This window comes from Anaerophilus nitritigenes, from assembly GCF_004138215.1.
GTDB lineage: Bacteria > Bacillota > Clostridia > Peptostreptococcales > Thermotaleaceae > Anaerophilus > Anaerophilus nitritogenes.
Window position 1 is genome coordinate 1 of the sequence record NZ_RYYS01000073.1, and the last position, 47,163, is coordinate 47,163.

A 47,163-nucleotide genomic window follows, 5' to 3' on the forward strand; every position below is an offset into this window, starting at 1 on the left:
GCTTTATTTTTTTGCAAAAAATTAAATGTTGGAGTTATTCACCCCAACATTTATTATAGAACCCTTTTTGTCTAAAGATGGAAATACATTATACTTTCCCTAGTAATGTCAGTATTCCTATAACTATAAACCCAATTCCTGCAGCAAATTGAAGATAATGTGGAGGAATGAATCTAGTAATATAAGATCCTGCTAATACACCTAAAAAAGCACTAAGCACCAATGCACAAGAAGCACCAATAAATACACCTAGGATAGATTTTGATTGAGTAGCCAAAAGCATTGTTTGAAGCTGTGTCTTATCTCCTAATTCTGCAATAAATACAATCCAAAATGAAGTTATAATAACACGAAGCATATAAAAGTCCCCCTAAAGATAGGAATGCAACATGATATATTATACGAAAAAAAATATTATTTAGAACGAATTTTCTGAGTCTTTATAGAGGAATAACAAAAGACATAACGAAGTCTATATTAATATGAAAATAGATGAGGTGATTAGGGTGGGAAAAGTCATTGCAGTTTTTAATCAAAAAGGTGGTGTAGGCAAAACCACAACAAATGTAAATTTAAGTGCATGTTTGGCTAGTAAAGGAAAGAAAATACTAGTTGTAGATATAGATCCTCAAGGAAATACAACAAGCGGTTTAGGAATAGATAAAGAACAAGTAGATGTAACTATATATGATTTATTAATTTATAATATAGATATAAACAATTGTATTATAAAAGATATAAAGGAGAATTTATCTATTATTCCTTCAAGTGTGCAATTAGCAGGAGCAGAAATTGAAATGACTTATCTAGAAGATAGAGAAAATAAATTAAAAAATGCCATAAGCCAAGTCAAGGATGATTATGATTATATTTTTATAGATTGTCCACCTTCATTAGGATTACTAACGATTAATTCATTAACAGCAGTAGATAGTGTGATGATTCCTATTCAATGTGAATACTATGCTTTAGAAGGAGTAAGTCAACTTATGAATACTATTGAGTTAGTACGAAATAATTTAAACCCAAACCTTCAAATTCAAGGGGTTGTTTTAAGTATGTTTGATGGAAGGACCAATCTTTCTATACAAGTAGTAGATGAAGTAAAAAAATATTTTAAAGGAAAAGTATATACAACACTAATCCCTAGAAATGTAAGACTTGCAGAAGCCCCAAGCTATGGTCTTTCTATTATTGAGTATGATCCTAAATCTAAAGGAGCACAAGCCTATTCGGAATTTGCAGAAGAGTTTTTATATTTAGAAGAAGATATAGAAGGAGATGTGATCTAGATGGTCAAAAGAAGAAATGTTTTAGGAAAAGGACTTAGTGCTTTAATTCCAGAAAAAAAAGATGATGATCTTCAAAACGAGAATAAAGGAATCATAGAAACAGTTTCTATTCATAAAATTAAACCTAATAAAAATCAACCTCGTAAACATTTTAATGAAGAAAAATTAGAAGCTTTATCAGAATCTATTAAAAATCATGGAGTCATTCAACCAATTGTTATTAGACCTATTGGAGACGGTTATGAAATCATAGCAGGAGAAAGAAGATGGAAAGCTTGTAAACAAGCAGAATTAAATGAAATTCCATGTATCATAAAAGATATAGATGAAAAGGGACGCATGGAAATCGCTTTAATAGAAAATCTTCAAAGGGAGGATCTAAATCCGATAGAAGAGGCTTTTGCATATAAGAATTTAATGGAAAAATATAGAATTACTCAAGAAGAAATATCATGTAGTATTGGAAAAAGTAGGCCTTATATTGCCAATACCATAAGATTATTAAATCTTACAGAAGAAGTACAAAATATGTTGATTAATGAATTGATTTCTAGTGGACATGCAAGGGCTTTACTACGTATAGGAGACGATGAGTTACAAAAACAATTAGCTGAAGAAATTATTAAAAATAGTTTATCTGTACGAGAAACAGAAAATATTATTGCAAAGATGATAGAAAATAAAAAAGAACCATCTAAACAGAAAATACGAAAAGATGATCATATATCTTATATAGAGGATGTGTTAAAAGAAAGGTTAGGAACAAAAGTAAATATCATCAATGGTAAGAAGAAAGGAAAAATAGAAATTGAGTATTATAACGAAGAAGAGTTAGAAAGATTAATAGAGGTATTAGGGGGAAGCATAAGTTAATGTTTCATGTGAAACTTTTGTAGATCGATTTGAGTTTGTAGACAAAGTCATAAAACTCGTCACTAACTTTCAAATTTGGAAAATATATAGAAACGGTCAAAAATAGCATTACAAACTCGCTTTTGCTCAAATAGTGTAATGCTAATGATTTTCTCACTTATTCTATATTTTCACAAATTCTTAGTAATTGATTCTCATTTTATACTTTGGTAAAATATAGTTTGGAAGTAGTAAGGAACCGCTATATAGCGGTTTATTTTTTGTATGATGTAGGGAACGACCCCTGTGTCGTTCTATTATGTTGTATAATATCATTGATAACGATAAAAAAGGGGGTAGTATATGCCATTTACTTTTTCACATCCAGCTATTATTTTGCCTATTAAAGAAAAATATACAAAGTATTTTAATTTAACAGCTTTAGTTCTAGGGAGTATGGCTCCTGATTTTGAATATTTTCTAAAATTCAAACCTATAAGAACAATTGGTCATTCCATAATAGGCTTTTTTTCTTTGAATTTACCCCTATGTTTTGTTTTTGCTTATTTATTTCATATATTTATCAAAAAGCCTTTTATAATGAGTTTACCTACTCCTTTAGATCGATGGTATAGTTATATTGCTTATGAAAAATGGAAGCTAAGTTCTATAAAGGAATGGATTATTTTTATCTATTCATGTTTATTAGGAATGATCTCTCATGTATTTTGGGATGGATTTACTCATAGTAAAGGATTTTTTGTAAGAAGAATCTCAATTTTAACAAAGGAGTTATGGATACTAGATCATAAGATTCCAATTTATAAATTAATGCAGCATGGAAGTACTTTTTTAGGGTTTTTGATTATTCTTGTTTATATTTATCAAAAAAGAAGATTAAACAGTTATCAGTTTTTTTATTGGAGTATAAAGAAAAAAATATTTTATTATGGTTTTATTTTACTGTCAGCTTTAGCTTTTTTATCAGGAAGAATGTTTTTAATGGATCATATAAATATTTCTTATATAGGAACTTATATAGTGACATTCATTGATGGACTTATAATAGGAATGATTATATTTTCTATTTTAAGTACAAAAAATAGGTATATAGTATAATGATGATAAAATCAATCATATTTTATAAACATAAAGATTTATAGTTATAGAAGGAGAAAATATTATGATGACAAATACGAAATTAACAGAGGGAAGTATTTCAAAGGCTTTAGTAAAATTAGCCATTCCTATTACAGGTACTTCTTTTGTCCAGATGGCTTACAATATGACTGATATGATCTGGATTGGAAGGGTAGGAAGTAAATCTGTAGCAGCTGTAGGAACAGCAGGATTTTTTACTTGGCTTGCTATGGCATTTATATTAATACCAAAGACAGCTGCGGAAATAGGAGTCGCTCAATCTATAGGAAAAGAAGATATAAAGACTGCAAAAGGATATGTACAAAATACAGTCCAGTTGATTATTTTTTTAGCTATATTATATGGATCTATTATTTTGTTATTTAGGAATCAATTTATTGATTTTTTTAAATTAGGAGACCAAGAAGTTATTCAAAAAGCCATTGATTATTTAGTGATTGTAACATTGGGTTTTGTTTTTTATTTTTTAAATCCTGTTTTAACAGGGATATTAAATGGTTATGGAAATAGTAAAACTCCTTTTATTATGAATTGTATTGGACTTATTGCCAATATGATATTAGACCCTTTATTAATATTTGGATTAGGACCTATTCCTGCTTTAGGAGTAAAGGGAGCTGCTATTGCAACAATTAGTGCTCAATTGATTGTAACAATTAGCTTTATAATAAGTATTAGAGGAAAATTTATATTATTTGACAAATTTTCTTTATTTAAAAAACCTCAAATGGATTATATGAAAAAAATTATGGAATTGGGATTTCCAGTAGGATTTCAAAGTGGATTATTTACTATATTTTCTATGTTTCTTGCAAGAATCATTGCTCATTGGGGAGCTGTACCTATTGCAGTTCAAAAGGTAGGAGCTCAGATAGAAGCAATTTCTTGGATGACAGCAGGAGGATTTTCAACAGCTCTTGGAACTTTTGTAGGTCAAAATTATGGAGCAAGAAAAGGAGAGAGGATCTATAAAGGGTATTTTATTGCATTGGGACTAGTAGGATGTATAGGAGTTTTTGCAACTCTTTTATTAATATTAGGAGCAAGACCTGTATTTTCAGTTTTTATACCAGAAAAAGAGGCTATTGCTTATGGAATTGAATATTTAAGAATCTTAGGGTTATCTCAACTATTTATTTGTATAGAGATTACTACAGCTGGAGCTTTTAATGGGATTGGACGTACTATTCCACCTTCTGTTATAGGAATTGTTTTTACGGGACTTAGAGTTCCAGCAGCAAAGATTTTATCTTCTGAAAAATTACTTGGATTAAATGGAGTATGGTGGAGTATTAGTATTAGTAGTATTCTAAAAGGAATCATCTTAAGCGTATGGTTTATGATGCTTCTTTATAAAAGTCCTCAAATCAGAATGAAAAAAAGTACAAATACATAAAAAATAAGAATGAAATATTTATATACTTGATATAATGTATAAAAACCATATGGGTATATCACAATGATTAAAGGGATGCATAATATATGTACTATAGGTTGATTTGATAAAGTGAGGTGTGAAGGATGATTTATTTAGATAATGCAGCAACAACTTATCCTAAACCAGAAAATGTATATTTAAAAATGGATGAATGTATGAGAAAATATGGAGCTAATCCAGGTAGATCTGGCCATACATTAGCACTACAGGCTGGAAGGATCATCTATAGAACAAGAGAACTTTTATGTGAGTTGTTTCATATAGACAATCCTATGCAAATTATTTTTACATGTAATGCTACCGATTCTTTAAACTTAGCTTTAAAGGGAATATTAAAAAGTGGAGATCATGTGATCACAACGAGTATGGAGCATAATTCTATGATTCGTCCCATTATGACTCTTAAAAAGTTTGGTGTTGATCATACTATTGTACAATGTGATCAAGATGGAAAGATACATCCAAAAGATATAAAAAAAGCTATTCAAAAAAATACAAAGCTCATTGCAATGACTCATGGATCGAATGTAACAGGAACTATTATGCCTATTTATGAAGTAGGAGAAATAGCGAAAGAAGCTAATATTTTATTTTTAGTAGATGCTGCTCAAACAGCAGGAGTATATCCTATAGATGTACAAAAAATGAACATAGATCTTTTAGCAGCTCCAGGACATAAAGGATTGTTAGGGCCACAGGGAACTGGTATTTTATATATAAAAGAAGATATAGAACTTATGCAGATGAAAGAAGGTGGAACAGGAAGTAAGTCAGAATTATTAACTCAACCAGACATACTTCCAGATCGATATGAAAGTGGAACTCCAAATACAAGTGGTATTGCTGGATTAGGAGCAGGAATAGAGTTTATATTAAAAGAGGGAATAGATAAGATTAGAGAGCATGAAGAATATTTGACACGGTATATGTTAATGGGATTAAAACAAATTGAGAAAGTAAAAATATATGGACCCAAAAACGAAAAAAAACAAGCAGCAGTAGTTTCTATCAATATAGGGCAGGAAGACTCTTCAGAAGTTAGTTATTTATTAGATAAAGTTTTTTCTATAGGTGTACGATCTGGTCTTCACTGTGCACCACTTGCTCACAAAACTATAGGAACCTTTGAACAGGGAACAGTTCGTTTTAGTATAGGATATTTTAATACAGAGGAAGACATAAAAAAGGCGATTGGTGCTATTAAAAGAATTTGTGAGGAAATGGAAGAGTAGTTATTCTCTATTCATGATAAAAAATAGTATGTGTTAAAATTATACATACTATTTATTTTTTTGAGTTTCCATGAGATAATATATTTTACAGGAAACTTTAAAGGAGTGAAAGAAATGGCGCAAATGTTTCAGTTTATAAGCAACAATATGGAAATTATTATTTTTTATAGTGCTTTAACGAGTATATTATTATTAATTCTTGTATTTATACAAGGAAGAAAGTTCTCCAGACTTAAGAAAAAATATGAAAGATTATCTAATAATATGGAAGGAAAAAATATAGAAGAAATTATTGATCAATATTATTCTAAAATTGATCAATTAGATATTCGTATGAATAATATGGATCTTTCTATAGAACAAATCCAACATAAAATTCTTTATAGTATTCAAAAAGTAGGAATCATTCAATATAATGCATTTGATGATATAGGAGGAACTTTGAGTTTTTCTATGGCACTACTAGATGAGCAAGACAATGGAATTCTCATTACTAGTATTTATAGTAGAAGTAACAATGTGGTTTATGGAAAGCCTATAAAAAAAGGAAAATCATCCCATTCTCTTTCTGTTGAAGAACTTCAAGCACTAGATCGAGCAAAAAGACAATCTTTAAATGAATATGTGAAGAAAGTTTTATAAGAATTTAATAAAATAAAGTATAAATAAAAAACCTTCTAGTAATAATACAGCTAGGAGGTGTTTTTATGCCAAAGATTATTGCTATACAAGATGATTTAAAGCCTCTTGGAAAAGAATTAGAAGCAAGGGGTTATGAGGTAGTAGATGAAAATTATGCTAAAGAAGTAGATGCTATTTTGTATGATAGCAATCATAGTAGCTTAAGTTATCTTGAAAATTTTGATAATGTAATAGATATGGATAGAGGAGCTTTAATTATTAATGTAGCGAATAAAAATATACAAGATATTATTTATGCTATTGAAAAAAGAGCTTATGAATCTTTATTTTAAATAAGAAGGAGCAAATCAATTGGTAACAAAAGATTGCTCCTTCTTTACTTTTCTTAATTGATGCCAAAGGCTATACAAAATTCCATCTGAAATCATATCAGCCATGTTCATGACAAGACTAAGCCTTGTATTTTGAAGAACCATATATTCCATAAAGCCACCCAGATTAACTACTCCTGTAATGTGAATATTTCCAATATAAGTTAAATCTTTATTAACCCCTGCTCCTGGCTTGATAGGACCATATCCTATAGTTACTTTACCTATGCTTTCATTTCTTCCCAAACAAGCATCTATAGCGATGATAAAAGGGGTATCATAGGTAGTATATATGAACTGTATAGAGGTATCTAAATTTTTTGCATGTACAGGATTATCTAATGTACCATGAACAAAAATATTATCTTTGTTTTTTAAATGTTTTTCAAGTTTATATCCAATTAAAGGACCTAATGCATCTCCAGTAGACCGATCTGTTCCTATGCATAAAATAACCAAATCACCATATTCATTTGTATAATATTCATCTAGATACTTAGTAAGCACTTTTTGAAAATGATGGGATGCCATAGGAGTATCAACATGAATAGATTTAGGAGGTAAAGATATTGCAGTATCCATAAAAAATTCCACTCTCCTCTACTTTAATATAATAAAAGTTTGTCCTAAAGGTGAGTGGAAAATTCATGATTTTGATAAAAGTTTTATAAAATTTATTTTTTATAATTTTTCAGTTTATTTTTTAGATATTGAAGATCTTCTTTTATACGCTGATCATGAGGAAGAAGTTTGTGTAATTTCTCTGTATAAATAATAGCATGTTGAATATCTTCAATTTTAGATTTTTCTCTGCCTTCAAATGAATATAGAGTGGATAATATGCTTAGAGCATGAATATCACTAGGGTCTTTTTCTAAAATTTTTTTATATCCCTCTATAGCCTTTTCGTAAGATCGATCTAATAATAATTGATCTTCTTTAGTAAATTGTGCTCCAGGAATCCATATGGTAGGATATTTTTCATTAGACCACATACCAAAGCTATCTCCAATGATACCATATTCATCATGGGCAGTAATTTTATAGGTATATTCTCCTTCATGATAAAATCCCCCCCATATATAACGAGGAATAATTCCTTTATCATCCCAAGAAAGTCCACCACCTCTACTTTCTCTATGTTTTTCTACATCTATAGAGATATGATTTGTTGTAAAATGATTTGAATGAAAGGTATAAGTGGCATCTTTTTTATTATTTTCTTTGTAGACTTCTCCCATATCCAAAGTATAAAAGGATGCACCATCTACTGGATCAAAATCAAATGAAATTTTGGTATGATCTGAAGATACATCTACATTTTTTATATTTAATTTTTTTGTAAAAGATATATATGTCTCATATTTTGTATTTTGTTCAAGTTTAATAGAGCCTCCCTTTGGAGTATAAAAATTTTTTTCTTTAATTAAAGGCCAAGGAACATAAGCTGCTATTTTATATTCTCCTTTAGGAATATTCGTAAAAGAAAAATTCCCATTTTGATCTGTTATGGCTATTGAATAAAATTCTTCTCCTATAAAAGATGTAGACATGGTAGTGTCGTCTTTTTCTTTAAGGAGCAAAATTTTATAAGGAAGAGTTTTTTTTTCTAGTGTTAATGTTCCATGGACTTGGTTATCTCCAGATGAAGGATCTTTTTTAAGTTCATATGAAATATTTTGTAGGGCATCTTCTATATTCAGAATTCTAGCATAAAGTTCATATTCATTAGATAAAGAATGATAATTACTCATTTCATATGGAGGTACAGAATAATCTTCTCCCCTTAATAAATGATAATAAGAAAGAATAAAAGAAGCTTTATCTTTTAGAGGATTATAAAGATTTAAATTATTTTTATCTATTATGGTTGGAATTTTTTCAATATCTCCTGTTAAAAGATGAATAGAAGATAAAAATAATTTGTGAAAATTTAAAAGGGTAAGATCTCCCACTTTGTTTTTTTCTTCAAGAATTTCAATAGATCTATGATAATCTCCTCCAAACCAATTTAAAAGGGCTGTATCTAATTGTAGTTTTAATTTTAGATTGGGATTGATTGAGTTTTTTATGACTTTTTCATATTGTTCATTAATCTTTTGCAAATCCTCTTTTGAAATATTAAAATCGTTTTTACCAGACATATCAGGATCTATATATACCAAATCTGTCATAATATAGAGATTTTTAGCAGACAATATATTTAAAAACTTTCTATGGGTAGTAAAGCTAGCCATAGGACTAGAAGGATCTGTTTTTAATATTTTGTCATAATAACTATGGGCTATGTCATGTTTTTCATTTATCTCATATAATTTTCCAATACCATAAAGGATATCTGGATAAAAAATTTGAAAGCTTAAAAAACCTAGCAATAAAATGACTACAAAGCATAATATATGCTTTATTTTGATTGTAATATATTTCATAATTTACCCCCTATCATCTAGTGCTACTCATTCTATTTATATAGTATACTAAAAAGAAAAATATTTCAAAAAAGTATATAAAAGTAAAAATGTAAATAATATATAAATAAATGTTCATTTCCCTGGAAATTTTAAAAGAAAGGATTGTGATGAAGTTGTTTAAAGTAAGAGGAAGGAAAAATATTTTTGCACTAATTGTATGTATCTTAATTCCAGAGCTAGTAGGGGTATTGAGTGCTTTTTTAACAAAAGATTCATATATGGAGTATCAAAATTTGATAAGACCAGATTTTTCACCACCAGGTTGGGTTTTTCCTATTGCATGGACTATTCTGTATTTTTTTATGGGAATAGCAAGTTACAGAATTTTTATGTTAGGAGTTGAGAATCCTAAAGTAAAAAATGCATTGTTATTTTATGGATTACAGCTGTTTTTTAATTTTTTCTGGCCTATACTTTTCTTTGGACTAGGTTTAAGAGGATTTGCATTTTTAGAATTAATTGTTTTATGGATACTTATTTTGATTACATTTTGTAAATTTTATAAATTAGATGCATGGGCAGGATATTTATTGATTCCATATATTATATGGGTAGCTTTTGCAGGGGTTCTAAATTTTTTTATTTGGAAATTAAATCAATAAAATAACTTTTCCATATCTTAGAATGAATAGTAAGAAAGCACTATAGCTATCATTTTATATAAATATTAAATTAGATAATGTATGTAAAGATTTATGAAAAGTACATAACATGGTAGATCAAAAGATATTAAAAATGGAAAAAAACACTTTATCTAATGGAGAAGCAGTAAAAACAACTGTTACAGCTACTGTACAAGGAAAAGAAGTTAAATATATGCAACTATATATATTTGATCATGATCATAAAGATGAATATGCAATGATTTATTATATTAATGGTTCAAAGGATTATGATCAACAATTAGAAGAGGTTATGTATATGGGAGATACATTTAAATTTAAGAAGTAGTAAATAAGATAAAAAATAAAACTTAGTTCATTTGATTTGAGCTGAGTTTTATTTTTTTACAATAAACGAACACATGTTCGGAAAAATGTGGTATAATTTTCTATATATCTAAAATGTTTGGAGGAAAAGTTCCGATAAAATGCCACAAGTATGCCTCAATTCATAAAAAATACATATTATACTTTAAAATAAGAGATATACAAAAAAATCAATAAATTAAATAAAAATCAATAAATGTATTTTTATTACATATATAAAAAATAAACTATTTATGGTGGTGAAGGTTTATGTATACACAAAGTTTAGAAAAAGAAAATATACAAAGGAGTAACAAGAAGATAAGCATGAAAGGAGTAGAAAATACCCTTAAAAATTTAAAACAATATGAAGCAAAAATAAAAGAAATAGAACTTCAGATCGGAGATTTAAAAGATATGCAATATTTAAGTTTAAAGGGTATTAATTATGAAGATTTTATAAGAAACAATCAATTTTTTTCTAAAACAGAAATGCAAGTATTGAAGGATTTAGAAATAGAGGAAATGATTGATTTACTTGAATTTGAAAAAAGACATATAGAAAGATTTCTAAAAAGAATTCATAATGCCGTAGAGAGTCTTACAGATTTAGAAAAACAAATTATAAAGATGAAGTATGTGGACAAGAAAATTTGGCGTTATATTACCTTTGAGGTCAATATAGAAGAAAGACAATGTAGAGAAATAAGAAACAAGGCTTTAACCAAAATCTATAAAATACTCAAAAATAGTATTTTATTAGAGATATCTGCATTGGATATGACGAAAAAGTGCCGAAACTAGACCGATATGATAAAAAAGAATCCATTATAATTTAAAATGAGAAGAATGAATCGTGGCGTTACACGTAAAACACGTAAAGGAATAAAAGGAGATGATTTTAATGAAGGAGTTAAAAGAGATCCTAGGAGAAAGTTTATACAAAGAAGTAAAGGAAAAGACAAAAAATCAAAAGATACTCTTAAATAATAATCAATTTGTTCCAAGAATGAGACTCAATCAAGTGATCCAACAAAGGGATGCTTATAAAGAAGATGTATTAAAACTTAAGGGAAAATTAGAAACAATGGAAAAAGAATTGCACAAGGAAAGCAATCAGTCTATAGAAACTAATGAAAAAACATTAATGGATTTTATGGAGATGAGCCATTTATTAAACCATTTGATTGAGGAAAAACTTATGGAACGAAGAAGATTGTGGAAGGAGAGATGATGATTACCTTATTTAAAATTCAAGAGACTGTAATTAAATGGTTAAAGAATAATTTTGATACAAGTCATTTTTATGACACTATGCAGGGAGAATTATTAGATAAACCTGCATTTTTTATTGAAGTTTTACCTGTAGCTACTACACTAGAAAGCAGATATTATCAAAATAAAAAAATCAAAGTAGACATTCAATACTTTTCAAAAAGCCAAACCATAAAAGAAAATATTGAGGTTTTAGAGAAATTACAAGATATTTTCTCTTGTGTTTTAGAAGTAGAGGATAGGAAATTTACTATCCAAGAAACAAAAGTAAAAATGGTAGAAAAAATTTTAGTATTTTCTTTTAATATAGCTTTTATAGACAAAATAGACGAGACGAAAGTCTATGAATATGAAAATTATGAAATTATGAAGGATTTAAGAATAAAGGAGGAGATCTAATGGGTTTACCACAAATATTAATTGAATTTAAAACACAAGGAACAACAGCAATCAAAAGAAGTGCTAGAGGAATTGTGGCACTTATTTTAAAAGAGGATAGAGTGGATTTAGAATCAGTAGAGTACAAATCTATCGATGAAGTAACAAAAGATCATTGGACAAAAGAGAATAAAGATTATATTGAAAAAGCTTTCATGGGAACACCTAGCAAAATTATTGTTGAAAGAATTGGAATGGTAGAAGATTATGCAGTAGCTTTAAAGAGATTGAAAAGTAAGAAGTGGAATTATCTTTCTATTCCAGGAATTTCACAAGAAGCTGTTCAAAATATTGTTTCATGGATTAAAGAACAAAGACAAAACAATAAAAAGACATTTAAAGCAGTACTTCCAAATGTGGAGGCAGATCATGAAGGAATTATCAATTTTGCCACAGAGGATATAAAGGTAGGGGATATTACTTATAGTGCAAGTCAATATACTTGTAGGATTGCTGGAGTACTTGCAGGACTTCCATTTACAAGAAGCTCTACTTATTATGCATTCAATGAAGTAGAAAGTATTACAGAATCAGAAAATCCAGATAAAGATATTGATGATGGAAAATTAATTTTTATCCATGATGGAGAAAAAATCAAAATAGGCAGGGGAGTCAATTCTTTGACGACTACTACAGCTACAAAGGGTGAAGAATTTAAGAAAATAAAGATTGTAGATGCAGTAGATCTTATGAGAGATGATATTCATGATACTTTTGATGGATCTTATGTGGGAAAAGTAGTAAATTCCTATGACAATAAAGTATTGTTTTTAGCAGCTATTAATGCTTATTTTGAAGAATTAGAAAGAACAGATGTATTAGACCCAGATTATGATAACAAGGCAGAAATTGATATGATCGGACAAAGATTATATCTTATGAAAAAAGGTATAGAGGTAGAAGCATTAAAGGAACAAGAAATCAAAGAGTACAACACTGGAAGTGAAGTATTTATCAAGGCAAAAGTAAAGTTTTTAGATGCAATGGAAGATTTAAAAATGGAAATATTCATGTAAGGAGGAGTTTAAATGACAAATAAAATATCTGGAAATAGAGTGATTAATGGTACATGGGGAGAAATTTGGTTAGATGGAGATAAAGTAAGTGAGTTAACAGGACTTGAGGCGAAAATTACATTAAAAAAAGAAGATGTAAATATGTGTGGAGTTTTAGCAAAGGATACAAAGATTACAGGATGGGAAGGAAAAGGAACACTAAAGATGCACAAAGTAAACTCTAGAATGGCAATTAAGCTGGGGGATATGATCAAAAAAGGAAAAGATATAAGATTTACCATCATTTCAAAATTAGCTGATCCAGATACAATAGATGGTCAATCAGAAAGAGTTGTACTTAAGGAAGTAAGCTTTGATGATTTAACTCTTATGAATTTTGAGACAAAAGCATTAGGAAAAGTAGAATGTCCATTTACATTTACAGACTATGATTTTGCTGATATGATTCAGCCAGAATAAGGAGGATGAATATGAATACATTAGATTTGTTGCTTCAATTAGATGAAAAGAAATTAAAAAAGCCTAGTAAAGAAGTAGAAATAAAAAGATTATCTTCTATGACAGGAGATAAAGTAATTTTCCAAGTGGAAGCATTAACTCCTGATAAAATGGAAGAAATTCAAGAAATGGCTATGCATGAAAATCAAGAGAATATAAATATTGGGGAATTACAGCTTATGACTGTTATAGAAGGAGTGAAAAACCCAAGATTTAAAACAAAGGAATTAATGGATAAATTTCATGTATATACACCAAAGGATTTAGTAAGAAAGCTTCTTCTTCCTGGAGAGATTTTGACTTTATACAATATGATTGGAGAATTAAGCGGATTTGATGGTGGAGCTGTAGAAGAAGTAAAAAACTAATTGACACAGATGGTTTGACTCAAATGATTTATTATTTTTGGAAAACAAAAGGAATCAGACCGTCTGTGATCTACAATATGCCAAGGGGTGAATTGATTCTTTTGATGGCATTTTATGAAAAGGAAATGCAAGAAATTGAAGAAATGATGAAAAGAGAAATAGAAGAATAAAGGTACCTTGAATAGGTGCCTTTTGACTTTATGACAAAGTCATAAAAAACGTCACTAATTTTCGAATTTGGAAAATATGTAGAAATGGTCGAAAATAGCATTACAAACTCGCTATGCTCAAACAGTGTAATGCTATCAATTTTCTCCCTTATTCTATATTTTCACAAATTTTCAATAGATGTTCCTTGTTTTTGTGACTTTATCAATAAAAAGTTTAGCTACAATCTGAAAGGTACCTTGAATAGGTGCCTTTTCTATTTCTAAAAAAAGGTGGTGAATGAATGAGCGATGAAAGCTGGGTAGAGAAAATAAAAAATAATTATCAGGGTGAATTTGCAAAAAAACAAAAAGAAGAATTGCAGGCTTTTGTAAAAGATGAAATCACAGATTTTATGAGTGAATCTATTAAAAAATTAACATCTAGTCTGGGACATATTAAAAAGTTCAATAAAATGAAATCGCAGATTGCGAAAAAACATGTTAATTTTCCCCTAGATATCATGAAAAAGAAATTAACATCTAGTCTAGAACCTATTAAAAAGCTGAATAAAATAAAATCACAATTTGTAAAAGAATATGTTGACTCGCCTTTAGATAACATAGGGAAAAAAGTAAAAAAGAAAGGCAATCTTTATAACACCAATCATGAGTTTACTGAGCATATGAAGAATATAGCAACTCATGATGATACAAAGGGAAAAATAAATGAAGTAGGTAAAAAGACATTTTTTAAAATAACTAGTAAATATAAAAATCAATTAGGAGATATGTCTTATAATCTAGTAAAGAAAATAGGAGAATTTAGTGGAAAAGATTTGAATACCCAAGCAAAGACTATAGCAAAGATTACAAAGCAAGTAGCTTCAGAAAATTATAGTAGCTTAAAGAGGATAATAGGTAAAAAAAGTGGAGGAGCTATTGAAAAATCAATAAAGTATATTGGAAATCTTAGAAATAAGGACTATAGCAGTGCTGCAAAAACATTAGGAAAAATAACAAAAGAGATGGTAAAAGGAAAATATAATACTTTAACGTATAAAATGGCTACTAAGTTTCCTCAAGTTGTAAGTATTGGAAAAGCATTTAAAAAATCATTTTTCCCTATGGTAGGATATGCAGAAAATGCGAAAACAATTCTAAAAGGAGACAGTAAGTTTTTAACGGCTTTAGCAATAACGGATACAGCTTTAGATGCAACTCAAGTGATACCAGGAGTAGGAACGGCATTATCTACAGTAGGTTCTATTGCAAACTTTGCAGGAACTGTTTTTTATGAAGCAGCTCCAAAACATATACAAAAAAAATTAGATAATGGTGCTGGAAAGATCATTGATCCAGTGAAAAATTTTTTTGTACCTAAAAGATCCTTATCTACCATTCAAAAATCAGGAAGAAATGGTGGGAAGATGAGGGAGTTACCAAATAGAGGACGCACGAAAAATAAGATACAACAAAAAAATCACATCAAATCATCAACAAAAGTATCTGAAAACAATGTTTATAAGCTTTATAAGAATAATAAAATTACTCCAAAAGCTAATAAAGTAGCTAAAGCAGGAACAAAGATTATGGGTACTCGAGTAGATAATTCTATTAAAAATCAAAACAAATATACCATTAATATTAGTGGAACAAATAAGTCTACTACAGAAATTTTAAATGAATTGGTTCCAAGATTAAAACAATCTATGTCCAATAACTATAGATATGCATAAGGGAGGTGGATATATGGATATATTTCTTTCTATTAATAACCGAGAACAAGTCATTAGACTTCCTGTATTGCCTAAAGAATTTAAGATACAGTCAGGAATGAAAAATGAAAGTTTTGATACCATCAATCAAGGGGAAATCAAACTTATTGGTATGGATTCTTTAAAGAGTATATCTATCCAATCATTTTTTCCAAACCAAGACTATCCTTTTTTAAGAGATAGAAGATATAAAGGGTGGGAATATATAAAAATCCTAGAGGAATGGAAGAGTAGAAGAGTACCTATCCGATTGGTTATTACAGATTCTTCTAATGAATTAGTGAATATGCCTTGTACAATAGAAAGTTTTGAATATGGACAACAAGACGGAACTGGAGATATTTACTATACTCTTACTTTAAATGAATTTAAATTTATCAAACTAGAACAAAAGGTGGTGTAGTATGTATCAGCTATTGAGTATAAAAAATAATATACAGACAGATATTACCCCTTTGGTTGGAAATATTCAGTGGAGAAGCAATATCAGTGAGCTAGGACAAGAGCTTGACTTTGATATTGCTTTTAATGATGATCGATATTTTCCAGCTAATCCAGTACAGCTAGGAAGTTTGATAATATTAAAAAACAAAGATGAAATATTTAGAGGAATTGTAGTATCTGAAGAAAGAAATGGAAGAGGGAAGATCAACTATAGTTGCTTTGATTGTGCTTTTTATTTGAATAAAAGTAAAGCTGTTTATCAGTTTAATAAAACCACAGGAAAGAAAGCTATAGAAAAGATTTTAAATGATTTCTCCATTCCTATTGGATCTATAGCTCCTATTTCTACAGTTATCAATAAAATATACAATGATAAAGCTGTAAGTGAAATCATTGAAGATATTTTAGATATAGCTCATAAAAGTACACAAACCAAGTATAGGATGGAAATGAGAGCAGGGAAATTGTATATAGAAAAACAACAAGAATTAGAGGTACAAGGAACTTTTCAATTGGCACAAAATATACAGCATTATGATGTGAGCAGTGCTATTTCTACTTCTAGTCGAAAAAGATCTATAGAAGAGATGAAAAATAGCATTCAAGTTATATCAGATGATCATTTAATTGTTACAGAGAAAAAAGAAAAATTGATTCAAGAATATGGATTACTTCAAGATGTAGTGAGTATAGAAAAAAAGGATAAAATTCAGGCAAAAAATATTGCAAACAATATGTTAAAAGAATTAGGAAAAATATTTGAAGAAAATAGTGTAGAAATGCTAGGAGATGATGGAGTAAGAGCAGGAAGAACCATTAAAATCCAAGAACCAATCACAGGTATATGTGGAAAATATTTAATTAAGAATGTGACTCATACTGTTCAAAATGGAATCCATAAAATGCAATTGGGATTGGGGGTGATGTAATGGATGGAATTAGTGAATTGGCAAGTTTGTTTAAAGAAAGAGACAATAGAGCTTACTTAGGGCCACAAATAGGAAAGATCATTAGTCCTCCTCCTAATATACAAGTATCTTTAGGAGATAAGATTATACTGACAAAAGAGCATTTGATTATAGGAGCCCATGTTCTAAACGATTATGAGAGGCAATTTGAAATCAAAGGAGAAGAAAAAACTAGTGGAGAAAGTGGATCGATTACATTAAAATCTAGTGTTCCTACTACCTATGAAGTAGTAAATGGAAATGTAGAAGGAAATGTAAGTATGAAAGGAACATTCAAATATATAGATACCTTGAAAAAAGGGGATCAAGTAATGTTAATTCCTACTACAGACGAACAGACCTACTTTCTTATAGACAAGGGGGTGAGGTTATAGTGTTTCCACAAGTAGTAAATTTAAAAATGAAAGAAGAGGAGCCAAAGGATTTACCAAGGATAGGTAAGTCTTTTTTATTTGACTTTGATAAAGGTGATTTTGTCATCAGAGATGGGAGATTAGTAGAAATATCTGATATAGATGCAGTAAAAGGATGGATTGATAAAGTGTTAAGAACAGAAAAATATAAATATAAAATCTATGAAAGAAAAGATAAAAATGAATATGGTGTGATTGTAGAAGATCTCATTATAGGAAAAAATCTTCCAAAGGATTTTATAGAAGCAGAATTAAAAAGAGAAATCAGTCAATCACTTATGAAGCATCCTATGATAAAGTCTATTTCTAATTGGAAGATAGAAAAGAAAACATCTTATTTAAATTTATCTTTTAAAGTGAATTTAATAGATGGAGAAAGTTTTAATAAGGAGGTGAAATCTTATGCTAGAGGATAAAGAAGTGATACAAGATAGAATGATTAAAAATGTATCTAGTATTTATGATCGATCAGAAGGGTCTTTTTTTTATGATGCTCTAAAGCCTGTTGCTATTGAGCTAGAGTATATGAAAAATGATATGAAAAGCTTAGAAGATAAATTAGAAATCAAAAACTTAAAAGGAGCCCAGTTAGAACAAAGGGTATACGAAAAAACAGGAATCAAAAGGAAACCAGCTACTCAAGCTACAGGTCATGTAACGATTATAGGAAAAAAAGGAGCAAAGGTTTGTATAAATGATAAAGTCTCTAGTGATACGGTAGACTTTGTCATACAAGAAGATAAAACTATAGATGATAAAGGACAAATAGAAGTATGGGTAAAGTGTGAAGCATATGGTGTTATAGGAAATGTTGCAGCAGAAACTATTAAATATTTTCCTGTTACTCTTACAAGTATTGAAAGAGTAGTGAATCAAAAAGAATTTACAAATGGTTATGATGCAGAAAGTGATGAAGAACTTTTGCAAAGATACTACGAACGCATTCGGACTCCTGCTACATCAGGGAATAAATATCATTATCTTAATTGGGCAAAGGAAGTCACAGGAGTAGGAGATGCAAGAGTTATACCTCTACCTAATAATCAGCCGAATACGGTAAAGGTCGTAGTTATTGATAAAGAGAAAAAGCCAAATATAGATCTTGCTAAAGAAGTACAAGAGTATATTGATCCTGGATCTAAAGGATTAGGGGAAGGCAAAGCTCCTATTGGAGCCTTTTGTACAGTAGTAAGTGCTAAATCTGTAGTTTTAAATATTAATTTTCATCTAACAGAGAAAGATCCGGCTATTTTACAAGAAGTGATTCAAAAAGATGTAGAAGAAAATATAAAATTATATTTAAAAGAAATTGCTTTTAGAGAAAACAAGGTAAGCTACAATAAGATTGCCAGTATTGTATTAGATTCAAAAGGGATACTGGATTTTTCTGATTTGACTATCAACAATGAAAAGAAAAATATCATGATTCATGAAGAGGCAGTTCCAGTGCTAGGAGGGGTTATTATTGCTTAAAAATAGAATGTTAAAATATTTACCCTTTTATGAGCAAAAATCAAAGGTATTTCACGAACTTATGAAAGTACAAGAAAAAGAATTAGATCAAATCACATTAGATCTAAAGGATTTAGAAAGACAATTATTTATAGAGACAGCTACTTGGGCACTAGATATATATGAAAAAGAGCTTGGAATTCAAACAGATAAAGATAGAACTTATGAAGACCGCAGAAGTACCATAAAGTCCAAATGGAGAGGAACAGGCAAAGTAGATCATAAGCTGATCAAATTAGTAGCAGATGCTTATACAAATGGAAATGTGGAGGTTAAGTTTGATGGCAGGATCAACATTATATTTACTAGTGTTTATGGAGTGCCTCCGAATATAGAGGATTTAAAAAATGCTATTGAAGAAATTAAACCTGCACATTTAGAAATATTATATGAATTTCTTTATATTACATGGTTACAAATGAGACAGACAACTTGGGGGCAGGTAAAGAAGATGAATTGGAAAGAAATGAGAACAAGGAAGGTGATAGGATGCCAGAGCTAACTAGGAATATAAAGTTAAAAAAACCTTTAGATCATGAAACTGCAGATATTAAAGTGATCAATGAGAACATGGATAAAATAGATGATGAAATTATAGATTTACAAAATGAAGTGTTGAATAATAGTAAATTGAATACAAAAGATAAAACACATACAGGTGCCATTAATGAAATTCATAAAAGTATTATTGTGCATCAGGCTGATGTTGAGAAACAAGTAGAAACTTTAAATGATGAGAAAATGGATAAGGTAGGGGGAGAATTTACTGGTATAGTTAAAGCAAAAAGCAATACATCATATACGGTTGCACAAATTAGAAATGTAATTTTATCTCCAAATGATGCAGATGTAGAAGCTATGAAAAACGGTGAAATATGGATAAAGTATGGTGATATATAATGACTAAGTATTATTATGAAAAATGGACAGTGAATAAAAGGTGGAGTGAAACTCTAGATAAACCACAGTCTTATATTAGAAAAGAAACAATAAATATTGCTACTGATGCACTAGGAACATGGTTTCCTTCAAGTGGGAGTATAGTTGTAAATGGAGCCCCTAGAGTAGATTATAACCAAACACAAAATGCTAAATATCTAAAATACCCTTCTGGAACTTATTATAATATGGTTGGAATAAGACAGACCGGAAGCGTGGCTAAAGTTGGGGATATAGGATATTTTTATAAGGAAGAAGAGCCATATAATCCAAATCTGTATGCATTATATAAAGTTAGAGTTACCAAGATTCCTGTTTATGCAGGAGAAAAATACGAAGGAAACCTATTAGGTTGGTGGTATGTAACCAAAAATGAAAAGTTTATAACTATTTATGAACATATTTATGGAAAACAAAATCTCTTAGAAACCATCCAAGCCGAAGAAGGTATATACCCATACAATGGAATACAAGATGGATATTGGTATGTAAAAAAAGGCTTAGTATTTGCAGCACTTAAAATGAAAATTAACGGGCAACTTAAAACTTCCGAGAATGGCTGGGTCAAGGTAGATGGAGTATTAAGAGAGATAGATAAGATATGGGTAAAAGTTGATGGAGAATTGCAGGGGGTGTAGAATAATGTTGTATAATTTATTAAAAAATCTTATTGAAAATAATCATTATGAAAAAGAAGATATGACAAATAAGTTAAATGTATTTTTTACTTTTAATCAGATAACCATAGAACAATATCAAGAGTTATTGGAAAAAGTTAATTTAGAAGTCGTTAGCTAATAAGAAAATTATGCGAAGTAATTCTAATAAGAAAATGTAAGCAATATAATGTTTTTTAAAAAGCAAAGTACTCAATAAAAACTTAATAAAGGACGATGCAAATGGATATAAAAAATAGTATAAATATGATCATAGTAGGTTTAGGAACTGGCATGAGTATATTGATAGGAGAGTGGAATAGAATTATTCATATTTTAGTAATATTGATAGCAATGGATTATATAACAGGTTTAATGAAAGGATATAAAAACAAAGAAATATCAAGTGAGATAGGACACAAGGGGCTGCTTAAAAAGGCGGCTATTTTTATGGTCATTATTCTTGCTCATCAGCTAGATTTGGCGGTAGCATCACAAAATCCTGTCTTTAGAACCATGACCATTTATTTTTATATAGCAAATGAAGGCATATCCATTACAGAGAATATTGCAGGCTTAGGAGTTCCTTTGCCTGCTTTTATTGTAAAGGCACTTAAAAAGATGAAAGAGAAAAATAATGAAATGGAGGAATGATGATGTTTAAAGTTGTATCCAATATGAATATATCTAAAAATTTCAAGATCTCAGAGTTTGTATGTAAAGAAGGAAAAAATGAAGTGGTATATGATTACAAACTCATAAGACTTCTTCAAGAGATGAGAGACAAAATAAGAAGACCTATGATCATCAATTCGGGGTATCGATCACATTCTTATAATCAAAAGATAGGAGGCTCTCCCAAAAGTCAGCATTTATTAGGAAACGCTGTAGATATTAGAGTAAATGGATTTTCTCCAGAAGAGATCGCAAAGATTGCAATCAAGATGGGTTTTACAGGAATAGGAGTGTATAAAAATTTTACTCACTTAGATGTACGAGATCATCCTCATAGTAGAGGATATTCTTATTGGGATATGAGATAGGCTAAGGAATATCCTTAGCCTATCATTCTATCCAAAAGACTATGCCTAATAAATTTTTTAAAACATACTTATCATTATAAGTATAATGATAGCAATAGGGATAATAATAAATAATCCAGCTAAAAGACAGTTACCTAAAGCCCTCCAAGCAGAAAATCCTTGAACTTCTCCTACACACTTTAGTCCTACAACGAAACTCCATATGGCTATAATGATTTCTATTACACCAAATATAATAAGAAGTATACTCAATGTGGGACTAGAATCTAGATTTGGAGTTAAACTTGTAAACATTTCATTACCAAATAAAATAAGTTCTGGAATCCAAAGTATAGAGCTTAGTACAAAAGGAGCACAGCCCCATGCTATTGCTGCCCTTATATTTTCCTTTGATCCAATTCCTCCAATCCACTTTCCAGTCCAATTTATTAATGCTCCAGAGACGTATAATGAAATAAGTCCCCCAAGTCCTCCAGCAATAATAGAAAAAGCAAAAATTGCAAATATGGACATGTCATCTCCTGAATTTCGTGAAGATGCATTATTTAAACTGCCAAATATTCCATTTAATATGGATAAGACAATAACATATTGTCTAGGATTATTATTAATAATATATCTTATAGTTTTTCTAGGTTTAGTCCATATACTTAACCAAGGATTAAGTGTTTCTTCATTAAGTATATCGTCATCTAAATTGTTCAATTCATTTATATTATTTTCTTTGTTATATTCGTCCATTGGACTCACTCCTTTTTTTTGAATAGATTACTTAGGCATAGTTTTTTATATAATATAAAATTTATGAAAACATTAACAAAATATTCAGTGAATAAAAAAAGCTAGGATGGTCCTAGCTTTTTATTGTTTATTAAGATTGTTTTGAATGATTTCATATATTTTTTCAGTTAATTCATTCTCTTCTTCCTTAGAAAGATTTTCAGTATAAATAGGTTTTGAAATTGTTAATTTTACTTCAGATGCTTTGATTCTATTTTTATTTTCTTCTAATATCTTATAAGAGCCGTCTATAGTGATAGGAACAATAGGAACTTTCGCTTTTGTAGCCATTTTTAAACTTCCTTTTTTAAATTCATTCATATCATGACCTTTACTTCTTGTTCCCTCTGGAAAAATCACCATAGAATGACCTTCCTTTAAGGATTTGACTCCTTCTTGAATTGCTTTTAAAGATTGCCTTGGATTTTCTCGATCAATAAAAATACATCTTTGTTTTTTCATCCATGCTCCAAATATAGGAATATTTCCAAGCTCCATTTTTGCAACAAAAGATATTGGTTTTGGAATAGATGTATATAATATAGGGATATCAAAATATCCTTGATGGTTTCCAACAAATAATACAGGACCCTCTGGAATATTTTCAAGTCCTGATACTAAAATCTTAGAACCTGTAATATTTACTGTAGCTTTTCCCCATTTGTATGCGATTTGATGAAGAAGGGAATTCATTTTTTCTATCTTGCCGTGTTTTTCTAGTTTGTTAATTTTCCAAAGCTTAGGGAATAAAACAATGATGTATAATACAATATAAAGTCCTACATATATGGTTTTAAACATATGATTCTCATTCCTTTCGTTCCTTCTATCATATCATAAAATTTTATATTTTTTATAATAAAAATCATTTAATTTTATTATAATTTAAGCTTTTCAAAGAATGTGTTCCTTATCATTTATAAAATGATTGATATTTTTTAATAAAGATTGATGTAAGGGTAAAACTAATCTTAATAATTTGTGAATATCATAGGGGGTAAAATAATGATGACGTATATAGTATTGTTATCTGGTTTTGTTTTTCTTATAAAAGGAGCAGATTATTTTGTAGATGCATCTTCTAATGTTGCAAAAATCCTTAGAATTTCTCCTATTGTCATTGGACTGACAATTGTAGCTTTTGGAACAAGCTCACCAGAAGCTGCAGTAAGTATCAAAGCAGCTATGAATAAAACTAGTGGTATTGCTTTAGGAAATGCAATAGGAAGCAATATGGTTAATATGACTCTTATTTTAGGAGTGACAGCTATGATTCGTCCTCTTACGGTTGCAAAAGAAACCATTCGAAAAGAAATACCTTTTACTTTGTTATCAAGTGTTTTGATGTTAGTACTTATGATGGATCAAAAGCTTCAGATGCATACAAAAAATGAACTTACAAGGGGAGATGGATTTGTTTTACTATTCTTTTTCATTATATTTTTATATTATTTACTAGAAGTAGCAGCAAATAGTTTGGAAAAAAATGAGACAGAAGAAAACATACAAATAGGAAGTATGAAAAAAAATATATTTATTGGTGTAGGCGGTTTAGGAGCTATTATTTTAGGAGGAGAATTTGTAGTAAGAAGTAGTACAAAAATTGCTATAGATTTGGGACTGAGTGAAACATTAGTAGGACTTACCATTACAGCGATAGGAACTTCTCTTCCAGAAATGATTACATCTATTACGGCAGCCATTAAAAAACAAAGTGATATTGCTGTTGGAAATATTATAGGAAGCAATATTTTTAATATTGTATTTGTTTTAGGAGTATCGTCCACTGTTGCTACTATACCTATTGATCCAAGAGTATTTACAGATGTGATTTTGATGATTGGATCTACCATATTACTTTTTATTTTTTCTAAAACTCAATATGAATTATCTAGAAAAGAAGGTTTTTTTTTATTTTTATCTTATATAGGATATATAGCTTTTATTTTGATAAGAAAATAAACAAAAATTTTAAAAAATATTTTCTGAATAATTTCTATCTCAATTAAAGATACTATATTTGAAAATGAAAGAAAGGAGTGTTATAGGTGACACAACTTAATCAATTAGAGCTTCAAAATATTAGACATCTTATTGGTTCTCATGAGACAGCTTATCAAAAGCTTCAATCTTATGCACAACAAGCAACAGATCCACAAATTAAACAAATGTTTCAACAATCTGCTCAAGATGCACAAAATACAAAACAACAATTAATGTCATTCTTACAATAGGAGGGAAGAAAATGCAAAACAAAGATATGGTAAATGACGTATTATCTATGCTTAATAGTAGTATTACAGGTTATGCAAATGTAATTACACAAGCAGCAAATCCTCAATTTCGTCAAACTGTCCAACAAATGAGAAATAGCTGTGAAACATTTCAATACAACCTTTATAAAACTGCTGAGCAAAAGGGATACTATAAACCTGCTGCACCAGCAAATCAAAATGATGTTCAACAAATAAAATCTCAATTTAATGCGTAATCAAAAAAAGGCTTCTGTTTAACAGAAGCCTTGATCTTTAGTATACTTCATATTTTTTTTTGATTTCCTTTTCTCTTTCCTTTCGATTAACAGCAGCTACATATCTCAGGAATAAAATCACAAAGCACATTGTGATTAAACGAAATAACATGCTGATCATCTTCTTTCTATATAAATTTGTTAAAAAATTAACTTTGTATTTTTAGTATAACATATTTTTCCTTATAAATAAAGAGAAAAAATGTAAAAAATGAAAAAATAGGAAAACGAAACCAACTTTGAAAAAACAATATAATCATCATACGTAAAGTTAATTAAAAATCAAGAAAATATAAATTTTTTGAAAAATAACGAGTTAAATAATTAACAGTTTCTTTTTGAATCATGAGACAACTTTCACAACACATACAATAGAATAAGCTTTTGTATATATGAAAGCTAAGCAATAGAAAGGCTGTTGTGCAAAGGGGGATGCAAAATTGAAAAAAAATGTTTTAAAAGTTGCAAGTATTTACATAGGAACTTTAATAGGGGCAGGCTTTGCATCAGGACAGGAAGTAGTATATTTTTTCACAAGAAATGGAATTAATGGATTGTACGGAGTAATTTTTACATCTATTTTATTTAGTTTATTTGGAAGTTTTGTTTTGCTTCAAGTACATAAATATAAAATTAAATCTTATCATGATTTTGTTATATCTTTTTTTGGCAAGTTTATAGGAAAAGGGATAGAGTGGTTTTTATCTTTATTACTTTTATCATTTTATTGTGTTATGCTAGCAGGAAGTGGAGCATTATTTGAAGAATACTTTGGATGTGGGAAAGAAATAGGAATTGTATTGATGAGTGTCATTTGTTTTTTTACTTTTATTTTTAGCATTAATGGCCTTGCATTTGTAAATAGTGTGGTTGTACCATTGATCATTATAGGAATTATATATATAGGAACCTACACAGTCCATGAAAGTAAAAATCTAATGGATATTTTTTATGGAGGATATGAGAGTGAAGGAAATTGGATTGTGTCTGCTCTTTTATATGTAAGCTATAATACTATATCAGCAGCAGTAGTATTAAGTGCTATGTATCCTTTACTCAGTCATAAAAAGGTGGCTTTAGGAGGAGGGATTTTGGGAGGTACTTTATTAGGATGCATGCTTTTATTTTTGTTTTTACCTACTTATCTATGTTATACACAAGTTAAAGATGTACAGATTCCTATGATGAGTATTGCGTCTTTAATGAGTACAAAAGCTACAGTTATGTATGGAATTTTGCTTTGGGGTGCAATGCTTACTACAGCGATTGCTAATGGGTTTGTTTTGATTCAGACACTTGAAAAAAAAATAAAGATAAAGCGTATTTTTGTATGTATTTTATTTTGTATTGTTACGATTCCACTATCTCAATTTGGATTTAAAAGGCTAGTACATACACTTTATCCATTTTTTGGATATGTGGGTTTTTTTATTCTATTCATTAGTTTGTTTAAGAAAATAGGTCATAAGATATAGAGGATTTATCTAAACTTAAGAGAATATAAAAATAATATTTAGTACAAAACACCAGGAGGAATAGGAATGCAGAAGAAAAAAAGACGTAGACCCATTCGTTATAGGATTTTTATGATTATTTTTATATCTATTCTTATATTTGGTGGTGCACAATTAGTAAATATAGCAAAAAATCTTTTAGGATATGGAGAAATAGATTTTCAAAACATTGTGACCATAGAATATAAAGAAGATAAAAATAGAAAGGTATATCCATTTTTACAGGGAATGGTGATTTATGATCAAAAAGTTTTAAAAAAATATAATATACATGGTATAGAAGAATGGAGTATAAACAAGTCTATTAAAAAATCTATTATTACAACGAGTGAAAAAAATATATTTTTAGTAGATAGAGAAACTGGCGAAATGATAGCTTTTGATGATAAAGGAAATAAAGCTTTTAGCATAAATTTAGAAAAACCTATTCAAAATATGGTGTCTAATAAAGAAGGCTCTATAGCTTTATACTCTGAAAATGAAAAAAATACAGAAATTTATACATTTGATGTAGAAGGAAAAAAGCAAGGTCAAATTATTATTGATCAAGGAAGTATAGTAGATATAGCAATATCTAATGAAGGATGGGTTGGTATATCGGTAATGGAAATAGAAGATAATACTTTAGAGACAAAAGTGGTTCTTTATTCAAAAGAAGGAAAGCTTTTAGGAGGAAATAAATACAAGAATCAAGTCATTACAAATATATTTTTTAGTGAAGATGGAGATTTGTTGAATGTTGGAGTAAAAAAAATAATGGCTTTTTCTAAAACCAATGGACCACTGTGGAGCAAAGAACTTCCTAGTTCTATTGGAAAAGTTAGTTGGAATGAAAAAGGGTATGCTATTTTTTATTTAATCAATCATAAAAAATCTATTATAGATACCAAAAGTACAAATTATTTAGAAACCATAGATATAAAAGGGAAAGAACTTTCTAATCTTCCTATCAAAGGAGAAGTATTAGGAATTGATACGTATAAGAACTCTTTTATTGCTTTTACAGAAAGAACTTTATATTTTTCTAAAAATGGAAAAGAATTGATAGAAAAGAAGATTAATAATGATATACAAGATATATATATGATCAAAGAAAATGAATTTATTTTAGTTCTTAAAAATAAAGTGCAGATTCTAAAAATAAAGTATAAAGAAAAGTAGGAGATTGTTATGAATTGGATGGATGTTTCGGTGCTTGTGATTCTCTTTATTGGTGGAATGAAAGGATGGAAAAGAGGGCTTATTCTTTCGTTTTTTCATACATTTAGTTATATTGTAGCTGGAATCGTAGCAAAAAAATATTATCCTTTTGTTTCAAAATACATTATAGAGAATGAAGCTATATTTTCAAAAGTAGAGAGTTTGATTTATAATAGATTTGAAAGTGCAAAGGTGTACCAAGCTTCATCAGGAGGTATTATTGCACAAAGAAGTTTATTTCAAATTTTAGATTTTCCACAAGTAATACAAGAGTTTTGCAAATCTACTAAAGAATTAGCATATCATAATGTGTCTAATGTATTAGCGAATATGTTTATAAATTTTTTAAGTGTTATTGTTATTTTCATAGGAGTAAAAATACTTTGGTTTTTAGTAGGATATTGTATAGACTCAGTGGCTTCTTTTCCAATCTTAAATGAAATGAATCGTTCTTTAGGAGCTTTATTAGGAGTAGGCAAAGGATTTTTAATAGTATTGATCATCATCACGATTATGACTCCTTTCGTAACTATGAAAGATTTAAGTGTGTTACAAGAGGGGATTGAAAAATCGATGGTAGTTCAATTTTTATATCATAATAATCCAATTTTTGGATTATTAAAGGAGTAAAAAGATGGAGGGATATTATGAATCATAAAGTAGATGCTAGAGGACTTAGTTGCCCAAAACCCGTTATTGAAACAAAGAAGGTACTGGATAGTTTAAATGAAGGAAGTATACTTACTATCGTAGACAATGAAGTGGCTATGCACAATGTTTCTAAGTTAGTACAAAGCTTAAATTGTCAAGTAGAAGTGAAAAAAGAAAAAGAAGATTTTTATATTTATATTACAAAAGGAGATAAAATAGAAGATATAGAGTGTGAAATAGAAGATGAGAAAAATTTGGTAATTTTATTTGGAAAAGATATTTTAGGAGATGGTTCAGAAGAATTAGGAAAGATATTGATGAAGGGATATATCTATACTTTAACAGAATATTCCTCTTATCCTAAAACTTTATTATTTTTAAATAGTGGAGTAAAATTAACTACAGAAGGATCTGAAGTATTAGATTATTTAAAACTTCTTGAGCAAGAAGGGGTAGAGATTTTATCTTGTGGAACTTGTCTAGATTATTTTCATCTAAAGGATAAACTGAAAGTAGGCAGTGTAACCAATATGTATACGATTTTAGACACTTTACATAGTGCAAAAAATAGGATTACTTTGTAGGAAAATATTATGTTTAGCCAAGAATTTTATATAATTTCATTTGAATCTACTCACCATGCTATACAAACAGAGATAAAATTAAAGAAAAATTTTTCAATAGAGACCATTCCAACACCAAGGGAGATTAGTGCAAGCTGTGGCCTATCTATTAAGTTTCCATGTGAAAAATTAATAGATATCTTAGATGAATTAGGAAAAGAAATAGAAAATGTAGATGTGTTCAAAATACAGAAAAAGGGTAAAAACAAAATCATAACAAAATTGTAATGAAAGGAGTAGGCTAAAGCTTGAGTAAAATATATAAACACATGTTAAATGTTTTTAATCAATATACTCATCCAGAAAAAGTGGGACAGTATATAGAAAATTTTATAAAGATTATTTTAATTTTAATTGTTATGGAGATTGCTATAAAATTTTCTGTAAAATTAATCAACAAATTTTTTAATAATCGATCAAAATTTAAAATTATGGGAGAAGAAAAAAGAATTAATACAATAAATGGTATTGTAAATAGCATTGTACGATATACCATTTATTTTATTAGTTTTGCATCTATTCTTGAAATGCTAGGAATTAAAATTTCATCATTGCTTGCAGCAGCAGGAATAGGGGGACTAGCTATAGGCTTTGGTGCTCAAAGTTTAGTAAAAGATATTATTACAGGATTTTTTATTTTATTAGAAAATCAATTTCATGTTGGGGACTATGTACAGATAGGAAATTTCTTAGGAATCGTAGAAGATATGACGCTTAGAGTGACTACAGTAAGAGATTTTAATGGAGATCTTCATATTATTCCTAATGGAATCATTGATAAGGTTACGAATAAATGTAGAGGAGATATGAGAGCTTTAGTAGAAGTAGGAATTTCTTATGAAGAGAATATTGATCATGCAATTAGTGTATTAAATGATTTGTGTGAAAAGATAAAAAAAGAAAATAAAAACATAGTTGAAGGACCAAATGTATTAGGAGTAAGTAAATTAGGTGAGTCGGATGTGGTCCTTTCTATTGTTGCAAAAACTACTCCTATGGAGCAATGGGCTGTAGAAAGAGAATTAAGAAAAAGAATCAAAGAAACATTTGATCAAAAAGGAATTGAAATTCCTTATCCAAGAAGAGTTGTCATTTCTGATAAGAAAAGTTAAAATATCTTATAAGACATAGGAAATTATGGTCTATTGATAAATTTTATTTTCATAATTTCCGTAATGTATTTCAACAAAGTATACTTAACAAACCTTTCAAAAAAAGACTTTGTTTTAAATTGAAGCCCGAAACTTTTGTTTCGGGCAATTGTATACAAAAGTAGGAGGGGTTTATATGCCAATGGATTTAAGAGTAGGGGATGTGGTGCAGGTTAAAAAAAATCATCCCTGTGGAAGTAATGAGTTTGAAATTATGAGAACGGGAATGGATTTTAGAATCAGGTGTGTAGGATGTGATAAACAAGTTTGGATTCCTAGAGTTAAATTTGAAAAAAGAGTAAGAAAAATTGTAAATAGGAAAGAAGAATAAATAATATATTTATTTATTCTTGCAATTTATGATACAAACTGATATAATACCATGATGTGAGATTGTAATCTGAAATGATACTCTCTGTCCTATAAAAAGGACCGAATCAGTCCATAGGGAGGTGGAAAATAATGAGAAAATATGAAGTGATGTTCATCTTAAAATCAAATCTTGAAGAAGAACAAAGAAAACAAGTAGTAGAGAAATTCAAAGGCATCATTGAAACAAATGGTGAAATTGAAAAAGTAGATGAGTGGGGCAACAGAAAGTTGGCTTATCCAATCGAAAAGTTAAATGAAGGCTACTATGTAATAATGAACTTCAAGGCAGATAAAGATGTACCTAAAGAATTAGATAGAAACTTCAGAATTTCTGATGTTGTTCTTAGACATTTAATCGTAAATATTGAAGAAAAGTAAATTTTAAGGTGGTGTTTTCATGAATCAAGTAATTCTTATTGGAAGACTTACAAAAGATCCTGAGCTGCGATTTACAGCAGGAAGCGGAAAAGCAATTGCCACCTTTACGATAGCAGTAGATAGACCATTTAGTCAAGAAAAAATGGCTGATTTTTTTAGGATCGTTGTATGGGGAAAAACAGGTGAAAACTGTGCAAATTATCTTGCAAAGGGTAGACTTGTAGCTGTACAAGGAAGACTTCAAAATAACAATTATGAAACACAAAGCGGTGAAAAAAGATATTCTACAGAAGTCGTAGCTGATAGAGTAGAATTTCTTGAGTGGGGCAACAAAAATGATCAAGCAGGATCAGGTGCTCCACAAATAGACCCAGATGGATTTCAAGAAATAGATGATGATGATATCCCATTCTAGAAAAGGAGGGAAATGAAATGGCAAGACCAAAAAGAAGAGGTCGTAAAAAAAGAGTATGTAGCTTCTGTGCAGACAAAGCAAATCATATCGATTATAAAGATATAAGAAAACTTGGTAAGTATGTTACAGAAAGAGGAAAAATACTTCCAAGAAGAATCAGTGGTACATGTGCAACACATCAAAGAGCACTTACTGTAGCAATCAAAAGAGCAAGAACAGTTGCATTGCTTCCATATACAGCAGAATAATCAAAAGAGAAGTGATTCCTCACTTCTCTTTTTGCATTTTTAACATAGAAAATTTAAATTTAAGGTTTGAATTTTTTGTATAAATACGATTATAATAGAGTATAAAAGATCAAGAGCCATATCTATACAATGAGATTGAATCTGATATAATATATATAAAGGGGGATGAAAAGTTTATGATGCCACCAGAAAATATAGATATTACAAGAAACATAAAAACTATTGAATGGCTAAAAAGCGAGCTTTTAATGACTGTTGCGTCACTTTATGAGATATTGGTAAGGGGTATAAAGGGATCTCAGGATGCTTTAGTAGATGTACTTGCAAATATTGTTTTTGTTACGTATATTCTCGGTAAAAGATTAGGAGTTTCTTATTCAAGAATAGATATGCGTATAGAAGATAAAATAAAATTAGGGATTTTGGAGAAACATAAGATAGAAGACTGGCATGGAGACTTATCCAGCTTAAAACAATATTTAGATAGAAATAGAAATAGAAGCTAGGAGTGATATTATTTGAGTACGCAGAATAAGACGCGGGCTATGGTAGAGGTCTCTTTATTGATTGCTTTAATAAGTGTACTTACCATTATAGGAAATTATATTCCTGTGTTAACTTTTATTACTTTTTTTCTTCCTACTCCTTTTATTATATTAGGAAAAAGACATGGAATGTACTACATAACGTGGGCGATTATTATTTGGGCAATGATTACAATGAGCTTTATAGGACCCGTTCAAGCTATATTTTTAAGTATCCTTATGGGAGGAACTGCTATAATTATGGCATATCTTATGAAGAAAGATGCATCGGCAGGACAGATTATAGCAGGAGGAGCTTTGATTTATTTAATAGGTTTGGTTATGTCTATTCAACTATCATCGATAGTTATGGGTGTTGATGTAATTACTCAAATAAATCAAATGTTAGAACAGTCTATGAATATGCAAATGAGTATGTATGAAACTCTTGGAATGGAAACTACACAAATTGATGAATTTAGGAAAATGATAGAATTAGGTATGCAAATGTTTATGATGATGATTCCAGGAATCATTATTATTTCATGTACTACACTTCCTCTTATGAATTATGCTCTTACTTGTAAAATTCTAAAAAAACTTGGATATGAGACAAAAGCTTTGCCACCTTTGAAGTATGTACGTCTTCCAAAGACTTTTGTAATGGGAACTTTTTTAATTATAGGCCTTACAATGCTTACAAGATATTTTAATTTTGCTAATTATCAAAGTCTTGTAATCAATGTATTTTTAATTTTTTATATTGTTTATTTTGTACAAGGAATAGGAGTTATGAGTTATTTTTTTGATGTTTTAAAGATAAGAAAACTTATGAAAATATTAATATATATGTTGATTTTACTTAGTGGAAAAGGGGTATTTATATTAGCAACTCTAGGGTTTATGGATTGTTTTATGGATTTTAGAAAATTAAAAATACGTAACTAAAAATTTTAGGAGTGCCGTATATGGGAAATAAAAGGTTTAGTAAGCTATTTATACCAGATACAAAAATCCATCTTGGGATTATGACTTTGTTAGTAATGATCATTGCTTATTACAATTTGCTCATAGGAAGTATAGGTATCTTGTTGCTTGTTTATTTTGTTTATTATAATTTTAAAACTCAATATAATAGAAAAGAAATGTGGACTAAATATATTGAGGATCTATCTTATAATATGGATTCTGTGACAAAGTATGCAGTGCTGAATATGCCTATTCCATTAGTAGTTATTGAATTTGATGGAACGATCAGTTGGTATAATGCTAAATTTTCAGAAATGATTCATACAAAAGATATTTTAGAAAAAAGTATAGAGGATTTAATTAGCTCTCTTCATATGAATCAAATTTTTGAACAAAAAGAGAATGCTATTATTGAAGTAGATATTAATGAAAAACATTACAAAATATTATATGATATTGTAAAAACTTCTAAAGCATATGATGAAAGATATATGATCATGATGTATTTTATAGATCATACCAATTTTGAAAATTTAAAGATAAAATATAATGATGAAAGACCTGTTGTGATACTTGTACAGATAGATAATTATGATGATGTATTAAAAGATACAGCAGAAGAAGATAGACCTTTAGTGATTGCAGAGATGAATAAAAAAATTAGCATTTGGGGATCTAGGATGAATGCTATCGTAAAGCAACATCAAAAGGATCACTATATTATGATTTTAGAACATCAATATTTAGATATGTTAGAAGCGAAAAAATTTACAATACTAGATGAAGTTAGAGAAATTCAAAGGGGAAATAAGATTCCTATTACACTAAGCATAGGCGTTGGAGCTAGTGGAAAGACACTAAGTCAGACTTATGAATATGCAAAAGCTGCTATGGATTTATCATTAGGAAGAGGTGGAGATCAAGCAGTTGTAAAAAAAATAAGTACTCTCAATTTTTATGGAGGAAAAACGAAGGCTGTTGAAAAAAGCAATAAAGTAAAAGCAAGAGTTATTGCTCATGCTTTAAGACAACTTATAGATCAATCTAAATTCGTGATCATTATGGGACATAAATTTCCTGATATGGATAGTTTAGGTGCTGCTTTAGGAGTATATAGGGCAGCTTTAAATCGAGGGAAAGATGCTTATATTATTTTAGATAAAGTTAACGATGAAGTTAAAAACCTATGGGAGCATATCAAAGAAAAGGGAAAATATAATTTTATTACTAGTGAAGAAGCTATAAGTAAAATGAGTGAAGAAGCTTTATTAGTTGTAGTAGACACTCATAGACCAAGCTTTACCCAGTGTCCAGAGCTTTTAAATAAACGAGAGAGGATTGTTTTAATTGATCATCATAGAAGAGGATCAGAATTTATTGATCAAGCAGTACTTATTTATTTAGAACCATATGCATCATCTACTTGCGAATTGGTATCTGAGATACTACAATATATGGATGAAAAAATTCATATTGAAAAAATAGAGGCAGAAGCTTTATTAGCAGGAATTAGTGTGGATACAAAAAACTTCTCTTTTAAAACAGGAGTAAGAACTTTTGAAGCAGCTTCTTGGCTTAGAAGAGTAGGGGCAGATACAACAAATGTAAGACAGTTCTTTCAAGATGATTTAAAAACTTTTGTTGCGATTGCTGATGTAGTAAAAAATGCAAAAGAAATAAGAAAAAATATGGCACTATCTATTTGTGCAAAGGAAATGGAAAACACCTCTTTGGTAGTGGCTCAAGCTGCTGATGAGTTATTAAATATAAGAGGGATTACAGCATCTTTTGTATTGGGTGTTCGTGAAAATGATGAAATCATTATTAGTGGAAGATCCCTTGGAGATATCAATGTACAATTAATACTTGAAAAACTTGGAGGCGGAGGTCATTTAACAGTGGCAGGAACTCAGCTTACAGGAATGACTGTAGAAGAAGCTACAGATAAGTTAGAACAATCTATTGATGAATATTTGGAGGAAGGGGAGCAATCATGAAAGTAATTTTATTAAAAGATGTAAAAGGATTAGGAAAAAAAGGTGATGTGGTTAATGCTAGTGATGGGCATGCAAGAAATTATCTTATGCCAAGAGGTATTGCAAAGGAAGCTACACAAGGAAATGTAAAAGTTTTAAATATGCAAAAGGCTCATGAGGAAAAGAAAAAACAAGAAGAACTAGATGATGCAAAAGCATTAGCAGAAAAAATTTCAAAATTAACAGTGCTCTTAACAGGAAAATCAGGTGATGGTGGAAAACTATTTGGATCAATTACTTCAAAAGATATTGCTGATGGATTACAAAAACAACATAAAATAAAAATAGATAAAAGAAAAATCCAATTAGATCAACCTATTAAAGCGTTAGGAGCAATATTTGTAGAAGTGAAGGTATATCCTGAAGTAACAGCAAAAATGCGTGTAGAAGTAAAAGAAGCATAAATAAAAGGCCAGCAGGATTGCTGGCTTTTTAGGTAGGAGGAGTAATATGGAATATTTGGGTAAAATCCCACCTCATAATATCGATGCAGAACAATCTGTATTAGGATCTATGATTTTAGATCGAGATGCAATTATAGAGACATCAGAAATTATTAAAGAAGAGGATTTTTATAAACAAGCACATAAAGAAATTTTTGATGCTATTTTGTCATTATACAATAGAGATGAACCAGTAGATTTGGTTACGTTATCAGAGGAATTAACACAAAGACAAACGCTAGAGGCTATTGGAGGAATTACTTATCTAACAAGTTTATCCTCTGCTGTTCCTACGACTACCAATGTAAAATACTATGCTAAAATTGTAGAGGAAAAGTCAATTCTTAGAAAACTTATAAAAGCTTCTTCGGAAATTATTGAAAAAGGGTATCAAGGAGAAGAAGAAGTTACTTCTATTTTAGATTTAGCAGAAAAAAGCATATTTGATATTTCTCAAAACAAATCTAGAGAAGGATTTGCTCCTATCAAAGAAGTACTTTTAGAAAGCTTTGATAAAATTGAAGAGCTTTATCAAAATAAGGGAGGAATAACAGGGCTTACAACAGGATTTGCAGATATAGATAGAAAAACAAGTGGACTCCAAAGATCAGATCTTATTTTGGTAGCAGCAAGACCGAGTATGGGAAAGACTGCTTTTTCATTAAATGTTGCACAAAATGCAGCTATAAAAGGGGATGCCTCTGTTGCTATATTTAGTCTTGAAATGTCAAAGGATCAGCTTGTACAACGTATGCTTAGTGCAGAGTCTCATATAGAAATTCAAAAGATTAGAACAGGTACTTTGAATGAAGATGAATGGCCAAAACTTGCAAAAGCTATGGGACCCTTGGCACAAGCTAAGATTTTTATTGATGATACTCCGGGTATTTCTGTAATGGAGATGAAAGCTAAGTGTAGAAGATTAAAAATAGAGCAAGGGTTAGATATGGTTCTTATTGATTATTTGCAGCTTATGTCTGGAGATGGAAAAAACGAAAGTAGACAGCAAGAGATCTCTACCATTTCAAGATCACTAAAAGGACTAGCTCGTGAAATGGATTGCCCTGTAGTAGCCCTGTCACAGCTTTCAAGAGCTCCGGAGATGAGAGCAGATCATAGACCAATTCTTTCTGATTTAAGGGAATCAGGAGCTATTGAGCAAGATGCAGATATTGTTATGTTTTTATATAGAGATGAATATTACCATCCAGATAGTGAGAAAAAAAATATAGGGGAAGTTATTATTGCAAAGCAGCGTAATGGATCAACTGGAACAGTAGAGTTGGCTTGGCTTGGTCAATTTACTAAATTTGCGAATCTAGATAAATTTAGAGAATAAAATATTGGGGAACAGAGGAGGAATATGAAATGTCAATTAATAATTTGAATGAATTAGAAATATTAAAAATTGCCAAAGGTATTGAAGAAGCAGGGTATAATTTTTATAAAAGTGCACAAGAAAAGTTTGAAGATGAAGAAATAAAAAATATGTTTAAGTATTTAGCATTAGAAGAATTAGAACATATGAATACTTTTGAAAATATTTATAATAAAGTAGCTGAAAAGTTAAAAAATGATGAGATCGAAGAATATAGATATGATGAAGTGACTACTGCTTATTTAAGAGCTATTAGTGAAACGGCAATTTTTAATGTAAATGGTATTACATTAAACAAAATTGAGAATATATGTACTGTAAAAGAAGCTTTATACATTGGTCTTCAAGCTGAAAAGGATTCTATTTTATTTTATGATGCGATTCTTAAAAATACAAAAATAGATTTGACTTGTAAAGTATTAGAAAGATTGATAAAAGAAGAAGTAAAGCATTTATATAAGTTTAAAACTTTAATGGATGAAATGGATAGATAAAGTCAAAAATTCTCAATAAGTGTTGTGGATTTTATGGATTATTAAAATTATATGTTGTTAACAGTAGGAGGCACAAGGTATGTGCCTTTTGTTGTTTATGAAAGTATAAATTTTTTTTATAAAGCATAAAAATGATTATAAGATGGGGTATAATCATGACAATATATAGCTTTTGAGGTGAGGGATATGAGACGAAGGGGAGAGAAGGTTTGTATTAGAGATATGATTCGATCAGATGTGGACAAAATGCAGCATTGGGGAGAACATCATGATCCGTTATTTTTTCATTATAATTTTCCGAAGTTAAACCAAAGACAAAGAGATAGATGGTATAAAGAAAAAAACCAGAAATTTATGAAAAGAAGTTTTACCATAGAAGATCTAGAAGGAAAAGTAGTGGGATATTTTTCGATAAGAGATATAAAATGGATTCGAAAAAGAAGTGAATTAGGAATTGTTCTAGATCCAGATCGTATAAATTGTGGATATGGAACAGAAGCTATTCTTTTATTTTTAGATTATTATTTTAAAGTTTTAAATATGAAAAGTATTGTGTTAAGAACTGCAAAATTTAATGAAAGAGCCATACAATGTTATCTACATTGTGGGTTTGAAAAGATAAAAGAAGAATTAGATGAATTTGAAGATCAATATTCAGAAATATTTTACAATCCACTTTATACACAGTTTCAAAAGTTATTCACATATAGAAACGGGAAAAAATTGAGTACTTATGTGTATATGAAGAATACAAAAGAGAGATTTTATCAAAAATTCAAAGGTTTTTACACAGAATCTGTTATAGCTGTGGAATAATATTGTGGATATGTGGATAAAATTCTATTGATAAAGATGTTTGATTTCATAAAAAACATGGTATAATGATTAATGAATTGATATAAAATACCAAAAGGAGGATTTAAAATGGCAAAAATAACAAAAGATATGATTATTATGGATGTATTACAAATGGATAGAGAAACAGCACCAATCTTTATGAAACATGGACTTCATTGCCTAGGATGCCCTGCATCTTCTATGGAAAGTATTGAAGAGGCAGCAGCAGTACATGGCTTAAAATTAGAAGATCTAATGAAAGATTTAAATGATTATTTTGAGAAAAATGAAAAATAAATCTCTAAGTGCCTAAATAGTTAGGCACTTTTGTATTTTATATAAGAAATCTCCTCATAATATAGATAGTAGCATGCATTTAATTCGAATAAAAATAATAAAATAAATGATAATATTCGTGTTTTGTTGACTTGATAATGTTGTTTTAATACTATAAAATATATATGTTCGTAAAATGAATTGAATGATTTAAATATATGAAAAAGGCAGGTGTCTTTTATGGCAACAGTAGTAGTTGTTGGTGCTCAATGGGGAGACGAAGGAAAAGGAAAGGTAATAGATTATCTTGCAGCAGAATCAGATGTAGTAGTAAGAGGACAAGGGGGAAATAATGCGGGACATACAGTTGTTGTAGGAGACACAAAGTATGCACTTCGTTTAATCCCATCAGGAATTTTATATAAAGATACAGTGAATATTATTGGAAACGGCGTTGTATTTGATCCAGAAGGTTTTTTAAAGGAAATAGATACTCTACAAGGACAAGGAGTTTCTACAGATAATATTAAAATTAGTGATAGAGCTCATGTGATTTTTCCATATCACAAATATATGGATGTTTTAGCAGAAACTGCTCGTGGCGGAGAAATGATTGGAACTACTAAAAATGGTATAGGTCCTTGCTATATGGATAAAGTAGAACGATCAGGAATAAGAATATGTGATTTGATGGATAAAGAAATATTTGTTGAAAAGGTATCTAAACAAATTGATAGAAAAAATGAAATCATTGAAAAAATTTATGGTGGAGAAAAATTAAATAAAGAAGAAATTATTACTACTTATTTAGAATATGCACAAAAAATTAGAAAATATGTAGATGATACTACTGTTGTATTATATGATGCCATAAAAGACGGAAAAAAAGTATTGTTTGAAGGAGCACAAGGAGCACTACTTGATATTGATTTAGGAACATATCCCTATGTAACAAGCTCACATCCTATTTCAGGAGGATTTACTGTGGGAGCAGGAGTAGGACCTAATATGATTGAAGAAGTTGTAGGAGTTGTAAAAGCTTATACAACAAGAGTTGGAAAAGGACCTTTTGTTACAGAGCAAGACAATGAAGTGGGAGATAAAATCAGAGTTGCAGGAAATGAATTTGGAACTGTAACAGGACGTCCAAGAAGATGTGGATGGTTTGATGGAGTAATGGTAAAATATGCTTCAAGAATCAATGGAGTAACAGCTTTATCTATTATGCTTTTAGATGTTTTAACTGGACTTGACAAGCTTTATATTTGTACAGGATACAAATTAGGAGACAAAATTATTCAACATTTCCCAGCAAGTCTTAAAGATTTAGGAAAATGTGAACCTGTATATGAAGAATTAGATGGATGGAAAGAAGATATTACAGAATGTACAACTTATGAAGAATTACCACAAAATGCAAAAGTATATCTTCAAAAAATCGAAGAATTGGTAGGAGCTCCTATTAAGATGGTATCTGTAGGACCGAAAAGAAGTCAAACAATTGTAAGAGAAAAAATATTTAAATAAAAAATGGACAGTGGCGAGAGGCCACTGTTTTTTTACTATGAGAATTTTTTTAGACAAAGACATAAAAAACGTCACTGATTTTCAAATTTGGAAAATATATAGAAACAGTCGAAAATAGCATTACAAACTCGCTTTGCTCAAACAGTGTAATGCTACTCATTTTCTCCTTTTTTCTATATTTTCACAAATTCTCAATAATTGTTCCTAATTTTTTATGTCTTTGCTAAAATACAAATGATCAATAGTTTAGACGGTGGTAGTTTACCACTGTTTTTGTATTAAAAAAAGTAATAAGATAAAGAAGAAGCAACAAAGTCTAAATTTTAAAATTGATGTAGAAGTAAAATGTTTAATGTGAAAGAAATATTATGCTGAATTTAACACTAATTTGTATTATTTTTACATAAAAAGAAAAATAAAGGAGTTTTAATTTGTATATAGAAATAAAGTAAATGATATAACAATTCATATATTTAGAGCTTAAAATTAAAGGCTATATTTTGAGAAAAGGAGAAGAAACATGGATTTCTATGTGAATGGACAATATAGTGCATTTGAAGAACTGATGCATTACTATCATTGGAGTTTTTATGCATATTATTTTTTAGTGTTAATAGTATTTGTAAACTGTATTAAAGCAATCGTAAGTTTTAGAGCTATTAAAAAATGCAAAGCATCAAATATAAGTTTAAGCTATATGGATTTAATTGTAAGTATATTAGCGGGTATAGGATTAATATATGGAATGATATTTCAAGGAGTACTTTCTGATATTTCATCTAAACATTCAAAAATTTGGGGAGATAAAATGATTGTGTTATGTATCGTTGCTTTTGTTTTATTTATAATTCAGTGGATTTTCATACTAAAAAATAAGAATAATTAAATTTAAATCATCGAAAGGACAGTCATAAAGTGTTAAAGATCTAACACAGAAAAACTGTCTTTTAGTATTATATGAGATTTTTAGAAACTGGGTTACGTAAAAAAGGGAAAGTTATAAAAACTTCAAATGATTAGGTAAGTTTTAGTGAAAGTTTAAAAATATAAAGGGAGTGGGGATTATGAGATTATCAAAAAGAAAATCTATAGTTTTGGGGATTGTTAGCGTATTTGTTATTTTGAGTATCGTATTTATTTTAAAGAATCCACAGACTAAGGGTTTAGAGACAAAACTAAATCATTCTGAAAAAGTTGAGGATAGTAAAAAGGTGGAATATACACTAGATGGACTTCCAGGAGATATTGTTCAATATATTGAATCTAATAGAATTACAAGTGATTTATCTACGGACGAAATGGAAAAAAAGTTTGAAAAATATTTGTACAAGGATTATACCAGCTGGGAAGAGGGACTAGATAAGATTCCTAAGGATGATGAGAGTAAAGCTATGGAATCAGCACCTTTTTTTAGTCCAGGAAAAGTATTTACATATGAAGAGGTAAAAGAAGATGTGAATTATCTTTTTACAAATCTTAAATATGGATATGCTGGGTATCAATATTTTGGAGGAGATGAAAAAATTTAATAAAGCAAAGAGTAAAATATTAGAAGAATTAAAAAAATCGAAAGATAAGTTTGGAAAGATATCATCAATAGATTTTCAAAAAATAATTATTAATAATTTAACGTTTATTAAGGATGGACATTTTGGAATAAATGCTTTGCAACCTCTTAGAAAGACTTATGCATTTATGAATAAGGAGGAAAGTATTCTTAAAAATAATAGTATATTTTATATAAAAGAAGGAAATGATCCAATAAATTATATAAAGCCTTCAATTGATGAGAAGGGAAAGATTATATATAAGATCGTATGTTTAAAAGAGAGTACAAATAATTCATGTGATATAAATATAACTATCAAGGACAAAGAAGAAATTGAAAAGAAAATTAATCTTAAAAAAATTGCTTCATCACCATCTTTGTTAAAAAATAAAGCCTATTCATTTAAAGAAGTAGAAGGAATTCCTGTATTTAAGGTTTCTTCATTTGGAAAACATTTAAATTTAGAAAAACTCTCAGAAGATGGCTTAAAATATTCAGATAAAAATATTGCTATATTAGATTTAAGAGGAAATACAGGAGGACTTCATACACCGGGACTTAAATGGATTGGAAATTTTACAAATAATAATATGAATAATGTGTCTATGTTAAAGCATATTAACGCATCCCTTATTAATGAAGTTGCTAAAAAGAGAGTGTTAAAAATGGCAGTAGATGTAGATAAAAATAAAATTGAAGAAGCAGTATTTGAAGTAGACAATAATTTAAGAAAGAAATTTGATATTATGGGATGGTGTAAAATAAGTATTCCTGAATTTGAAAAATTTAAAAATGATAAGGTTATTATTGTTTTGTTTGATAAAGATACTATATCAGCAGGAGAGGCTATGATTAGTCATTTAAATTATATGGAGAATGTTATTTTTATTGGAACAAATTCTTATGGAGCATTAAATGTAACATCTCCAGCAGGGAACATTCTTCCAAATACTAAAACAAGAGTATTTGCTGGACTTGAGCTTGATATTGAACCAGATTTTGTTTGGAGAGATGGAATAGGATATTTTCCTGATTTTTGGGTTGAACCTGAAGATGCTTTAGATCGAATAATTAAGTTTGTAAACAATTATATAAAACATTGAATAAGTATATAAGTGAAGGCTTTGAACAATTGAATTTAAAATAGTAAATAAACCCCCAAAGGAATTGTTCCTTTAGGGTTTAGTGGAGGTGCTATATGAAAAATCGAAAAAAGATCAGAGTGATAATAATTTTAATAATATCTTTGGCAGCAATTATATCTTATTATTTGAAACATATAACTCTCGGTTTTATTTTAATAAATTTATCTCCTATGTTTATTTTTGTATCTAGTTTAATTGAAGAATATAAAAAGGGTAAAAAATTATCTTTTAACGTTATTTTATGTACAGTTTTCTTAACAGGACAATGTTATTTGGTGTATAGATATTTGTTTTAAATAAAAAGAAGCATAAGAACTCTTATCTTATACTCCTTATTTTAGTAGAGCTGGCGAAGAGACGTTTTTGTTGTGTAAGTTTTTTAACACAATAAAAACGTTTTTTTGTTTCCATAAACTAAATAATTATTGTAAAAATACTTTTTAAATAGAATATATTTTTAAAAAAAATATATATATAAGTTAAGCTTGTATACAAAACATATATAAAGGAGAGGAAAAATGAGGAAAATAAATGAAATTTTGTACAGTGAGCAAGAAGTAGATGTCATGCTAATTCAACCATATTTTTTGATGAGATTATTACAACAAGATCAAAATGAGATAGTAAAAGATTATTGGGATTCAATGAATAATAATGAACCTCTAGGAGATTTACCAAATGAACCAAATCATGGACTGTTTAGTTTAGCTGCTTCTGTAAAAAGAGCTGGTTATACTGTGGACTTACTTGATTTTCATGCATTAGATCGTGTATTAAGAGAAAATGAAAATAGAATGATTGAAAAAAAAGATATAGAAGATTCAATCAAAAAGAAAAAAGCAAAAATATTTGGTATTTCATCTATTACAGTAGCATCCCAAAATGCATTGCGTATTGCATCGATTATAAAGAAATACCATCCAGATGCAATTGTTATGTTAGGAGGAATGCATCCAACACTATTTGGTAAAGAGTTAATGAAAAATCCAAATGTTGATGTTGTTATTCGAGGGGAAGGAAATCAAACTTTAATCGAACTTATCAAAGCAGAAGGTAAAATAAATAAATTAAGAGAGATTAAGGGAATATCTTTTAAAGATGAAAATGGAGATATCATAGATACACCTAAAAAAAGTTGTAATCACATAGATGCAGATGATTTACCATATCCAGAATATGATTTGATTTGTGAAGAATCCTTGCCGTTGATGCCTAGAGTTTTCTCAGTAAAAGGGTGTCCGTTTAGCTGTGCATTTTGTTCATGTAATGCATTTTATAATACATCATATGATGATTATACAGTCTGTTATAGAGATCCTAAAAAAGTAGTGGATGAAATTGAATATCTTTACAATAAATATCGTATGGAATTTTATTGCTTTGGAGATCTCACTTTTATGAGTAATAAAAAAATTGGTCATGAGATATGCAAGGAATTAATTAAAAGAAACTTGGGTCATGTCAAATGGTGGTGTCAAACTACAGTGGGACGCTTAAATGCAGATGATTTAAAGTTAATGAAACAAGCTGGATGTGCTCAGGTTGGAATGGGCGTAGAAAATAGTTCCCAAGATGCTTTAGATAAAATGGGAAAACCAGTAAAATTCGATAAGGCAGAAGAGCAATGTAAACTTATTCGAGAAGCAGGTATCTCCCCTATTACATATTGGATTATTGGGCTTGCAGAAGAAAGTTTTGAATCTGCCAATAAGTTAATTGATAGAATCTGTTATTTTATTGAAAATAAATTAACAGATCTATCACACATAGGAGTTCCAGTACCTTATCCAGGATCACCACTTTTTGAAGATCCCAAATCTTTTGGTCTAGAAATACTGCACACAGATTTTTCAAGATATTGGATGAATTCTGATGAGTTAGGATACAGTAAACCTGCAATTAGAACAATACATTTATCTCAAGATCATATATATGCATTGTGGAAATATGCGTTGATGTGTGCGGCTGAAAAATATAAAAAACGTTATAAATAAAAAGGAGGATTAATATGTTTAGAGTAGAAGAAGGTTATGAGTTGAAAAATAAAATTACACCTGCAATTAAAGCATTGATAGATGAAAAGGATTCAAGTGATCCTATTTATCGTCAATTTATTGTAAATGAAAAAGAACTAAATATTTTAGAAGAAGAGATAGAAGATCCAATTGGAGACGATCGTTTTTCTAAGGTGAAAGGAATTATTCATCGTTATCCAGATAGAGCATTATTAATACCTAAAAGAGATTGCTTGGTTGGATGTAGATTTTGTTTTAGAAAATGGAAATTGCCTGAAAAGAATACAGAACTTACTGAACAAGAAATTTATGATGCAATAGAATATATTAAACAGACTCCTGAAATTTGGGAAGTGATACTAACAGGAGGAGAACCTCTTGCAACTTCAGAAAAAAAACTTGAATTGATTATAGGTTTATTAAACAAAATTGACCATGTTAAGATGATTAGAATTCATTCTAGAGTACCGATTGTTGCACCTGAGAAAATTACACCTAAATTAATAAATATTTTAAAAAAAGATAAGCCTGTATGGATTGTAATTCATTGTAATCATGCAAAAGAGATTACAACGGAGGTAAAAAGAGGATGTAAAACATTTGTTGAAGCAGGAATTCCATTATTAAGTCAAACGGCTTTATTAGAAGGGGTAAATGCTAATGTTGAAGCTTTAGATGAATTATTTAGAAAACTTATAACTATAAGTGTAAAACCATATTATCTTCATCATTGTGATTTAGTACCAGGAACATCTCATTTTAGAACGTCTATTAAGCAAGGACAAAATCTTATGAAGGCTCTTCGAGGAAGATTATCAGGAATATGCCAACCAACTTATGTATTAGATATTCCAAATGGCTATGGAAAGATTCCGATTGGTCCTAATTATGTAACTTATGATTCAAATGAGGATATTATTGTTACAGATTATAAAGAAAATCAACATGACTATCCACCTATTTCTAAAGATAAAAAAGCATAAAATAAATTTATTGGCATATTAAATAAATGCTACTAAGGAGGTAATTTTTTTGACATGGTTTCCTTTTATTAGTTTAGGGATTGGTTTGTTAATAGGCATTCAAAAATTATCACAAAAATATTTGCTAATAGTAGATAAGATTATAAATACAACCTTAGTAGTGTTGATGTTTGTCATTGGAGCTTCTATTGGAATAGATTCTCAAGTTATGCAAAAACTAGGGATTGTAGGATTTAATTGTACAGTATTAGCATTATTAGCTCTAAGTTTTAGTGTACTCTTTGTTTTCTTTATAGAGAAAACAATTTTACCACTGGAAAAAATACAAAAGAAATTATTAATAGATCAATTGTCTTTAAATGATGAAGTAGATATTTCTCAAGAAGAAAGTCAAGAAACTTTGAATTTAGTTTGGATTATGCCAGTGAGCATTTTGACAGGAATTTTAGTTGGATTTCTTATTTTTCCTCAAAATAGTGAGTATGTTTTATCTATTGTATTAACAGTTTCTTTAATGATTCTGTATATAGGGGTTGGAATAAGTTTGGGTACAAATAAGAAAGTATTTAGATATGTGAAAATGTTAGGTTGGAAAATCATCTTCTTACCAATTGCAATTTTTTTAGGAAGTATCTTAGGAGGAGTAATTGGTGGAATGTTTTTAAAAGTACCTTATTCTATTGCGGTTATATCTGTAAGTGGAATGAGCTATTATAGTATAACTGGAGCATTTATGACAAGTGTATATGGGATTGAAGGAGGTACATATGGTTTTATTGTCAATGTTATGCGGGAGTTTTTTACCGTATTAATGCTTCCTTTTTTAATTCGAATTAGTAAGGGAAGTCCAATCGCTGGAGGAGCTGCTGGGAATATGGATACTATGCTAGCTCCAATAACAAAATTTGTAGGTGTTGAATTAGGACTGGTTACATTGATTACTGGGACAATTTTGACCTTTTCAGTACCATTTATATTGCCAGTTTTGTATAGAATATTTTTATAAAGCGTATAGTGGGATACTGACACAAAAAATATTATAATGAGAACAAAGAGACGGCTTTATTTATATGTAAATAGATTGTAATGCTAAAAAACAAAAAGAAGCATAAGAACTCTTATCTTACACTCCTTCTTTTTATGGAGCTGGCGAAGGGAATCGAACCCCCAACCTGCTGATTACAAGTCAGCTGCTCTACCGTTG

62 protein-coding genes are annotated in these 47,163 nt (G+C 29.3%); 57 read left to right on the plus strand and 5 right to left on the minus strand.

Annotated features, from left to right (window positions below):
• Positions 1 to 88: 88 nt before the first annotated feature.
• A complete protein-coding gene (locus EK368_RS11235) occupies positions 89 to 358 on the minus strand; it encodes a TMEM165/GDT1 family protein (RefSeq protein WP_129599767.1) in 270 nt (89 codons plus the stop codon).
• A gap of 148 nt (positions 359 to 506) precedes the next feature.
• On the opposite strand from EK368_RS11235, the gene EK368_RS11240 reads away from it, so the two are divergent.
• The 7 genes from EK368_RS11240 (at position 507) to EK368_RS11270 (ending at position 6,949) form a co-directional block, all read left to right on the plus strand.
• Positions 507 to 1,292, plus strand: a complete 786-nt coding sequence (locus EK368_RS11240) for a ParA family protein (protein WP_129599768.1) — start codon at positions 507 to 509, stop codon at positions 1,290 to 1,292.
• Entirely contained in the window at positions 1,293 to 2,165 is an 873-nt protein-coding gene (locus EK368_RS11245) for a ParB/RepB/Spo0J family partition protein (RefSeq protein ID WP_129599770.1), read from the plus strand. It abuts the gene before it with no gap.
• Between the two features lie 342 nt (positions 2,166 to 2,507).
• Positions 2,508 to 3,263: a DUF4184 family protein gene (locus EK368_RS11250; RefSeq protein ID WP_129599772.1), complete on the plus strand. Its 756-nt coding sequence runs from the start codon at positions 2,508 to 2,510 to the stop codon at positions 3,261 to 3,263.
• 64 nt (positions 3,264 to 3,327) lie between these two features.
• Positions 3,328 to 4,701 carry an MATE family efflux transporter gene (locus tag EK368_RS11255; RefSeq protein WP_129599773.1) on the plus strand — a complete coding sequence of 458 codons (1,374 nt, stop codon included), beginning with the start codon at positions 3,328 to 3,330 and terminating at the stop codon, positions 4,699 to 4,701.
• Between the two features lie 125 nt (positions 4,702 to 4,826).
• A complete protein-coding gene (locus EK368_RS11260; protein WP_129599775.1) occupies positions 4,827 to 5,975 on the plus strand; it encodes an aminotransferase class V-fold PLP-dependent enzyme in 1,149 nt (382 codons plus the stop codon).
• 114 nt (positions 5,976 to 6,089) lie between these two features.
• Complete coding sequence (locus tag EK368_RS11265) at positions 6,090 to 6,617, plus strand: DUF4446 family protein (RefSeq protein WP_129599777.1); 528 nt, start codon at positions 6,090 to 6,092, stop codon at positions 6,615 to 6,617.
• A 65-nt stretch (positions 6,618 to 6,682) separates the two neighbouring features.
• Positions 6,683 to 6,949: a YkuS family protein gene (locus EK368_RS11270; protein ID WP_129599779.1), complete on the plus strand. Its 267-nt coding sequence runs from the start codon at positions 6,683 to 6,685 to the stop codon at positions 6,947 to 6,949.
• 15 nt (positions 6,950 to 6,964) lie between these two features.
• On the opposite strand, the gene yyaC is transcribed toward EK368_RS11270, so the two are convergent.
• Together yyaC and EK368_RS11280 are read right to left on the minus strand one after the other, a co-directional pair.
• Positions 6,965 to 7,570, minus strand: coding sequence for a spore protease YyaC (yyaC, locus tag EK368_RS11275; RefSeq protein WP_129599781.1), 606 nt, complete (start codon positions 7,568 to 7,570; stop codon positions 6,965 to 6,967).
• Between the two features lie 92 nt (positions 7,571 to 7,662).
• On the minus strand, positions 7,663 to 9,417 hold the full coding sequence (locus EK368_RS11280; protein ID WP_129599783.1) for a hypothetical protein: 1,755 nt from the start codon (positions 9,415 to 9,417) through the stop codon (positions 7,663 to 7,665).
• A gap of 149 nt (positions 9,418 to 9,566) precedes the next feature.
• Between EK368_RS11280 and EK368_RS11285 the strand changes: the two genes are divergently transcribed.
• From EK368_RS11285 to EK368_RS11380, 21 genes are all read left to right on the plus strand, one after another.
• A complete protein-coding gene (locus tag EK368_RS11285; RefSeq protein WP_129599785.1) occupies positions 9,567 to 10,061 on the plus strand; it encodes a TspO/MBR family protein in 495 nt (164 codons plus the stop codon).
• A 109-nt stretch (positions 10,062 to 10,170) separates the two neighbouring features.
• Entirely contained in the window at positions 10,171 to 10,410 is a 240-nt protein-coding gene (locus tag EK368_RS11290; RefSeq protein WP_129599786.1) for a hypothetical protein, read from the plus strand.
• A gap of 287 nt (positions 10,411 to 10,697) precedes the next feature.
• Positions 10,698 to 11,231, plus strand: a complete 534-nt coding sequence (locus tag EK368_RS11295) for a hypothetical protein (RefSeq protein WP_129599788.1) — start codon at positions 10,698 to 10,700, stop codon at positions 11,229 to 11,231.
• Positions 11,232 to 11,331: 100 nt separating this feature from the next.
• On the plus strand, positions 11,332 to 11,661 hold the full coding sequence (locus tag EK368_RS11300) for a hypothetical protein (RefSeq protein WP_129599789.1): 330 nt from the start codon (positions 11,332 to 11,334) through the stop codon (positions 11,659 to 11,661).
• Positions 11,661 to 12,101 (plus strand): phage tail terminator family protein, encoded by a 441-nt coding sequence (locus EK368_RS11305; RefSeq protein ID WP_129599791.1) that lies wholly within the window; start codon positions 11,661 to 11,663, stop codon positions 12,099 to 12,101. The genes EK368_RS11300 and EK368_RS11305 overlap by 1 nt, the downstream gene beginning before the upstream one ends.
• A complete protein-coding gene (locus EK368_RS11310) occupies positions 12,101 to 13,156 on the plus strand; it encodes a phage tail sheath C-terminal domain-containing protein (RefSeq protein WP_129599793.1) in 1,056 nt (351 codons plus the stop codon). The genes EK368_RS11305 and EK368_RS11310 overlap by 1 nt, the downstream gene beginning before the upstream one ends.
• 12 nt (positions 13,157 to 13,168) lie before the next feature.
• Complete coding sequence (locus EK368_RS11315) at positions 13,169 to 13,615, plus strand: phage tail tube protein (RefSeq protein WP_129599795.1); 447 nt, start codon at positions 13,169 to 13,171, stop codon at positions 13,613 to 13,615.
• 11 nt (positions 13,616 to 13,626) lie between these two features.
• A complete protein-coding gene (locus EK368_RS11320; protein ID WP_243109410.1) occupies positions 13,627 to 14,022 on the plus strand; it encodes a phage tail assembly chaperone in 396 nt (131 codons plus the stop codon).
• A gap of 23 nt (positions 14,023 to 14,045) precedes the next feature.
• A complete protein-coding gene (locus tag EK368_RS14940; RefSeq protein WP_165000430.1) occupies positions 14,046 to 14,192 on the plus strand; it encodes a hypothetical protein in 147 nt (48 codons plus the stop codon).
• A gap of 281 nt (positions 14,193 to 14,473) precedes the next feature.
• Positions 14,474 to 15,907: a hypothetical protein gene (locus tag EK368_RS11325; RefSeq protein ID WP_129599798.1), complete on the plus strand. Its 1,434-nt coding sequence runs from the start codon at positions 14,474 to 14,476 to the stop codon at positions 15,905 to 15,907.
• Positions 15,908 to 15,920: 13 nt separating this feature from the next.
• Positions 15,921 to 16,349 carry a hypothetical protein gene (locus EK368_RS11330; protein ID WP_129599800.1) on the plus strand — a complete coding sequence of 143 codons (429 nt, stop codon included), beginning with the start codon at positions 15,921 to 15,923 and terminating at the stop codon, positions 16,347 to 16,349.
• Position 16,350: 1 nt separating this feature from the next.
• The gene (locus EK368_RS11335; protein ID WP_129599802.1) at positions 16,351 to 17,319 is read left to right on the plus strand and encodes an XkdQ/YqbQ family protein; all 969 of its coding nucleotides are present in this window, start codon (positions 16,351 to 16,353) and stop codon (positions 17,317 to 17,319) included.
• Positions 17,319 to 17,732, plus strand: coding sequence for a DUF2577 domain-containing protein (locus tag EK368_RS11340; RefSeq protein ID WP_129599804.1), 414 nt, complete (start codon positions 17,319 to 17,321; stop codon positions 17,730 to 17,732). The genes EK368_RS11335 and EK368_RS11340 overlap by 1 nt, the downstream gene beginning before the upstream one ends.
• Positions 17,732 to 18,187: a DUF2634 domain-containing protein gene (locus tag EK368_RS11345; RefSeq protein ID WP_129599806.1), complete on the plus strand. Its 456-nt coding sequence runs from the start codon at positions 17,732 to 17,734 to the stop codon at positions 18,185 to 18,187. Before EK368_RS11340 ends, EK368_RS11345 begins: the two co-directional genes overlap by 1 nt.
• Positions 18,174 to 19,244, plus strand: coding sequence for a baseplate J/gp47 family protein (locus EK368_RS11350; RefSeq protein WP_129599808.1), 1,071 nt, complete (start codon positions 18,174 to 18,176; stop codon positions 19,242 to 19,244). The genes EK368_RS11345 and EK368_RS11350 overlap by 14 nt, the downstream gene beginning before the upstream one ends.
• On the plus strand, positions 19,237 to 19,785 hold the full coding sequence (locus tag EK368_RS11355; RefSeq protein ID WP_129599810.1) for a putative phage tail protein: 549 nt from the start codon (positions 19,237 to 19,239) through the stop codon (positions 19,783 to 19,785). The genes EK368_RS11350 and EK368_RS11355 overlap by 8 nt, the downstream gene beginning before the upstream one ends.
• Positions 19,773 to 20,183, plus strand: a complete 411-nt coding sequence (locus tag EK368_RS11360) for a hypothetical protein (RefSeq protein ID WP_129599812.1) — start codon at positions 19,773 to 19,775, stop codon at positions 20,181 to 20,183. The genes EK368_RS11355 and EK368_RS11360 overlap by 13 nt, the downstream gene beginning before the upstream one ends.
• Positions 20,183 to 20,860 carry a hypothetical protein gene (locus EK368_RS11365; RefSeq protein ID WP_129599814.1) on the plus strand — a complete coding sequence of 226 codons (678 nt, stop codon included), beginning with the start codon at positions 20,183 to 20,185 and terminating at the stop codon, positions 20,858 to 20,860. The genes EK368_RS11360 and EK368_RS11365 overlap by 1 nt, the downstream gene beginning before the upstream one ends.
• A 4-nt stretch (positions 20,861 to 20,864) precedes the next feature.
• Positions 20,865 to 21,020 carry a hypothetical protein gene (locus EK368_RS11370; protein WP_165000431.1) on the plus strand — a complete coding sequence of 52 codons (156 nt, stop codon included), beginning with the start codon at positions 20,865 to 20,867 and terminating at the stop codon, positions 21,018 to 21,020.
• Positions 21,021 to 21,121: 101 nt separating this feature from the next.
• Complete coding sequence (locus tag EK368_RS11375; RefSeq protein ID WP_129599819.1) at positions 21,122 to 21,532, plus strand: phage holin family protein; 411 nt, start codon at positions 21,122 to 21,124, stop codon at positions 21,530 to 21,532.
• A 2-nt stretch (positions 21,533 to 21,534) separates the two neighbouring features.
• Positions 21,535 to 21,921, plus strand: coding sequence for a YcbK family protein (locus tag EK368_RS11380; RefSeq protein ID WP_129599821.1), 387 nt, complete (start codon positions 21,535 to 21,537; stop codon positions 21,919 to 21,921).
• Between the two features lie 57 nt (positions 21,922 to 21,978).
• Here the strand turns inward: EK368_RS11380 and EK368_RS11385 are convergent, their stop codons facing one another.
• Both EK368_RS11385 and EK368_RS11390 read right to left on the minus strand, forming a co-directional pair.
• Complete coding sequence (locus EK368_RS11385) at positions 21,979 to 22,662, minus strand: Yip1 family protein (RefSeq protein WP_129599823.1); 684 nt, start codon at positions 22,660 to 22,662, stop codon at positions 21,979 to 21,981.
• 120 nt (positions 22,663 to 22,782) lie between these two features.
• Complete coding sequence (locus EK368_RS11390) at positions 22,783 to 23,502, minus strand: lysophospholipid acyltransferase family protein (protein WP_129599825.1); 720 nt, start codon at positions 23,500 to 23,502, stop codon at positions 22,783 to 22,785.
• A 204-nt stretch (positions 23,503 to 23,706) separates the two neighbouring features.
• On the opposite strand from EK368_RS11390, the gene EK368_RS11395 reads away from it, so the two are divergent.
• The 29 genes from EK368_RS11395 to EK368_RS11535 all read left to right on the plus strand — a co-directional run bounded on the left by EK368_RS11395 (position 23,707) and on the right by EK368_RS11535 (position 46,965).
• Positions 23,707 to 24,663, plus strand: coding sequence for a calcium/sodium antiporter (locus EK368_RS11395; protein ID WP_243109411.1), 957 nt, complete (start codon positions 23,707 to 23,709; stop codon positions 24,661 to 24,663).
• Positions 24,664 to 24,749: 86 nt separating this feature from the next.
• Positions 24,750 to 24,935, plus strand: a complete 186-nt coding sequence (locus EK368_RS11400; protein WP_129599827.1) for a hypothetical protein — start codon at positions 24,750 to 24,752, stop codon at positions 24,933 to 24,935.
• Positions 24,936 to 24,946: 11 nt separating this feature from the next.
• Positions 24,947 to 25,192: a spore coat protein gene (locus tag EK368_RS11405; RefSeq protein ID WP_129599829.1), complete on the plus strand. Its 246-nt coding sequence runs from the start codon at positions 24,947 to 24,949 to the stop codon at positions 25,190 to 25,192.
• Positions 25,193 to 25,671: 479 nt separating this feature from the next.
• Positions 25,672 to 26,706, plus strand: coding sequence for a YkvI family membrane protein (locus EK368_RS11410; RefSeq protein ID WP_129599831.1), 1,035 nt, complete (start codon positions 25,672 to 25,674; stop codon positions 26,704 to 26,706).
• A gap of 66 nt (positions 26,707 to 26,772) precedes the next feature.
• The gene (locus EK368_RS11415) at positions 26,773 to 27,906 is read left to right on the plus strand and encodes a DUF5711 family protein (protein WP_129599833.1); all 1,134 of its coding nucleotides are present in this window, start codon (positions 26,773 to 26,775) and stop codon (positions 27,904 to 27,906) included.
• A gap of 9 nt (positions 27,907 to 27,915) precedes the next feature.
• Entirely contained in the window at positions 27,916 to 28,575 is a 660-nt protein-coding gene (locus tag EK368_RS11420) for a CvpA family protein (protein ID WP_129599836.1), read from the plus strand.
• 17 nt (positions 28,576 to 28,592) lie between these two features.
• Positions 28,593 to 29,180, plus strand: a complete 588-nt coding sequence (yedF, locus tag EK368_RS11425; RefSeq protein ID WP_129599838.1) for a sulfurtransferase-like selenium metabolism protein YedF — start codon at positions 28,593 to 28,595, stop codon at positions 29,178 to 29,180.
• Positions 29,181 to 29,189: 9 nt separating this feature from the next.
• Positions 29,190 to 29,447: a putative Se/S carrier protein gene (locus EK368_RS11430; protein ID WP_129599839.1), complete on the plus strand. Its 258-nt coding sequence runs from the start codon at positions 29,190 to 29,192 to the stop codon at positions 29,445 to 29,447.
• A 20-nt stretch (positions 29,448 to 29,467) separates the two neighbouring features.
• A complete protein-coding gene (locus EK368_RS11435) occupies positions 29,468 to 30,331 on the plus strand; it encodes a mechanosensitive ion channel family protein (RefSeq protein ID WP_243109412.1) in 864 nt (287 codons plus the stop codon).
• A 175-nt stretch (positions 30,332 to 30,506) separates the two neighbouring features.
• Complete coding sequence (locus EK368_RS11440) at positions 30,507 to 30,701, plus strand: DUF951 domain-containing protein (protein ID WP_129599841.1); 195 nt, start codon at positions 30,507 to 30,509, stop codon at positions 30,699 to 30,701.
• A 131-nt stretch (positions 30,702 to 30,832) separates the two neighbouring features.
• Complete coding sequence (gene rpsF / locus EK368_RS11445; protein WP_129599843.1) at positions 30,833 to 31,120, plus strand: 30S ribosomal protein S6; 288 nt, start codon at positions 30,833 to 30,835, stop codon at positions 31,118 to 31,120.
• Positions 31,121 to 31,139: 19 nt separating this feature from the next.
• Positions 31,140 to 31,535, plus strand: coding sequence for a single-stranded DNA-binding protein (locus EK368_RS11450; RefSeq protein ID WP_129599844.1), 396 nt, complete (start codon positions 31,140 to 31,142; stop codon positions 31,533 to 31,535).
• Between the two features lie 17 nt (positions 31,536 to 31,552).
• A complete protein-coding gene (rpsR, locus tag EK368_RS11455) occupies positions 31,553 to 31,783 on the plus strand; it encodes a 30S ribosomal protein S18 (protein ID WP_053955075.1) in 231 nt (76 codons plus the stop codon).
• A 176-nt stretch (positions 31,784 to 31,959) separates the two neighbouring features.
• Positions 31,960 to 32,289, plus strand: a complete 330-nt coding sequence (locus EK368_RS11460; protein WP_129599845.1) for a MazG-like family protein — start codon at positions 31,960 to 31,962, stop codon at positions 32,287 to 32,289.
• Between the two features lie 12 nt (positions 32,290 to 32,301).
• Complete coding sequence (locus EK368_RS11465) at positions 32,302 to 33,255, plus strand: YybS family protein (RefSeq protein WP_129599847.1); 954 nt, start codon at positions 32,302 to 32,304, stop codon at positions 33,253 to 33,255.
• A 20-nt stretch (positions 33,256 to 33,275) separates the two neighbouring features.
• Positions 33,276 to 35,273, plus strand: coding sequence for a DHH family phosphoesterase (locus EK368_RS11470; protein WP_129599848.1), 1,998 nt, complete (start codon positions 33,276 to 33,278; stop codon positions 35,271 to 35,273).
• Positions 35,270 to 35,716, plus strand: coding sequence for a 50S ribosomal protein L9 (gene rplI / locus EK368_RS11475; protein ID WP_129599850.1), 447 nt, complete (start codon positions 35,270 to 35,272; stop codon positions 35,714 to 35,716). Before EK368_RS11470 ends, rplI begins: the two co-directional genes overlap by 4 nt.
• Before the next feature lie 46 nt (positions 35,717 to 35,762).
• The gene (gene dnaB, locus EK368_RS11480) at positions 35,763 to 37,094 is read left to right on the plus strand and encodes a replicative DNA helicase (protein WP_129599851.1); all 1,332 of its coding nucleotides are present in this window, start codon (positions 35,763 to 35,765) and stop codon (positions 37,092 to 37,094) included.
• 29 nt (positions 37,095 to 37,123) lie between these two features.
• Entirely contained in the window at positions 37,124 to 37,627 is a 504-nt protein-coding gene (locus EK368_RS11485) for a ferritin family protein (RefSeq protein ID WP_129599853.1), read from the plus strand.
• A gap of 186 nt (positions 37,628 to 37,813) precedes the next feature.
• Complete coding sequence (locus tag EK368_RS11490; protein WP_129599854.1) at positions 37,814 to 38,443, plus strand: GNAT family N-acetyltransferase; 630 nt, start codon at positions 37,814 to 37,816, stop codon at positions 38,441 to 38,443.
• Between the two features lie 108 nt (positions 38,444 to 38,551).
• The gene (locus EK368_RS11495; RefSeq protein WP_129599856.1) at positions 38,552 to 38,761 is read left to right on the plus strand and encodes a DUF1858 domain-containing protein; all 210 of its coding nucleotides are present in this window, start codon (positions 38,552 to 38,554) and stop codon (positions 38,759 to 38,761) included.
• Between the two features lie 219 nt (positions 38,762 to 38,980).
• Positions 38,981 to 40,267, plus strand: a complete 1,287-nt coding sequence (locus EK368_RS11500; protein WP_129599857.1) for an adenylosuccinate synthase — start codon at positions 38,981 to 38,983, stop codon at positions 40,265 to 40,267.
• A 520-nt stretch (positions 40,268 to 40,787) separates the two neighbouring features.
• Positions 40,788 to 41,153, plus strand: coding sequence for a hypothetical protein (locus EK368_RS11505; RefSeq protein ID WP_129599859.1), 366 nt, complete (start codon positions 40,788 to 40,790; stop codon positions 41,151 to 41,153).
• 178 nt (positions 41,154 to 41,331) lie between these two features.
• A complete protein-coding gene (locus EK368_RS11510) occupies positions 41,332 to 41,796 on the plus strand; it encodes a hypothetical protein (RefSeq protein ID WP_129599860.1) in 465 nt (154 codons plus the stop codon).
• Entirely contained in the window at positions 41,783 to 42,919 is a 1,137-nt protein-coding gene (locus EK368_RS11515; protein ID WP_165000432.1) for a S41 family peptidase, read from the plus strand. The genes EK368_RS11510 and EK368_RS11515 overlap by 14 nt, the downstream gene beginning before the upstream one ends.
• Positions 42,920 to 43,014: 95 nt before the next feature.
• Positions 43,015 to 43,257 carry a hypothetical protein gene (locus EK368_RS11520; protein WP_129599863.1) on the plus strand — a complete coding sequence of 81 codons (243 nt, stop codon included), beginning with the start codon at positions 43,015 to 43,017 and terminating at the stop codon, positions 43,255 to 43,257.
• A gap of 222 nt (positions 43,258 to 43,479) precedes the next feature.
• Positions 43,480 to 44,955 carry a B12-binding domain-containing radical SAM protein gene (locus tag EK368_RS11525; protein WP_129599864.1) on the plus strand — a complete coding sequence of 492 codons (1,476 nt, stop codon included), beginning with the start codon at positions 43,480 to 43,482 and terminating at the stop codon, positions 44,953 to 44,955.
• A 14-nt stretch (positions 44,956 to 44,969) separates the two neighbouring features.
• Positions 44,970 to 45,959, plus strand: a complete 990-nt coding sequence (locus EK368_RS11530) for a KamA family radical SAM protein (protein ID WP_129599865.1) — start codon at positions 44,970 to 44,972, stop codon at positions 45,957 to 45,959.
• 49 nt (positions 45,960 to 46,008) lie between these two features.
• A complete protein-coding gene (locus EK368_RS11535) occupies positions 46,009 to 46,965 on the plus strand; it encodes a LysO family transporter (RefSeq protein ID WP_129599867.1) in 957 nt (318 codons plus the stop codon).
• Positions 46,966 to 47,163 lie beyond the last annotated feature (198 nt).

Bases quoted from the DNA above. Each gene is read 5' to 3' on its own strand.
- EK368_RS11235 (WP_129599767.1), bottom strand. From the start codon at position 358: ATGCTTCGTGTTATTATAACTTCATTTTGGATTGTATTTATTGCAGAA.
- EK368_RS11245 (WP_129599770.1), top strand. From the start codon at position 1,293: ATGGTCAAAAGAAGAAATGTTTTAGGAAAAGGACTTAGTGCTTTAATT.
- EK368_RS11250 (WP_129599772.1), top strand. From the start codon at position 2,508: ATGCCATTTACTTTTTCACATCCAGCTATTATTTTGCCTATTAAAGAA.
- EK368_RS11255 (WP_129599773.1), top strand. From the start codon at position 3,328: ATGATGACAAATACGAAATTAACAGAGGGAAGTATTTCAAAGGCTTTA.
- EK368_RS11260 (WP_129599775.1), top strand. From the start codon at position 4,827: ATGATTTATTTAGATAATGCAGCAACAACTTATCCTAAACCAGAAAAT.
- EK368_RS11265 (WP_129599777.1), top strand. From the start codon at position 6,090: ATGGCGCAAATGTTTCAGTTTATAAGCAACAATATGGAAATTATTATT.
- EK368_RS11270 (WP_129599779.1), top strand. From the start codon at position 6,683: ATGCCAAAGATTATTGCTATACAAGATGATTTAAAGCCTCTTGGAAAA.
- yyaC (WP_129599781.1), bottom strand. From the start codon at position 7,570: ATGGATACTGCAATATCTTTACCTCCTAAATCTATTCATGTTGATACT.
- EK368_RS11280 (WP_129599783.1), bottom strand. From the start codon at position 9,417: ATGAAATATATTACAATCAAAATAAAGCATATATTATGCTTTGTAGTC.
- EK368_RS11285 (WP_129599785.1), top strand. From the start codon at position 9,567: ATGAAGTTGTTTAAAGTAAGAGGAAGGAAAAATATTTTTGCACTAATT.
- EK368_RS11290 (WP_129599786.1), top strand. From the start codon at position 10,171: ATGGTAGATCAAAAGATATTAAAAATGGAAAAAAACACTTTATCTAAT.
- EK368_RS11295 (WP_129599788.1), top strand. From the start codon at position 10,698: ATGTATACACAAAGTTTAGAAAAAGAAAATATACAAAGGAGTAACAAG.
- EK368_RS11300 (WP_129599789.1), top strand. From the start codon at position 11,332: ATGAAGGAGTTAAAAGAGATCCTAGGAGAAAGTTTATACAAAGAAGTA.
- EK368_RS11305 (WP_129599791.1), top strand. From the start codon at position 11,661: ATGATTACCTTATTTAAAATTCAAGAGACTGTAATTAAATGGTTAAAG.
- EK368_RS11310 (WP_129599793.1), top strand. From the start codon at position 12,101: ATGGGTTTACCACAAATATTAATTGAATTTAAAACACAAGGAACAACA.
- EK368_RS11315 (WP_129599795.1), top strand. From the start codon at position 13,169: ATGACAAATAAAATATCTGGAAATAGAGTGATTAATGGTACATGGGGA.
- EK368_RS11320 (WP_243109410.1), top strand. From the start codon at position 13,627: ATGAATACATTAGATTTGTTGCTTCAATTAGATGAAAAGAAATTAAAA.
- EK368_RS14940 (WP_165000430.1), top strand. From the start codon at position 14,046: ATGATTTATTATTTTTGGAAAACAAAAGGAATCAGACCGTCTGTGATC.
- EK368_RS11325 (WP_129599798.1), top strand. From the start codon at position 14,474: ATGAGCGATGAAAGCTGGGTAGAGAAAATAAAAAATAATTATCAGGGT.
- EK368_RS11330 (WP_129599800.1), top strand. From the start codon at position 15,921: ATGGATATATTTCTTTCTATTAATAACCGAGAACAAGTCATTAGACTT.
- EK368_RS11335 (WP_129599802.1), top strand. From the start codon at position 16,351: ATGTATCAGCTATTGAGTATAAAAAATAATATACAGACAGATATTACC.
- EK368_RS11340 (WP_129599804.1), top strand. From the start codon at position 17,319: ATGGATGGAATTAGTGAATTGGCAAGTTTGTTTAAAGAAAGAGACAAT.
- EK368_RS11350 (WP_129599808.1), top strand. From the start codon at position 18,174: ATGCTAGAGGATAAAGAAGTGATACAAGATAGAATGATTAAAAATGTA.
- EK368_RS11360 (WP_129599812.1), top strand. From the start codon at position 19,773: ATGCCAGAGCTAACTAGGAATATAAAGTTAAAAAAACCTTTAGATCAT.
- EK368_RS11365 (WP_129599814.1), top strand. From the start codon at position 20,183: ATGACTAAGTATTATTATGAAAAATGGACAGTGAATAAAAGGTGGAGT.
- EK368_RS11370 (WP_165000431.1), top strand. From the start codon at position 20,865: ATGTTGTATAATTTATTAAAAAATCTTATTGAAAATAATCATTATGAA.
- EK368_RS11375 (WP_129599819.1), top strand. From the start codon at position 21,122: ATGGATATAAAAAATAGTATAAATATGATCATAGTAGGTTTAGGAACT.
- EK368_RS11380 (WP_129599821.1), top strand. From the start codon at position 21,535: ATGTTTAAAGTTGTATCCAATATGAATATATCTAAAAATTTCAAGATC.
- EK368_RS11385 (WP_129599823.1), bottom strand. From the start codon at position 22,662: ATGGACGAATATAACAAAGAAAATAATATAAATGAATTGAACAATTTA.
- EK368_RS11390 (WP_129599825.1), bottom strand. From the start codon at position 23,502: ATGTTTAAAACCATATATGTAGGACTTTATATTGTATTATACATCATT.
- EK368_RS11395 (WP_243109411.1), top strand. From the start codon at position 23,707: ATGATGACGTATATAGTATTGTTATCTGGTTTTGTTTTTCTTATAAAA.
- EK368_RS11405 (WP_129599829.1), top strand. From the start codon at position 24,947: ATGCAAAACAAAGATATGGTAAATGACGTATTATCTATGCTTAATAGT.
- EK368_RS11415 (WP_129599833.1), top strand. From the start codon at position 26,773: ATGCAGAAGAAAAAAAGACGTAGACCCATTCGTTATAGGATTTTTATG.
- EK368_RS11420 (WP_129599836.1), top strand. From the start codon at position 27,916: ATGAATTGGATGGATGTTTCGGTGCTTGTGATTCTCTTTATTGGTGGA.
- yedF (WP_129599838.1), top strand. From the start codon at position 28,593: ATGAATCATAAAGTAGATGCTAGAGGACTTAGTTGCCCAAAACCCGTT.
- EK368_RS11430 (WP_129599839.1), top strand. From the start codon at position 29,190: ATGTTTAGCCAAGAATTTTATATAATTTCATTTGAATCTACTCACCAT.
- EK368_RS11440 (WP_129599841.1), top strand. From the start codon at position 30,507: ATGCCAATGGATTTAAGAGTAGGGGATGTGGTGCAGGTTAAAAAAAAT.
- rpsF (WP_129599843.1), top strand. From the start codon at position 30,833: ATGAGAAAATATGAAGTGATGTTCATCTTAAAATCAAATCTTGAAGAA.
- EK368_RS11450 (WP_129599844.1), top strand. From the start codon at position 31,140: ATGAATCAAGTAATTCTTATTGGAAGACTTACAAAAGATCCTGAGCTG.
- rpsR (WP_053955075.1), top strand. From the start codon at position 31,553: ATGGCAAGACCAAAAAGAAGAGGTCGTAAAAAAAGAGTATGTAGCTTC.
- EK368_RS11460 (WP_129599845.1), top strand. From the start codon at position 31,960: ATGATGCCACCAGAAAATATAGATATTACAAGAAACATAAAAACTATT.
- EK368_RS11470 (WP_129599848.1), top strand. From the start codon at position 33,276: ATGGGAAATAAAAGGTTTAGTAAGCTATTTATACCAGATACAAAAATC.
- rplI (WP_129599850.1), top strand. From the start codon at position 35,270: ATGAAAGTAATTTTATTAAAAGATGTAAAAGGATTAGGAAAAAAAGGT.
- dnaB (WP_129599851.1), top strand. From the start codon at position 35,763: ATGGAATATTTGGGTAAAATCCCACCTCATAATATCGATGCAGAACAA.
- EK368_RS11485 (WP_129599853.1), top strand. From the start codon at position 37,124: ATGTCAATTAATAATTTGAATGAATTAGAAATATTAAAAATTGCCAAA.
- EK368_RS11490 (WP_129599854.1), top strand. From the start codon at position 37,814: ATGAGACGAAGGGGAGAGAAGGTTTGTATTAGAGATATGATTCGATCA.
- EK368_RS11495 (WP_129599856.1), top strand. From the start codon at position 38,552: ATGGCAAAAATAACAAAAGATATGATTATTATGGATGTATTACAAATG.
- EK368_RS11500 (WP_129599857.1), top strand. From the start codon at position 38,981: ATGGCAACAGTAGTAGTTGTTGGTGCTCAATGGGGAGACGAAGGAAAA.
- EK368_RS11505 (WP_129599859.1), top strand. From the start codon at position 40,788: ATGGATTTCTATGTGAATGGACAATATAGTGCATTTGAAGAACTGATG.
- EK368_RS11510 (WP_129599860.1), top strand. From the start codon at position 41,332: ATGAGATTATCAAAAAGAAAATCTATAGTTTTGGGGATTGTTAGCGTA.
- EK368_RS11515 (WP_165000432.1), top strand. From the start codon at position 41,783: ATGAAAAAATTTAATAAAGCAAAGAGTAAAATATTAGAAGAATTAAAA.
- EK368_RS11520 (WP_129599863.1), top strand. From the start codon at position 43,015: ATGAAAAATCGAAAAAAGATCAGAGTGATAATAATTTTAATAATATCT.
- EK368_RS11525 (WP_129599864.1), top strand. From the start codon at position 43,480: ATGAGGAAAATAAATGAAATTTTGTACAGTGAGCAAGAAGTAGATGTC.
- EK368_RS11530 (WP_129599865.1), top strand. From the start codon at position 44,970: ATGTTTAGAGTAGAAGAAGGTTATGAGTTGAAAAATAAAATTACACCT.